The organism is Staphylococcus simiae, from assembly GCF_002902085.1.
In the GTDB taxonomy this organism is placed as follows: Bacteria; Bacillota; Bacilli; order Staphylococcales; family Staphylococcaceae; genus Staphylococcus; species Staphylococcus simiae.
This window is the reverse complement of sequence record NZ_PPQR01000027.1, coordinates 1-54,590: the sequence shown is the minus strand read 5'-3', so window position 1 is coordinate 54,590 and position 54,590 is coordinate 1. Positions and strand designations below refer to the sequence as shown.

The window sequence follows — 54,590 nt, the reverse complement described above, 5'->3', positions numbered from 1 at the left end:
ATGTATAAATCCATATTCTAGTAATAAAAATATTGAATTTTTATACTTATTTGTTTAGAATATCTTTATAACATAGTTGGATAGAATTTCGATTTAATAAATACGAAGGAACCTTGCTACAACAAGATGTGCATCAGAGGAGTGGTTTGATAATGAGTAAAATCAAGGATATTAATGATTTAGTTAGTGCAACATTTCAAGTGAAGAAATTTTTTAGAGACACAAAAAAGAAATTTAATTTAAATTATGAAGAAATATATATTTTAAATTATATTATAAACAGTGAGTCTAATGAAATTTCATCAAAAGAGATAGCGAGATGTTCAGAGTTTAAGCCATATTATTTAACAAAGGCTTTACAAAAATTAAAAGACTTAAAGTTACTTTCAAAAAAACGAAGTTTACACGATGAAAGAACAGTTATTGTTTTTGTTACAGATACTCAAAAGAAAAATATTAAAAAATTAATTTCTGAGTTGGAAGAATATATTAATAACTAATGGAATGTTAGGTTAAATGTAACAGATTTGATAAAGATTTATTAAAACGAAAATATAGTATTCAGCGTTGGAATAATCACTTAACTTAAAATGAATACGTGTCATAACAAAAAGACTAGGATAAATCACACCTTTACAACTAAAGTTGTGAGAATCCTAGTCTTTTTTATTAGTATTTTCTTAAAAAATCAAGTTGACGATCATAAATATGTTCTGCAATAAATCCTTGGATTGTACCTAATATTTTTTCGATTGTTTGTGTACGATAAGCTAAAATACGTATAGCTAAACCATGTGTAGGTAGTTGAGAAATCGATAAACGACAATCATAGGTTGTTAAATAATCTTTAACAGCATCATATATTTGATCAATTAATTTTTGATTCACATCAGGATGGATAAAGTAGGCTGAACCGTAATGTGAATAACCTTCCATATATCCTACGTCACTGATAGATTGTTTCGCTGGTTCTAATAATAAATTATCAAATGTAACAAGTTCATTATCAATATATATTTCATTTACCAAATGCATATAGTTATAAGAAAAATCTTTATCTTCTTTTGAATAACCTGGAGTGATAATATCCGTATAAAATAATGAACTTGAGCTGCTTAAATTAAAAGTATTATGCTGATAAAAATTTGAATTTTCATAAGCAATGATTGGATCAGCAACATATTCCATATAAGCATTATCTTTGAGTGTGAATGTTTGATATTGTTCTACACGATCATTAGGTGTTTTATATATTTTAGTAGCACCTTGAGATGTTAAGGTTACTTTAGCATTATCATCGACATTGACATTCATGCGATAACGGTCACCATCTAAATAACCACCACCCACATTGACAATATAAAATGTAGGGATAGTTGAGTTGTTTAGATATACTGGACGTATCACTTTTAACGCTTTTTCAAAAAAGATATCTCTAGAAACAGATTTTTGTCCATTGAAAAAGACTGTTAAATCTAATTGGCCAGTCCAACGTTGTTGTTCGTCAGCCATTATGCTAGTCCTTTAAGTAATGTATCGCGCTCGATCCAATCGATCACTTTATCTAAACCTTCGTCAGTTTTTAAGTTAGTAAAAGCGAATGGACGATCACCACGGAATACTTTTGTATCTTCAGCCATTTGGTCTAAAGATGCACCGACGTATGGTGCTAAGTCAGTTTTGTTAATAACGAAAAAGTCTGACTTGATCATACCTTGTCCACCTTTACGTGGAATTTTTTCACCTTGTGCAACGTCAATGATATAAATTGAGAAATCAACTAATTCTGGACTGAAAGTTGCTGCTAAATTATCTCCACCTGATTCAATGAAAATTAATTCAATATCGTCATTGCGTTCTAACAATTCATCAATAGCAGCAAAATTCATTGATGCATCTTCACGAATTGCAGTGTGAGGGCAACCACCAGTTTCTACGCCAATAATACGGTCTTCTGGTAAGACACCAGAATTGACTAATATTTTTTCATCTTCTTTAGTATAAATATCATTGGTAATAACACCGATACTCATATCTTTTGAAAGACGTTTTACTACTTTTTCAATTAATTGAGTTTTACCTGCGCCAACAGGTCCTCCGATACCAATTTTAATTGGATCTGCCACAATAAAAACCTCCTATGAAATGAAGATTCTGACGTTAACATTTTCATGTTCCATTTGATTCATTTCTAAACCTGGAGCAGTTAAGCCAAAGTCAGTTTCTTGTAAATTAAAGATATGCTGTCTTGTTTGTTCAATAAATGGAATCATATGCGTGACTACTTTTTGACCAGCTGTTTGTCCAAGTGGTATGGCACGCACAGCATTTTGAGTCAAACTTGAAACATTTTGATATAAATAATAATCGATAATCGTTGCTATATCGATACCTAAATAATGTCCAAGCATAGTAAAGCAAATGGCTGGATTAAGCTTTGCTTTTTTATCTTTCATTTGTTGATAATACCAAGCAATCCACTCACTGTCATATAGTTCTAATGCCAGTTTTACCATACGCGTACCCATTTGTTTAGCTCCAACACGAGTCTCTTTAGGTAAGCTTTGAACATAAATTAATTGATCCATTTTTAAAACTTTGTCAGGATCATTATTTTCAAGGGCATCATAAACAATACGCATAGCTAAGCCATCTGTATAAGTTAATTGCTCGCTTAAAAATATTTTCAGCCATTTAATAAATGTTTGATCATCGTGAATATCATTTCTTTGAATGTATGTTTCTAATCCAAACGAGTGACTAAATGCACCAGTTGGAAATTGTGAATCACAGAACTGAAATAGTCTTAGATGTGTATGATCAATCATGAGAATGTCCTATATGTCTGAAGGCTTGATTGACTTTACGATCTTCATGAACATATGGGATACCTAAACTTTTTAATAAGTCTTCTACTAAATAATCATATTGTACTAACATTTCAGTTTCTGTAAATTGTGCTGGTAAATGACGATTACCTAATTGATGAGCAATGTCTCCCATTTCTTGCAATGTACGTGGTTTAATCACTAACACGTCTTCAGAATTTACGTCAACAATAATCATATTGTGGTCATCTGAATATAAAATATCTCCGTATTGCAAATCGATAGGTTGTTTTAAACGAATCCCAATTTCATTACCATGATCTGTAACAACACGTTGGATACGTTTTACAAGGTCTGAATTTTCAAGATAGACTTTTTCAACATGTTTTTGCTTTTCGTCATCTGATAAATTGGCAATATTGCCTTGAATTTCTTCTACAATCATTATTAAATTCCTCCTAGAATAAGAAGTATCTTTGAGTTAATGGTAACTCAGTTGCTGCTTCACTTGTGATTTTTTCACCATCAACATAAACTTCATATGTTTGAGGATCGACATCTAAATCTGGTGTCGCACTGTTATTTTTCATATCGGCTTTTGATAATTGTCTAATATTATGAACAGGGCGAACCATACGTTTTAAGTTTAAAGCACGGTTAATACCATTTTCATATGCTGTTTTAGAAACGAATGTCATAGATGTGCTTGTAAGGTTACCACCAAATTGACCATACATTTTACGATATTTCATTGGCTCAGATGTTGGAATTGAACCGTTAGCATCACCGTTAACAGCGCTATTAATTAGTCCACCTTTAACAATTAATTCAGGTTTAACACCGAAAAAGATTGGATCCCATAATACTAAGTCAGCTAATTTACCAGCTTCAATAGAACCAACATAGTCAGAAATACCATGTGTGATAGCTGGATTAATTGTATATTTAGCAATATAACGTTTAATACGGTTGTTATCGTTATATTCAAAGTCACCATCTAAAGGTCCACGTTGTTCTTTCATACGATGTGCAACTTGCCAAGCTCGTGTAATAACTTCACCAACACGCCCCATTGCTTGAGAGTCTGAGCTTATCATACTGAAGACACCCATATCTTGTAAGACGTCTTCTGCGGCAATTGTTTCTTTACGAATACGCGAATCTGCAAAAGCAATATCTTCAGGAATAGAAGCGTTTAAATGATGTGTAATCATAACCATATCTAAATGTTCATCAACTGTGTTATGTGTATATGGTAGTGTTGGATTTGTTGATGATGGTAAGATATTTGAAAATGCTGCTGATTTAATTAAGTCAGGAGCATGTCCGCCACCAGCACCTTCTGTATGGTACATATGAAGAACACGGTTTTTAACTGCTGACATTGTGTCTTCCATAAAACCAGCTTCATTTAAAGTATCGGCATGTAGGGCGATTTGAACATCAAATTCATCAGCTACATCTAAAGCATGACTTAATGCTGAAGGTGTTGCACCCCAGTCTTCATGCACTTTTAAGCCGATTGCACCAGCATTAATTTGTTCGATTAGAGCAGTAGGGTTAGTAGCTTGACCTTTACCAGTGAAACCAACATTGATTGGTAAGGCTTCTGCAGCTTCTAACATACGATGTATATGCCAAGGTCCTGGTGTTACGGTTGTAGCTTTAGCACCTTCTGATGCACCAGTACCACCACCAATATGAGTTGTAATACCACTTTCAAGTGCCACTTCAGCTTGTTCAGGATTGATAAAGTGGACATGGGTATCAATACCGCCAGCAGTAACAATTTTACCTTCAGCAGAAATAATATCTGTAGTAGAACCAATAATGATATCTACTTTATCCATAATGTCAGGGTTACCAGCTTTACCAATAGCAAAGATATAACCATTTTTAATACCGATATCACCTTTAACGATTTTATCATAGTCGATAATAACAGCATTAGTGATAACTAAATCTGCAACATTGACATCATCACGTGTTACACGTGGGTTTTGTGCCATACCGTCACGAATAGATTTACCACCACCAAAAGTAGCTTCTTCACCATAAACGGCATAATCTTTTTCAATTTGTGCGAATAAATTTGTATCACCTAAACGAACGGAATCACCAATAGTTGGACCATACAGACTGGTATATTGGTTTTGAGTCATTTTAAAACTCATGATCTTTTTCCTCCTTTTTTGTTGACGTTTTCTTCACCTTCGTCACCAAAGACACCAGCATATTTATCATCTTCGCCAGTAGGACGGTATACGCGTTCTTCGTCGATAGGACCATTAACCATGCCGTGGAAACCATAGATACGACGTTTACCAGAATATTCAACGAGTTGAATTTCTTTTTTGTCTCCAGGTTCAAAACGTACAGCTGCCCCAGCTGGAATATCTAAATGCTTACCATAAGCCATTTCACGTTCAAAATCTAATGCTGGATTTGCTTCGAAAAAGTGGAAATGAGATCCAACTTGTATAGGGCGATCACCAGTATTTTTAACTTCTATTACAGTTTCTGGATGATGTTTATTGATTTCAACTTCATTACTTTTAGTAATAATTTCACCAGGTATCATTTGTAATCCTCCTTTATACAATTGGATGGTGCACTGTAATTAACTTAGTACCATCAGGGAATGTAGCTTCGATTTCTAATTCTGTAATCATGTGTTCTACGCCATCCATAACATCTTCTTTATCTAAGATTTGACGACCATAACTCATTAATTCTGCAACTGTCTTGCCATCGCGTGCGCCTTCTAACAGTTCATCACTGATTAAAGCTAAGGCTTCGGGATGATTTAATTTTAAGCCGCGAGCTTTACGTCTACGAGCTACTTCAGCTGCAACAACAATCATTAGCTTGTCTTGTTCACGTTGTGTAAAATGCAAAGTAAAAACCCCCACTTTCTTGTTTAATATGTTTTACAAAATTTATCTTAATCCTATTTATTGCAATAAACAAGTTTTAAACAACAATAAGTGTAAAAAAGGAAACTATTTTTTTAAAAACTGGTCTTTTAACATAAAAATTGAAATTCAAAACAAATAACAACTTCCATTAATTTGTAGAAAAATCATTCGTAATAATGTTAAATTTTTAAAATAGTAGTATATTTGACAAGATAATGTATGATAGTTATATCAAAGTTAATGAAATCAGGTGGAAGTGTTGAAAGTTGTAGATATTTTATTAAAAAATATATCGCAAGTGGTATTACTAAGTAATAAATGGACTGGCTTATTTATCCTAATTGGCTTGTTTATTGCGGATTGGTCAGTTGGTTTAGCAGCCATTATGGGTAGTTTAATTGCCTATTTGTTGGCACACCATGTTAACTATACTGATGAAGAAATTAATGAAGGATTAGTAGGATTTAATCCTGTTTTAACAGCAGTCGCGCTAACGATATTTTTAAATGAAAGTGGATTAAATATTCTAATCACTGTTATGGCAACAGTGCTCACGTTACCAGTTGGCTCAGCAGTGAGAGAATTTTTGAAACCGTATAAAATTCCGATGTTAACTATACCTTTTGTGATTGTGACATGGTTTGCAGTTATGTTGCCGGGCCAAGTTAAATTGGTAGATACACCATTAAAATTGATTCCTAATAAAATTGAACCGACACATTTCAATCAAAACTATGAACACATTCATTTATTCCAATCTTTATTAGAAGGATTTAGCCAAGTATTTATTGAAACTAGTGTATTAGGCGGCTTATTTATTTTAGTAGGGATTGTGATAGCTTCAAGAAAAGCTGCATTATTAGCCATTGGTGCTAACTTAGCAGGATTTTTAATTGTGGCACTATTAGGTGGTAATTATGATGATATTAACCACGGTTTATTCGGTTATAATTTTACGTTAATGGCGATTGCTTTAGGCTATACATTTAAAACAGTAATTAACCCATATGTCGCAACTATTTTTGGAACAATGCTAACAGTCATTGTCCAGTTAGGGCTGAATACTTTGTTAGAACCTTTCGGTATACCATCGTTAACGATGCCATTTATTATTGCAACGTGGATACTATTATTTGCAGGTATTAAAAATAGAGAACACAATCACGTAAGATTTCAACATAACAAGAATGATTCTTCACAATAAAGTTAAAGTTATATAGAAGTACTTTGTTACATATGATTTAGTTCGATATGTGATAAAGTGCTTTTTTGGTTGTTATCATTTGACGAAGTAACTCGTGCAAATTGTTGCAGCAGCAGTTTTATAAATGTCGACTTCATTTTAGTCATCATTGTTTAATAGAAGTGATAAAAAAGTCAGTCATTGTTAGTGATGGTGCTACTACATGATGAATGGGTAACTATTATTGAAATGTTAGTGTTTCTAACAGTACTATCGTTAACGTATTTTGTTACTAAATGTTCACAACACATTACTTTTTCTTTTTAAAGTCGAGTGTTAAACTAGGAATAATTCGATAAATTGCTAAGTTAGATGAGGTGTAACAAATGAATGGTATGGATAATTCGATGTTAATCACAACTGATATTCAACGAAAATGGATTGATAAATTTGCAACGATTGCTGAACAATTTAAAGCACGCGCAGCTTATAACGATCGTCATAGTCATTTTCCATATGACAATATTCAATGGCTCATTGATGAAGGCTATACGTTATTAACATTGCCGAAAGCATATGGTGGTGAAGGTGCGACAATAGAAGATATGGTTATTTTACAATCGTTTTTAGGTGAGATTGACGGCGCCACTGCGTTATCTATCGGTTGGCATGTGAGTGTAGTAGGTCAAATTTATGAACAACGTTTATGGTCAGAAGATATGTTGCAACGATTCGCTCAGGAAATACGCCACGGTGCTTTAGTTAATCGAGCAGTTAGTGAAGCGGAAACAGGAAGTCCTACACGAGGTGGAAGACCAAGTACACATGCTATTAAACGTGGTGATGGTTATATTATCAATGGTGTTAAAACATTCACTTCAATGAGTAAGGCGTTAACACATTTTATTGTGGGTGCGTATGTTGAAGAATTAAATGGTCTTGGTTTCTTTTTAGTACCTAAAGATGCACATGGTGTTGAAATTGCTGATAACTGGAATATGTTAGGGATGAGAGCTACTGAAAGTCATGATTTGATGTTAAATGATGTTTTTGTACCTGCTGATCATTTTGTAGAGCAACAAAGAAGCACAGCACCTAATGGTTGGATATTACATATTCCAAGTTGTTATTTAGGAATTGCACAAGCAGCACGTGATTATGCCGTAGACTTTGCACAGCACTATCAACCTAATAGTATAGAAGGAAGTATTGCAACATTGCCAACCGTACAACAGAATATGGGTAAAATGGAAAGTTTATTATTATCAGCCAGACATTTTCTCTGGAGTACTGCTAAAGGATACGATCTTTACAAAGATGATAATCAAATTAGAAATGCAACATCTGCTAGTAAAGTGCTAGTCATGAATCAAGGATTAGAAATTGTAGATTTGGCGATGAGAATTGTAGGCGCTAAAAGTCTAGAGATGGAACGACCATTACAAAGGTACTATAGAGATATGCGTGCTGGATTGCATAATCCGCCAATGGAAGATGCAGTTTATACAAATATTGCTAAAAGTATTACCGGACAATTTGAATAATAATGTATTGAAAGCTTGAAGTAGGATATGATGCTTCAAGCTTTTTTCTAGTTAAGTGAATATTAGAAACGACTAGTTAAATATAGTAAATAGTTATATTTCTATTGAAGTGACATGGCTATTTTTGAATGACAGATGATAGTATATGTTGAACTACGAATAGAGTCACACGTTAGTTTTAAACATTTAATATGATTAGGACATTGTAGTCACAATAAAATGAGTGAAACGTTTTCCTAATATAATAGAAGAATTTGGTCAAAATATATTTTATAAGCAAAAAAATATTATTTTTAGCTATTGTAAAATTATATGTAATCTAGTATACTTTTCAAGTAATTGATAACGGTTTTCAATAGGAGGATATTATGAAAAAATTACTTTTACCATTAATTATATTGGTACTAGTGTTAGCTGCTTGTGGTAATAATTCAGATAAAGACAAGAAAGCAGACACTAAATCTTACAAAATGGATGACGGCAAAACTGTCGATATTCCAAAGAACCCTAAACGTATTGCAGTTGTAGCACCTACATATGCTGGTGGACTTAAAAAATTGGGAGCAAACATTGTTGCTGTTAATGAACAAGTGGATCAAAGCAAAGTCTTAAAAGATAAATTTAAAGGCGTAACTAAAGTTGGCGACGGGGATGTTGAAAAAGTTGCTAAAGAAAAACCAGACATGATTTTAGTTTATTCTACTGATAAAGATATTAAAAAATATCAAAAAGTAGCACCAACAGTAGTCATCGACTATAACAAACATAAATATCTTGAACAACAAGAAATGTTAGGTAAATTAGTTGGTAAAGAAGACAAAGTGAAAGAATGGAAAAAAGAATGGGAAGACACTACTAAAAAAGACGGTAAAGAAATTAAAGACAAAATTGGTGCCGACTCAACAGTGTCATTATTTGATGAATTTGACAAAAAATTATACACATACGGCGATAACTGGGGTCGTGGTGGCGAAGTATTATACCAAGCATTTGGTCTAAAAATGCAACCAGAACAAAAGAAAGCAACTGAAAAAGCTGGATTTGCAGAAATTAAGCAAGAAGAAGTTGATAAATATGGTGGCGACTACATCGTAAGTACAAGCGAAGGTAAACCAACACCTGGATATGAATCAACAAACATATGGAAAAACTTAAAAGCTGTTAAAGATGGACATGTTGTAAAAGTTGACGCTGGTACTTATTGGTATAATGATCCTTACACATTAGACTTTATGCGTAAAGATTTAAAAGAAAAATTAATTAAAGCTGCTGAATAAGTTAAACAGTGATGATAAAAGTTGTAATTAGGATACTCAAAGTTCCTGGTTACAACTTTTTTACTTTTCTATTGCTAATATGTTGCATGATTTCGGTTTTCTAAATTTTGAGGTGGATAAACCAAGGTTTTCTATTTTTTTGGACTGATAAATAAAAAGCGAATAATTTAAAATGCAAAGATGTTGAAGCCTTTCGACGATAGGCATTGCTGCATGTTATAGTTAATTAAAATCAATCAATAAAGGGGAATTAACTATGACAGATGTTTACTTTAATCATGATGGTGGCGTTGATGATTTAGTATCTTTATTTTTATTATTACAAATGGATGATATTCATTTGATTGGAGTTAGTACAATAGGTGCAGATTGTTATTTAGAACCTTCAGTTAGTGCATCAGTTAAAGTGATTAATCGCTTTTCACATGAACAGATTCATGTTGCACCATCCTATGAACGTGGTAAAAATCCATTTCCAAAAGATTGGCGTATGCATGCATTTTTCATGGATGCTTTACCAGTATTAAATGAACCAATGCATAAAGAAAGCAATGCGTTAGAAAGTGATAAAGAAGCATATCAAGATATTATTGATACGGTAAAGACGAATCCAAATAAAGTGACGTTATTATTTACGGGACCATTAACAGATTTAGCAAAAGCGTTAACTATAGATGACACTATTACTGAAAATATTGAAAAATTAGTATGGATGGGTGGTACATTTTTAGACAAAGGTAATGTAGAAGAACCTGAACATGATGGTACAGCTGAATGGAATGCATTTTGGGATCCGGAGGCTGTTAAAACTGTCTTTGAAAGTGACATAGCTATCGATATGATTGCGTTAGAAAGCACAAACCAAGTACCACTTACATTAGATGTAAGACAACGTTGGGCAAATGAACGTCAATATGAAGGCGTTGATTTCTTAGGTGTTAGTTATGCAGCAGTACCACCATTAACGCATTTTGTAACAAACTCAACATATTTTTTATGGGATGTACTGACAACAGCTTATGTAGGTAAACCTGAACTTGTACAATATGAGCATAAATTTGTTGATGTTATTAGCCATGGTCCTAGTCAAGGACGTACATTTGAAGTTTCACAAGGACGACCAGTTAATGTCATTAATCATGTTGATAGAACGTCATTTTTCGATTACATTACTGATTTAGCAAAAAAAGTAAAATAAAATAGTAAGCAGAAAATTCGGTTTGGTTTTAATGTTAACTTTTTATTTTTATAAGTTAACATTAATGTTATAATTATCTCTATATTACTAAGGAGATGACGATACATATGACAACCAAACAATTAGTCTACACAGCATTAATGACCGCTATTATTGCTATACTAGGCCTAGTGCCAGGAATTCCTTTACCATTCATGCCTGTACCAATTGTCATACAAAATATTGGTATCTTTTTAGCTGGCATTATTTTAGGACGTCGTTTAGGCGCGTTAAGTGTTATTGTATTTTTATTACTTGTCATTGCAGGATTACCATTATTATCAGGCGGACGTGGGGGAATTGCAGTCTTTGCAGGCCCAACAGCAGGATACCTTGTGTTATATCCTTTCGTAGCTTATTTTATAGGTCTAGTGAGAGATAAATATTTACAACGAGTTAATTTTAGAGTGTTGTTTATAGCTATTTTATTATTTGGAGTTGTAGGACTAAATATTTTAGGTACTATTATTATGGGGATGATGATACATATACCGTTATCTAAAGCGTTGTTTCTATCATTAACATTTATGCCCGGAGATGTAATTAAAGCAATTATCGCTAGTTTGATTGGTTCAACAATACTTAATCATTCTAGGTTTAAACAATTAATTTGATGAGCCTAGGACGAAGAGCCTGGGACATAAAGCATTTATACTTAATATTAAGCATTTGGCAGTAACTGTTTAGTGTCCAACAAGTTGATAAAGATGTGTTTTGAAAAACTAGTCTGTCTTGCAGGGGTGGTATTACGACATAAGTTTTATAAAAATTTATGTCTGTCCCACTCCCAGAAATTACATGTTCTTTTAAGTAAACAGATTGATAAAGGTGGAGTTAATATGCAACAACTTTCGATGACTGATATATATCGTGAGGGAGAAGTTTTTGAAGATACTGATAACTACATCATTTATTTAATGCCTTCATTCCCTTTAAAGTATTATTGCAATACTTGGATTTATAAACGCACACCGACAATACCTCAATGGCTGTCGGATATAACAAGACAACAACAATTACATGTTGCCCAACAATCACATCATTTGTCTTTTTATTTCCCGGAAAATGAATTGCTTGATGAACAATGGATGACATTGTTTAAAAATAAGGGCTTTCAATTAGGAGTTATGGAGCTATATGCTGTTGAAAGTGAAACGCTGCAACAATTACCCGTTAATAATAATGTAAAAATCAAGGTCGTCGATCAAACAACATTGGAAGATTATTTGCAGATACATTACCATTTTGCACAACCGTTTGGTGAAGCATTTGCTGAAGAAAGTTGTCAAAGTGTTAGACAACAATTTGCAGATGACCATATCACGCGTTTAGTGGCATATTTAAATGATTTACCAGTAGCTTCAGTAGATTTTATTGAAAATGAATCAACGATAGAAATTGATAGTTTTGGTGTGTTAGATGATTATCAAAGGCAAGGAATTGGCTCTACTATCCAATCATTTATTGGAGAATATGCTGTATTGCATGGTAACAAAACCATCATATTAGTTGCAGATGGGGAGGATACTGCTAAAGATATGTACTTAAAACAAGGATATGTATTCTTGAGCTTTGCTTATCATATATTAAAAACTGATATGACACAAAGTGAGTAAACAGATGAATAGTAAATTAAAAAGTGCGAGCCAGAAATAATTGTTATACAACACATTATTTCTGGCTCACGCCTTTTATTATGACTTAACTTTAAAGTTTGTTAATGATATATCACTTTGTTCTAATACGTCTTCGTCTTGAACAATACGTTCTGGATGACTATAAATATTGAAACCACCATTTCTAATAAAACCAACAGCAGTAATATTTAAGTCATTGGCTAAAGTTACAGCTAAAGTTGTCGGTGCGGATTTAGATAAAATGACACCGACACCTATTTTAGCAGCTTTAATTAAAATTTCAGATGATATACGACCACTAAAAATAAGTACTTTATCTCGTACTGGAATATGTCTTTGAATACAAAAGCCATACAGTTTATCTAGTGCATTATGTCTACCTATATCTTGGCGATGTTCAAAGAAATTTTCACCATCGCTAATAGCAGCGTTATGTAAGCCACCAGTTTCTTGATAAAGTTGACTCGCAGTTTGTAAGCGCGTCATCATATTAAATATTTGAGTTGGATTTAACTTTATTTTTGACATAGATGTTTTGGCAACTGCAGCATCATTTTGAAAATAGAATTCACGACTTTTACCACAACATGAAGCTATCATACGCTTTGTCGAATATTCAAAACGATCTCCCAAGGCTTTAGTTAACTCAACATGAGCAAATCCTTTACTATCATCAATCATGACTGATTTTAGTTCATCTCTTTTTAAAATTGCGCCCTCAGATGCTAAAAAACCAATTACCAACTCTTCAAGATTAGTTGGACTACAGATGACAGTGGCAAATTCTTCACCATTAACCATAATTGTTAATGGGAATTCAGTGACATATTGATCTGTAGTTTCATATAATTCACCGTTTTCATACCTAACGATAGGTTGCCCTGTAGATACATCTTCATTCATGATAATACTCCTTTAAAAAATAGCATAATATATATAATATACTAATTTACAAACAATTTTAATATATTTGCCTAAATAAAATTATATTGACCAGTTAATAATTGCAAAAGATTGAAAAAACACTAATTAAACTTGACTAACAAAAAATGTTGAGCACAATTAACGATAAAATTTAAAATTGTGACATTTATTCGAATATTGTTTAAAAATTCACACACATCTTTAAAATTTTATTAATACGTGTATAATTAGAATTGTAATAAATTTAAAAATGGGGGTTGTACACATAATGAAGATGAAACATATTTTAGCTTTAATGATTGCATTATGTATCGTTCTTGCAGGTTGTTCTAGTTCAAATGACAGCAAGGATAGTAAAAAAGAATCATCTGATAATGGTAAAAAACAAGAAATGCAAATTTCGGCTGCAGCTAGTTTAACAGATGTAACGAAAGAACTTGAAAAAGAATTCAAAAAAGATCACAAAAATGTTGATATTAAATTCAACTATGGCGGTTCTGGCGCATTGAAAAAACAAATTGAATCTGGTGCATCTGTAGATGTCTTCATGTCAGCAAACACTAAAGACGTTGATGCTTTAAAAGATAAAGATAAAGCACATGATACTTACAAATATGCGAAAAACAGTTTAGTATTAGTTGGAGACAAAAATGCTGATTTAAAATCTGTTAAAGATTTAAAAGGTAACGAAAAATTAGCACTTGGTGAAGAAAAAACTGTACCAGCTGGTAAATATGCAAAACAATATTTAGAAGATAATAATCTTTATGATTCTGTAAAAGATAAAATTGTTTATGCTAAAGACGTTAAACAAGTATTAAATTATGTTGAAAAAGGAAATGCTCAAGCAGGTTTCGTTTATAAAACTGATTTATACAAACAAAACAAAAAAATTGATTCTGTAAAAGAAATTAAAGAAGTAGAACTTAAAAAACCAATCACTTATGAAGCAGGAGCTACATCTGATAAGAAATTAGCTAAAGAATGGATGGATTTCTTAAAATCAGATAAAGCTAAAAAAATCTTAAAAGATTATCATTTCGCAGCGTAAGGAGTTGTAATCCATGCCTGACTTAACATCCTTTTGGATATCGATACGTGTCGCAGTCATTAGTACAATTATTGTTACTATCATTGGCATTATCATCTCTAAATGGTTGTATCATCGCAAAGGGCATTGGGTTAAAGTTCTTGAAAGTATATTGATATTACCAATTGTCCTACCACCAACAGTCCTTGGGTTTATATTACTTATTATATTCTCACCAAGAAGTGTAGTAGGGCAATTCTTTGCTAATATTTTACACTTACCCGTAGTGTTCACTTTGACAGGTGCAGTTATTGCATCTGTCATTGTTAGTTTTCCATTAATGTATCAACATACAGTGCAAGGATTTCGTAGCATAGATACTAAAATGATTAATACAGCGAGAACAATGGGTGCTAGTGAAATGAAAATATTTTTCAAACTAGTATTACCACTTGCTAAGCGTTCCATTATAGCTGGTATTATGATGAGTTTTGCACGTGCACTTGGTGAATTTGGTGCTACTTTAATGGTGGCAGGTTACATTCCAAATAAAACGAATACGTTACCTTTAGAAATTTACTTCTTAGTAGAACAAGGTAGAGAAAACGAAGCATGGTTATGGGTATTAGTATTAGTTGCATTCTCTGTTGTAGTTATCTCAACGATTAATTTATTAAATCGAGATAAGTATAAGGAGGTCGACTAAATGTTAACGATTAAACTTAAATATCAATTAAAAGATACTTTAATCAATATCGATATCGATGATACAACACCGAAGATTTATGCTGTACGAGGTCCTTCTGGTATTGGTAAAACAACCGTATTAAATATGATTGCAGGACTACGTCAAGCTGATGAAGCTTTGATAAAAGTAAATGGACGACTATTAACGGATACTAACAATAAAGTCAATGTCAAAATACAACAACGTCATATTGGCTATTTATTCCAAGATTATCAACTATTTCCTAATATGACAGTTTATAATAATATTACTTTTATGGCTGAACCATCTGAACATATTACTAATTTGATGAAAACGTTAAATATTGAACATTTAGTAGATCAATATCCTATGACATTATCTGGCGGAGAATCACAACGTGTAGCGTTAGCTAGAGCGTTAAGTACCAAACCAGATTTAATCTTATTAGATGAACCATTTTCTAGTTTAGATGATGCTACTAAAGACGAAAGTATCACATTAGTCCAACGTATTTTTGATGAATGGAAAATTCCTATCATATTTGTGACGCATTCAGATTATGAAGCTAAACGAATGGCTCATGACATTGTCAATATCGGACAACGAAGATAATGTAAATGTTTTTTGGGAGTCATGATAGTGATAAAGAGGTTAGAACGAATTAAAATTTTGAAGTTAATCGCTTCTATAGAAATTTTAATGATGTTTTAACCTTTTTTTAAGCGCAATTTTTGTTAGTCAATGGTGTGAGCCTTATAATAGAGATAATGACATGATAAGAAAGGAAACTTAATGTGAATCAAGAGCGCTATTCAAGACAAATATTATTTAAACATATTGGTGCAGAGGGACAACAACAAATTAATCATAAGCATGCATTAATTATTGGAATGGGAGCCTTAGGGACACATTTAGCAGAAGGTCTTGTTAGAGCTGGTATTGGGAAACTAACCATTGTAGATCGTGACTATATTGAATTTAGTAATTTACAAAGACAAACATTATTCACTGAACAAGATGCGCTCAAAATGATGCCTAAAGTAGTAGCTGCTAAGACTCATTTGATGGATATACGAAATGATGTTGACATTGATGCTTATATTGAACATGTTGATTATTATTTCTTAGATACACATATACACGATGTAGATGTTATTTTGGATGCTACTGATAATTTTGAAACGAGACAACTCATTAATGATGTAGCTTATAAATATCATATTCCTTGGATATATGGGGGAGTCGTTCAAAGTACGTATATAGAAGCAACATTTATCCCTGGACAAACACCATGTTTTAACTGTTTGGTTCCTCAGTTGCCAGTATTAAATTTAACATGTGATACGGTTGGTGTGATACAACCAGCTGTAACGATGACGACAAGTTTACAATTAAGAGATGCATTAAAAATACTAACACAACAACAGATTGATACTAAAATTACTTATGGTGATATTTGGGATGGGACACATCATTCGTTTGGCTTTAGTAGAATGCAACGACCTACATGTCAAACATGTGGTGAAAATCCATCATTTCCGTATTTACAAACTGGTGAACAAAGTTATGCAACGTTATGTGGCCGAGATACTGTACAATACGAAAATAAAGCCATTACACACGATATGTTAATTCAATTTTTAAATGAACATCAATTAAACTATCGCAGTAATCAATATATGGTGATGTTTGAATTTAAAGGACATCGTATTGTTGCTTTTGAAGGTGGACGATTTTTAATTCATGGTTTAAATCGTGTAACAGATGCCACGCATTTAATGAATTTATTATTTGGTTAAGGAGAGATTAACATGGGCGAACATACTAACGTCAAATTGAATAGACAAGTGAAAGCTGCAGTATTAACAGTTTCAGATACTAGAGATGTTGATACAGATAAAGGCGGACAATTAGTTAAACATTTATTACAAGAAGAGCAAGTTATCATTGCTGATCATCATTATCGAATCGTTAAAGATGATAAAGCATTAATTACAGCACAAATAGCAGAATGGCTTGCTGAAGATGTAGATGTCATTATTACAACTGGTGGCACTGGTATTGCACAGCGTGATGTCACAATTGAAGCAGTGAGACCATTGCTTACTAAAGAAATAGAAGGTTTTGGAGAGCTATTTAGATATTTGAGTTATACAGAAGACGTAGGTACAAGAGCCTTATTATCTAGAGCTGTGGCAGGTACAGTTAATAATCAACTTATCTTTTCATTGCCTGGCTCAACAGGAGCCGTTAAGTTAGCAATAGAAAAGCTCATCAAACCAGAATTAAATCATCTAGTTCATGAGCTAACAAAATAGTCATTGAATTAATTTGAACGGTGGTAGTCACCGGATTTACCACCGGATTTACTTTCAAGATAAGTTTGACCGATAATCATACCTTTATCGACAGCTTTGGTCATGTCATAAATTGTTAAGGCTGTTACAGAAGCAGTCGTTAAAGCTTCCATTTCGACACCAGTTTTGCCGGTCGTAGACACTGTTGCTTCAATATTTAATGTATAAGATGTTGGAGCTTGTGACGTATCCCAGTTGAATGAAACATCTATGCCAGTTAATGGTAACGGATGACACATAGGTATAATGGTTGCAGTATTTTTAGCTGCCATAATACCAGCAATTTGTGCAGTATTAAGTACATTACCTTTAGCGGCAGTGTTATTGACGATTTGATGATAAATGACATCATTAACAATAATACTGGAATGTGCAATTGCAGTTCTTTTTGTAATAGTTTTATTTGATACATCAACCATTTTTGCATGACCTTGTTGGTTGATATGAGTAAATTCAGACATTTTACCCCTCCTAGTCAATCTAGTATAGCATGAAAAAATAAATTTTTTGGAGATGATTTTAATGGTAGTAGAAAAAAGAAATCCCATTCCAGTTAAAGAGGCCATCGAACGTATCGTTAAACAACAAAGTTCTATGGGAACATTAACTGTGTCATTAAATGATAGTTTAGGTCATATTTTAGCTGAAGATATTGTGGCAACATATGATATTCCGAGATTTAATAAATCTCCATATGATGGTTTTGCCATTCGTAGTCAAGATTCAGCGGTTGCCAATGGTCAACATCGTGTTGAATTTAAAGTTATCGATCATATTGGTGCTGGATCAGTTTCAAATAAAATTGTAGGAGATCATGAAGCAGTTAGAATCATGACAGGTGCACAAGTACCTGAAGGCGCTGATGCTGTTGTCATGTTTGAACAAACTATCGAACAAGAGGACACTTTTACAATTCGTAAACCTTTTGCTAAAAATGAAAATATTTCATTAAAAGGTGAAGAAACAACGACAGGTGATTTAGTACTTAAGAAAGGACAAACCGTTAATCCAGGTGTCATTGCTGTTTTAGCAACATATGGCTATACAGAGGTTAAAGTTGTTAAACAACCTAGCGTAGCTGTGATTGCTACTGGTAGTGAATTACTTGATGTGTCAGATGAATTAGAAGAAGGTAAAATCAGAAACTCTAATGGACCGATGATTAAAGCATTAGCCGAAAAAATTGGACTTGAAGTAGGTGTTTATCGTACACAAGAAGATGACTTAGCGAGTGGTATTCAAATTGTTAAAGAGGCCATGTCTGAACATGATATTGTCATAACGACAGGCGGTGTTTCAGTCGGAGACTTTGATTATTTACCAGAAATTTATAAAGCTATCGGAGCTGAAGTGCTATTTAATAAAGTTGCTATGCGTCCGGGTAGCGTGACTACTGTCGCTTTTGCACAAGGTAAATATTTATTTGGTTTATCTGGTAATCCATCAGCGTGTTTCACAGGCTTTGAACTATTTGTGAAAACAGCTGTAAGACACATGTGTGGTGCGTTAGAAATATATCCACAGATTATTAAGGCAACGTTAATGGAGGACTTTACTAAAGCAAATCCATTTAGTCGTTTTATTAGAGCTAAAGCAACATTAACAACTGCTGGTGCAACAGTAGTGCCTTCTGGATTTAATAAATCTGGTGCCGTTGTTGCTATAGCACATGCTAACGCTATGATTATGCTGCCTGGTGGTTCACGTGGCTTTAAAGCTGGTCATACTGTTGATGTCATTTTAACGGAATCTAACGCTTATGAAGAGGAATTAACGCTATGATTTTGCAAATTGTAGGTTTTAAAAATTCAGGAAAGACAACGTTGATGGAACATATGGTGTCATTTTTAAAATCTCAAGACTACACAGTAGCAACGATTAAACATCATGGTCATGGTCAAGAAGATATTGCTTTACAAAGTGATGACGTTGACCATATGAAACATTTTAAAGCAGGAGCAGATCAAAGTATTGTTCAAGGTACTCATTTTCAACAAACTGTGACGCGTCATAATAAACAAAATCTTACTCAAATCATTGAGAAATCTGTTACAATTGATACCAATATCATTTTAGTTGAAGGTTTTAAACAAGCTGATTACGACAAAGTGATAGTATATAAAGATGAGCAACAACGACGAGAATTAGAGCAATTATCTCATATTTGTTATAGTATCAATATTTGGGAGACGAAAGATTTTACAACATTTGATGAGTGGCTGTTAAATAGAATCAAAATAGAGGATTGAAATGAATGAAACAATTTGAAATTGTAACAGAGCCCATTCAAACAGAACAGTATCGTGACTTCACGTTGAATGAATGTCAGGGTGCTGTTGTCGTGTTTACCGGGCATGTTCGAGAATGGACTAAAGGTGTTAAAACGGAATATTTAGAATATGAAGCTTATATTCCAATGGCTGAAAAGAAATTAGCCCAAATTGGTGATGAAATAGCTAGACAATGGCCTGGGACGATTACAACCATCGTCCATAGAATCGGACCATTGCAAATTTCTGATATAGCAGTGTTAATAGCCGTATCATCGCCACACCGTAAAGATGCCTATCGTGCGAACGAATACGCTATTGAACGTATTAAAGAAATCGTTCCTATTTGGAAAAAAGAAATATGGGAAGACGGTTCAGAATGGCAAGGGCATCAAAAAGGAAGTTATGAAGAAGCGAAGAGGGGGGAATAAATATGAAGATACTTTACTTCGCCGAAATAAAAGAGTTGATACAAAAAGCAGAAGAAAATATAACATTTGAGCAAGCAGTGAGTGTACAACAATTTGAAAATTACTTATTTGAACGTTATCCACAAATAGATAATAAAAAGTTTCAAGTAGCAGTGAACGAAGAATTTGTTCAAAAAACGGATTTGATTCAACCTAATGATGTTGTGGCTTTAATTCCACCAGTTAGTGGAGGTTAAACGATATATGATAGCTATTATATTAGCAGGAGGCCAGTCGACAAGATTTGGTCAACCTAAAGCATTTGCGACGATACAAGGTGAAATGTTTTATCAACGTATCATTAGAGAATTGGAAGCTACTAACATGTTTAATGATATTGTTATAAGTACAAATGACCAAATAAAGTCATTATTTGACTATGATCAAATTGTTGTAGATGATGAAGCGCATAAAGATAAGGGCCCATTAGCAGGAATTTATACAGTGATGACACAATATCAGGATGCAGAGTTATTCTTTGTTGTGTCAGTTGACACGCCAATGATTACTGGTAAAGCAATTAGTGAATTGTATCAGTTTTTAGTGTCACATCTTATTGATGATCACCTAGATATTGCAGCGTTTAAGGAAGATGGTCGCTATATACCAACGATTGCATTTTACAGTCCGAATGCTATGTCTGCAATAAGTGAGGCATTGCATTCAAATGATTACAGCTTTAAAAATGTCTATAAACAGCTATCAACAGATAGTTTGGATGTTAAAGCAGTTAATTCACCAGATTATTGGTATAAAAATATTAACTATCAACAAGATTTGGACTCTTTGAATAAAATAATATAAGTAATAAGGAGGTCCATAAATGGTAGAACAAATTAAAGATAAGTTAGGGCGTCCCATACGTGATTTAAGATTGTCTGTAACGGATCGATGTAATTTTAGATGTGATTATTGTATGCCAAAAGAAATTTTCGGAGATGATTATGTTTTCTTACCTAAAGATGAATTGCTGACATTTGACGAAATGGTCAGAATTTCTAAAGTATATGCGCGATTAGGTGTCAAAAAGATACGTATCACTGGTGGGGAACCATTATTAAGACGTAATTTAGATCAACTGATTGCACAATTGGTTCAAATTGAAGGTATTGAAGATATTGGTTTAACGACCAATGGTTTATTACTGAAAAAGCATGGTCAAAAATTATATGATGCTGGATTAAGACGAATTAATGTTAGTTTAGATGCTATTGATAATGAAGTATTTAAAGCACTTAATAATAGAAATATTAAAGCAACAACTATTTTGGAACAAATTGATTATGCAGTATCAATTGGCTTTGACGTTAAAGTTAATGTTGTTGTTCAAAAAGGTGTGAACGATGATCAAATTATTCCTATGTTAGAATATTTTAAACATAAAGATATCGAAATTCGTTTTATTGAATTTATGGATGTTGGTAATGATAATGGCTGGGATTTTAGCAAAGTCGTATCCAAAGACGACATGCTATCTATGATTGAACAACATTTTGAAGTGACACCAGTAGAGCCCAAATACTTTGGTGAAGTGGCAAAATATTATCGACATGAAGATAACGGTGTTAAATTCGGCTTAATTACAAGTGTTTCTCAATCATTCTGTTCTACATGTACACGTGCACGTTTATCATCAGATGGTAAATTCTATGGTTGTTTATTTGCAACGGTTGATGGTTTTAATGTTAAAGAATTTATGCGTTCTGGTGTGACAGATGAAGAATTATTAGAACAATTCAAAGCTTTATGGCAAGTTAGAGATGATAGATATTCCGACGAACGTACAGAACAAACAGTAGCAAATCGTCGACGTAAGAAAATTAATATGAACTATATTGGTGGTTAAGAATATAGACTTGAATCATGTGTTTAATAAATAAAGTTAATATATCGTTAAAACTCAGTAGTCGCTATGACTGTTGAGTTTTTTTGTTTGTGTGGACTGTGGTAATTAGGTTCTTTATTTGGTTCTCTGTCAAATTGGACTGATTAATTAAATGTAAATTTTAATCTTTAAAAATATTAGTTTAATTTATTAGAGAAATGGCAATTAATGCTATTTGCTTTAAAGGGTTGGGAATCGTTGTAAGCGCATAAGAAAATTAAGCAGCATATATTAATAAAAACATCTAATTGTTAGAACTATAAATGTAAGCATTTATGGACGAAATACATATACAATTTAAGATGATATACCGATAAATAAATAACTAGTTGTTCAAAAGATATAAATATCAACAAGATATAGTCATCAATTTAATATTTACAATAGATAAGATGCATAAAATGTTATATAATAAATTTAAGAAATTTTATTATAATATGAATTACACACATCTAAGAATTTACACAGGAGGCATCATATTATGAGTAATAAAGTTCAACGTTTTATATCAGCTGAAAGGGAATTAAGTCAATTAAAGCATTGGCTTAAAAGTGCTTATAAAATTTCTATCGAGGAATTTGTAGTGTTATTTAAAGTATATGAAGGACAGAAAATTAGTGGTAAAGAATTAAGAGACACACTTCATTTTGAAATGTTATGGGATACAAGTAAGATAGATGTCATTATTCGTAAGATTTATAAAAAAGATCTTATTTCAAAATTACGTTCTGAAACTGATGAAAGACAAGTGTTTTACTTCTATAATGCAACTCAAAAGAAATTATTAGATAAAATCACGAAAGAAATCGAAGCCTTAAGCGTCGCTAATTAATATAACAAGGATGTTTACATGATATAGACTCAAGTACGGGGACAATGAGTCTAAAGGTCATTGTAAACATCCTTATTTTTTAGAGTTAAAAATTAATAAGTTGGTGTTTTAACTTTACGGCCATGAATGAGGAAGTAGATGATTAATGTCATTAAACCGAGTAATGCCATCAACCCATATATTTGACTATAACTAAATAGATGTGTAATTAATCCAAGTAATGATGGACCAAAACCAACACCAGCATCTAAGCCAACGAAAAATGTCGAAGTAGCTAAACCGTATTTAACTGGTGGGGAGACTTTAATAGCAATAGCTTGCATAGAAGAAGATAAATTACCATAACCAATTCCTAATGCAGCGCCAGCTATAAATATCATCCATCCTTGGAAACTGAACATTAAACATATGAACGATATAATTAATGCGATAAATGCAGGATAGACAACGATATTTTCATTTTTAGCATCCATTAATCTACCAGCAAGGGGACGTGTAATTAATGATGTTATGGCAAAGAATATAAAGAAGTAGCTTGCGGCCGTCACTAATTGACGTTCAACAGCAAATGCTTGTAAATATGTTAGAACGGATGAATAAGTAATACCTACTAGTAACATCACTATGGCTACTGGTATTGCTTCACTAGCAATAAAATTGTGTATACTCCATTTAGAATGACGCGTTTGTTGTGTTGTAGCAGCTGTTTCAGATGTTGTATTAAAGTCAACTTTGATAAAGAATGACATGACGAGACCTAAGCAACCTAATATGACGCATATAATAAATAACAAAGTAATTGGATAATGTGTAATTAATAACATACCAAAGAATGGACCTATAGCTGTACCAAGAACTAAACTTAATGAAAATAAACTAATACCTTCACTTTTTCTACTCGCTGGAGTAACGTATGCAGCGATTGTACCTGTTGCCGTTGTTACCATAGCCGTAGCGATACCATTAATTAATCTAACGAAAATGAGAAAGCTTAATGATCCAGGTATAAAATATAATAATTGCGTAATAATTAAACAAATAAGTCCTATTAATAGTAATCGTTTTGGACCGACCTGGTTAACAAACTTACCAGATGCAAAGCGTCCTATTAGCGATCCAACAATAAACAAGCCGACAACTAATCCAGCTAAAGAATCAGAAGCATGGTATTCACTTATGCTATATCCAGCAATGACTACGAGTAATAGATACATGCATAAATAAACAACAAAATTAATTAGAAAGTTAGTATTAAAACTTTTGGTAAATATTGGATCTTTAATTGATGAATGTTCAGTCACTTTGTTCTCCTCCTAATAATGTTGAATGAATTTTATTCATAACGGTAATGGTTTGTGCCATTTCTTCAGGTGTAATATCAGTTTGTTGGGTAATTGAATGTTGTAGTTCTGTTATATCTTGATGTACAGCTGTATATAAATCTTGACCGGATATAGATAAACTTAATAATTTTTGACGTTTATCTGCTTTACTGGAAGCGACATTCAAATAACCATAATCGATTAATGCTTTGATTGTTTTTCTAGCTGTTGGTTTCTCAATGGCACGTCTATGTGAAATTTCAACAAGTGTCGTAGGTTGATGTTTGGCGATATCTCGTAATATAAGCCATTGACCATAGTAGATTTGATGCTTTTCTAAAATAGGTTCAGCTAATTTTAAATAGGGCCGATAAACAGTAACGAAACTATTGAAAAAATCATGTTCTAGCATAGTGAGACTCCTTTTAATTTAATGGTTAGCTAGGCTAACTTTTTAGCGACAAAAATAATTATAAGACTTAAAATCATTTATTTCAATAGTTGCATGCTTTAAAAATTTATAATGAGAAAAATATGTCTTATTTTGTTAGACTAGGCGTAAGGATAAATATTGGGGGATTATATTATGACGTTAAAATTCGATCATATCATTCATTATGTTGATCAATTAGAGCACTTTAACTTTCCAGGAGATATTTTAAAATTGAAATCTGGTGGCAATCATCATAAATACGGTACATATAATAAATTAGCTTATATTAATGAAAACTATATCGAACTATTAGATGTTGAAGATAATGAAAAATTGAAAAAAATGGCTAAAACTTCAGAAGGTGATGTCGCATTTGCTACACAAATTGTGCAAGAGCAATATGAACAAGGGTTTAAAAATATATGCTTTAGAACAGATGATATTGCTAAAGTAAAACAAAGATTAGATGATAATGATGTTGAAAGTGTAGGCCCTATTGCTATGGAAAGAGAAGGGAAAAAGGGCAATAAAGTTAAATGGCAATTACTTTATATTGTTAATAATGATGAGAAGGACGTCAAACCACCATTTTTCATTCAGTGGGATGATACTGATGCTGTAAGGCATGATAAATTAAAAGATGAATTCCAAACTAACTTTTCAATTGAAATGATTACTATAAAAAGTTCTCAAAGACCACAAACCGTAGCAAACTTTCAACAATGGTTTGATTTAGACATTGTTGAAAGTACAGATACCTATACGGATTTAATTTTAAAAACAGATGATATATACATTAGAATTGAAGATGGCAAACAGTCTAAATACCATGCTTTACTCATTAAAGATAATCAAGCTAATATGCCGTTTTCTATTTTTATCAGAGGTGCTGTTTATAAATTTGAACCGTTAGTATAAATAGATGTATGCACTATGTGCAATTAATATTAGATGACTAGCTGCCAAAATAACAGACATAATTGCTAAAATATGATTAAAATGATTTGATTTTATTAAGATGAAGAAGATTGAAATAACCAATGTAAAAAACGCGATAATTAATCTAATACTAAAATAGTTAATCGATAAAGTCTCTGTTATGGAAACAAAGATAGCAATGCTATTTATTAAAATAAATAAACTTAGTAATATACGTCTCATTGATAACACCTCATTAAAAGAATGACACAAGTATAACAAGATAATGTGTTTTGGGAAACAAATGCCGCTTGTTACATACTCATGAAGTGCATTTGAGTCAACGTTTAGTATGATGCGAATGACGAATGAATTTGGCATAAATGATGACAAAGTTTTGATGATAAATAACAGTAATTAGTTTCTATTAATGAAGAGGAGTCTTTATCGACACTGTAGCTTAGACAAGGTATAATATAAATTATTGTTAAACATAGAAGGAGATATCATAAATCATGGAAAAGATGCATATCACTAATCAAGAACATGACGCATTTGTAAAATCTCATCCTAATGGTGATTTACTACAATTAAGCAAATGGGCTGAAACAAAACAATTAACAGGATGGTATTCTAAACGTATTGCTGTTGGAGAAAATGGTGAAGTTAAAGGTGTAGGGCAATTACTATTTAAAAAAGTACCTAAATTACCATACACATTATGCTATATTTCACGAGGATTTGTTGTTGATTATAATGACAAAGAAGCATTACAAGCATTATTAGATAGTGCGAAAGAAGTAGCAAAAGCTGAAAAAGCATATGCCATTAAAATAGATCCTGACGTAGAAGTAGAACATGGAACAGCAGCATTGCAGAATTTAAAAGCTTTAGGATTTAAACATAAAGGATTTAAAGAAGGTTTATCAAAAGATTATATTCAGCCACGTATGACAATGATTACTCCTATAGATAAATCTGATGATGAATTATTAGAAAGTTTTGAACGTCGTAATCGTTCTAAAGTAAGATTAGCATTAAAACGGGGTACAACTGTAGAACGTTCAGACAGAGAAGGTTTGAAAACATTTGCTGAATTAATGAAGATAACTGGTGAACGTGATGGCTTCTTAACTCGCGATATTAGCTATTTTGAAAATATCTATGACGCTTTACATGAAGATGGCGATGCAGAGCTATTCTTAGTTAAGCTCGACCCGACTTCAAATTTACAAAAAGTAAATCAAGATATTGCTGATTTAAATGACGAAATAAAAAAATGGGAAAAGAAAAAAGAAACATCAGAAAAGCAAGCTAAAAAAGCACAAAATATGATTAAAGATGCGCAAAATAAAATTGCTAAAAATGAAGATTTAAAACGTGATTTAGAAGAACTTGAACGTCAACATCCAGACGGTATTTATTTATCAGGTGCACTATTGATGTTTGCAGGTGCTAAATCGTATTACTTATATGGTGCGTCTTCTAATGAATATAGAGATTTCTTACCTAACCATCATATGCAATATACAATGATGAAGTATGCACGTGACCATGGTGCTACAACTTATGACTTTGGTGGTACAGATAATGATCCCGATAAAGATTCTGACCATTATGGTTTATGGGCATTTAAAAAAGTTTGGGGAACTTATTTAAGTGAGAAAATTGGTGAATTTGACTACGTGTTAAATCAACCATTATATCAATTAATTGAACAAGTTAAACCACGTTTAACAAAAGCTAAAATTAAAATTTCTCGTAAATTAAAACGTAAATAATCAATGAACCATACATCTGAGCGCTATACAAATGATTGCAAGCGTTCAGATTTTTTAATAATGCTTAAAATATGGGAGTTAAGTAAGAAAATTCTAAATTTGAAAAGAGGTACTTAATAGCAATGATAAAAAAATTATTGCAGTTTTCACTAGGGAATAAATTTGCGATATTTTTAATGGTAGTATTGGTGATTTTGGGCGGTGTTTATGCTAGTACCAAGTTAAAATTAGAACTACTTCCAGATGTGCAAAATCCAGTCATTTCTGTACAAACGACAATGCCAGGTGCTACACCACAAAGTACGCAAGATGAAATCAGTACTAAAATCGATAATCAAGTGAGGTCATTAGCTTACGTAAAAAATGTAAAAACGCAATCAATTCAAAATGCTTCAATTGTGACTGTTGAGTATGAAAACAATACGGACATGGATAAAGCAGAGGAACAACTCAAAAAAGAAATCGATAAGATTAAATTTAAAGATGAAGTTGGAGAGCCAGAATTAACACGAAACTCTATGGATGCTTTTCCAATTTTAGCGTATTCATTTTCAAATAAAGATGCAGATTTAAAAACAGTAACTAAAGAACTAAATGATACATTAATTCCTAAGTTACAAACGATTGATGGTGTACAAAACGCCCAGTTAAATGGACAGACAAATCGTGAAGTGACACTTAAATTTAAACAAGCTCAATTAGAAAAAAATGGTTTAACTGCAGAAGATGTAGAAAATTATTTAAAAACAGCTACAAGGCAAACACCATTAGGTTTATTCCAATTTGGCAAAACAGATAAATCTATTGTAGTAGATGGTCAATTCACATCAGTTAATGCACTGAAAAACATTGATATACCACTGAATATTGCAGGAAGTCAGTCACAAAGTAGTGATGATAGTAAAGAAGATAACTCTGCAATGTCAGAAGTGAATCAATCTTCAGGTTCAAAATCATCTCAAGCGTCTATGCCTAGTGCAAGTTCAAGCAGTATGCCAACTGTTAAATTGAAAGATATTGCAGATGTCTCAGTTGGGGACGTTAGAACGTCGATTTCGAAAACAAATGGTAAAGATGCAGTGAACTTACAAGTTTTAAAATCACAAGATGCTAATACAGTTCAAGTAGCGAAAGATGTTCAGAAAAAAGTTGATGAATTTGTCAAAGATAACAATAATTTGAAGGCTACAAAAACAATGGATACTGCCAAGCCTGTTGAAGATTCGTTATATACAATGGTTGAAAAAGCGGTTCTTGGTACAATTGTAGCTATCATCGTTATACTACTTTTCTTAAGAAATATTCGTACAACAGCAATATCTGTTGTTTCTATTCCATTGTCATTATTAATGGCCTTAATCGCTTTAAAATTGAGTGATGTATCGTTAAACATTTTAACTTTAGGTGCATTAACTGTAGCGATAGGACGTGTAATAGATGACTCTATTGTAGTAGTAGAGAATATCTATAGACGATTATCTGATCCTACCGAACCGATGAAAGGGCAGAATTTAATTATTAGTGCCACTACAGAAGTATTTAAGCCAATCATGTCATCTACGTTAGTGACCATTATTGTCTTTTTACCACTTATATTTGTCTCTGGCTCTGTTGGTGAAATGTTTAGACCATTCGCTTTAGCGATTGCCTTTAGTTTATTAGCTTCATTATTGGTTTCTATCACTTTAGTTCCAGCGTTAGCTGCTACTTTATTCAACAAAGGTGTGAAACATCGTCAAAATGGTCAAAATGAAAAGTTAGGCATTGTTAGTAGAAGTTATAAAAAAGTCTTAGCATGGTCATTGAATCATAAATGGTTAGTTATCATCATTAGTACGGTTATTTTAGTACTCACGATAGTGATTGGAGGACCTAGATTAGGAACAAGCTTTATCTCTTCTGGTGATGATAAATTTTTAGCGATTACGTATACCCCTAAACCTGGTGAGACTCAACAAGCGGTATTAAATCATGCCAAAGATGTTGAAAAATATTTACAACATAAAGATAAAGTGAAAACAGTACAATACTCTGTTGGTGGACCTAGTCCAGTAGATCCAACTGGAAGTACGAATAGTATGGCTATTATGGTTGAGTATGATAATGATACACCAAACTTTGATGAAGAACCGGATAAAGTATTGAAACATGTAGATAGTTTTAAACATCCGGGAGAATGGAAAAACCAAGATCTAGGTACAGGTGCTGGTAATAGCTCTGTAGAAGTAACTGTAAAAGGTCCTTCGACAGATGATATCAAAGGTACAGTTAATAAAATTGAAGATAAAATGAAAGACATCAAAGGATTAGCGAATGTAAAATCTGATTTATCACAAACATATGATCAATATGAAGTAAAAGTTAATCAAAATAAAGCAGCTCAAAATGGTATTTCAGCTGCACAATTAGCAATGAATTTAAATGAAAACCTACCTGAAAAAACTATTACTACTGTCAAAGAACAAGGTAAGACAATTGATGTTAAAGTGAAACAAAATAAGGCTACAGATTGGTCTGAAAAGAAACTTAACAATATTGAATTGCAGAAGCCAACAGGTGGAACAATTAAGTTGAGTGATATTGCATCACTTGAAAAAACAACAACGCCAAGTAAATTAACACAAGAACAAGGTGATTATGCAACTACCATAACAGGTAAAGTCATTAATAAAGACGTTGGTGGTACAACTAGAAATGTGATGTCACAACTGAATCATCTAGATAAGCCTAATAATGTCAAAGTAAATGTTGGTGGTGCCAATGATGATATTAACAATGCCATTACACAATTAGTATTTGCTATGATTGCTGCAATTATTATCGTTTATCTTATCTTAGTGATTACATTTAAAGGTGGCTTAGCGCCATTTACGATATTATTCTCGTTACCATTTACAATTATCGGTGTAATTATTGCATTATTGATTACAGGAGAAACGATATCTGTGCCAAGTTTAATTGGTATGCTCATGTTGATCGGTATTGTTGTAACGAATGCGATTGTGTTAATAGATAGAGTGATAAATAATGAACGACATGGTATGGAGATGAAAGAAGCATTAATAGAAGCGGGTGGTACTAGAATTAGACCGATATTAATGACAGCAGTTGCAACAATTGGTGCGTTAATCCCGTTACTATTTGGACAAGATAGTTCAATCTTAATTTCTAAAGGTATGGCTGCTACTGTTATTGGTGGATTAATATCTTCAACAATCCTAACTTTAGTTGTAGTTCCAGTCATTTATGAAATCTTATTCACTTTAAAAAATCGTTTAACAAAACGACACACAAAATAATAGTTAGAAATTATAAAATTATAGTATCTTACTTAGGTAAGTGTAAAAATTAAAGAAAAAGGCTAATTGAGAGCGACTCAGTTAGCCTTTTTCAAATGAATATTTAGTAAGATATTAGAATAATATCAATGCTAAAATACAATAAATGATAAAGATAAATATAGACATTAAATTAAGAATATTAACACCCTTAAGATCTTTTTTAATCATTTTGAAGGATGTAATTTCTACATTACCTACTAGTAACAGTAGAACGATGAACACCCACCAGTTTTCTTTAGGGAAATGCATCGTTGTTAATGCTAAAACAAACAATAATAGTACGCCCATAATTATTCTTAAGATACGCGTAAAGATATTGTCCATTTTAAAGATACTGATATAACTAACAACTAGATAGAGAATTGCTAGTAATATGAGATAAAATTGCATGTTGAAACTTCCTCTCTTATCTAAAAATTCATCACATGATGATCATATAAGTTAGTGGCTGGTGAACATAATTATGACTTAAAACAGCCTGGGGCAAAAACATTTCACAGTTAAATTCAAGCATTTGGCAGTAACTGTCTGGTTTGTAAAATGCTGATGTATCAACGTTTTACAAACCTAGTCAGTCTTGCCGGGGTGGGAATATGAAATAAATTTTATATAAAATTTATTTCTGTCCCACTCCCATTTGTGTGCGAATTTCACGTATCTCATTTTCAATGTTTTTCAATTGATTAACGAGTGCGGATGTATCTAAATTGAGTGATTCTTTCTTTTCTAAGTCACCTTGCAAGCGAACATAGTCATATTTTAATTCAGTCAATTTATCTTCTAATGTCATTGAAATAAACTCCTTTAAAGTATAGTTATGTACATGTCTAATTGATTATATCACGAAACGAGAGACTTCTAAAATAACTAGAAAATATGTTAAAGTTATCAATTGTAATGAGTCATCAGAAAGAAGGTATAAAAGTGACAGAGCAATTCACGATGATTATTTTATTAATCGCACTTGGCTATTTTTTAAAACGTATTAATTTTGTGAAAGCTACAGACAGTCAAGTCTTAGCCACGTTAGTATTAAATGTTACATTGCCTTCTTTAGTAATAGTAAATTTGAATAGTGCAGATTTAAAGCTGTCATTTTCAATTTTACCGTTATTAATGATTGCATATGGTATTATCGCTAAAATAATTGTCATTTGGTTTTTTAGAAAATATGATAATCAAATGAGAGGCTCAGTAGGGATGATGACCGGGGCAATGAACATTGGTTTGTTTGCATATCCTTTAGTTGAAGCAATATGGCCTAAAATGGGTCTTGTTTATTTCGGAATGGCCGATATAGGCGGTGCCTTTATTATGTTTGGTGTGACTTATTTTGTAGGTAGTTATTATAGTGAAGGCAGTGATCAATTTAATTTCAAGTTTTTAGGCAAAAAATTGATACAATCTGTACCACTAGTCACATATATTGTGATGTTTATACTAAATATTAGTCAAATTCATTTACCACATGTAGCGATTGACTTCTTCAGTATTATCTCAAAAGCTAATATGCCTTTATCTATGATATTACTTGGAGTGATGTTGAATTTCACAATCGAACGCAAGTATTTACCAGCAACGTTTAAATATCTAGGTTTACATTATGGACTAGCCTTAGTAGCAGGTTTGTTAATTCACTTTTTATTACCAGTGTCTGATGATATGATTAAAACAACGCTACTTATTACTTGGATGTTGCCCGTAGGTGTTGCTATTATTTCATATGGTATTCAATTTAAATATAAAACATTACCCTTTATAGGAATGGTAACTAACTTAACTATTATTATAAGTATCGTTATTTTATATATGTATCAAGCTATTTTTGTTTGACACTATTATATGATTGAATACTGATTTGTTTATTAATGATATAAATTAAAAAATATGCCATGTATCTAACGTTTATGAGAGATACGTGGCATATTTTTTGTTGTAGCAACTATAGTTTGTTAGCTAATGTGTCTATCCTTTACCACCCATAAATGCAGGGTAGTTTGTCATACCACCATCAACATAAATTGTTGTACCGTGGACATAACTTGAAAAGTCTGAAGCTAGGAATAAAACGACATTCGCTACATCTTGAGGTTCACCAATTTTGCGAGCTGGAATCATATCTAAAGTTTCATCTCGTGTTTGTGGATCTGAAAATTTCTCTTTAGTATGTTCAGTAACGATAGCTCCAGGTGAGACATTGTTTATACGAATACCATATTGCGCATATTCCATTGACATCGTTTCCATCATCAATTTCAAACCGCCTTTACTAGCGGCGTAGTTTACGTAGTTAGGCCAAGGAATTCTATCGTGTACACTTGCTGTATTAATAATAACGCCTTGTTTATCTTCTTTTAAAAAGTGATTAATAGCTTCTCTTGAGCCAATAAATGCACCTGTTAAGTTAATATCAATAACTTTCTGCCATTCTTGTAAAGACATCTCGTGTGAAGGAATTGCTTTTTCAAATCCAGCGTTGTTAATCATAATATCTAATGTACCAAAATGATCAATTGTTGTTTGTACAAGGTTTTTGACATCTTCTTCTACGGCTACATCACCTTGAACAGTGATAGCCTCTCCACCAGCATTAGTGATGATTTCTTTAGCTTCATTTAATTCATCATGGTGCTTATCAGAGCGGTAATTTAATACCACCTTAGCTTGAGCTTTGCCAAAGTTTTCAGCTATTGATTTACCAATACCACTTCCGGCACCAGTAATAATGACAACTTTATTTTTTAAATCAGCAAACATAAAGACTCCTCCTAAATTGAATCTATTTTAAGTTACCTAGAATGATGGCAGCGATAACGATAACAATAATACCACTCCATATACCTGTCATCTGACGACGGTCTTTTTTCTCGCCTAAGATGAAAATACCGCCTAAAGTAGAAACGATAACTAATAATTGTGTTAATGAAAAGCTTGTTGCTACGCCAACTCTTGGTTGGGAGTAGAACATAAATAGGTTACCAATACCCCAAATAACACCGGGTAGTAGGTTAAGGGCAGTCGATTTAAGTGATGTTTTATGGTTCATTGATAGAAGGAAACCACCAATAGCCATACCTACTGATTGGAAGAACAGCGCATCTGTACCACCAACACCAAAGATATCTCCTAAAACAACGTAACCGACATAGCCGATAGTTGAAAGAATTAAAATACCCATCGCTTTTTTGAATTCTGGGTCATTAGATTTTTGTTCATTTTTGGCTTTTAAAGATGTTAATGAAATACCAGTTACAAGTAAAATCATAGCAATTAAGCCAAAAATAATTTGTGTCATAGTACTCCATTCACCTAAGAAAATAACACTAAATAATGTCGTACCTACAAGTTGCATACCAGTTGAAATAGGCATCGTTTTAGATACACCTATTAAATTAACAGATTTCAACTGATTACCTTGTCCAAATGCCCAAAAAGCACCTGAGAATAAGCCGACGAAAATGACGACTGGATCGTTAAATTTGGCATAACCAGTTAATAACAATCCAATACCTACAATCAGCGCACCTAAAGTGGTACCTCTAATTTGGTTGTATGGTCCACCGCCGACGAACACATTAATTAAAACAACACTACCCCAAAATAATGCAGGTAATAGTGCGATTAAGAAATCAAGAAATTGCACGTTAAACTCACTCTCCAATTCTATTTGTTAAAAGTGTTCCCCTTTTTTACACTTGAGAGCTATTTTAAAGCAAACTGTGTTAATAGTAAAAATCAATTGCTCATAAATTATAAAAAATGTAAAAAAAATAGACTGAAACACTATTGATTTTATATACCCCATTAATATATTTTTAAAAATAATTAATTGAGAAAATGTATCAATATGACTTCAGTCTATAAGTCTATTGCTATATATTTGTTATTTATACTTCTTATAAAGCCTGATTTATGATGGATAGGTCAAAGGAACATTTAAGTCAACAAGCCTGTTAAAATTTCTGTTGAAAGTTCATAACGGCATACTTATTTATGTTAGCAACGGATGTTCTTCTTTAACGTTACGGGATTCGAATTTGAATTTTACGTATTCATAATTAATTTGAAAACCTAATTGATTAAATCGTTCTATTAATTTGTTGTTTTTATTACGAATTTTAAAATATACCTTTCTAATCGTGAAGTGATCAAAGGCAAAACTTAAAGCAAAGGAAAGCAGATCAAAAGCGATACCTTTTAAACGATAGTCACTATGGGAACTAAAATATTTAATTTCAGCGAGTGATGGTTGCGTATTTACTTCTAAATATAAATAGCCTTTAAGTAGTCCTTCGCTAACAAATAAAAATAAACGATGATCATCATCCAAATTATCAACGATTTCTCGTGCAGATAGTGCATTATATTTAAAAGTTGAGTGATGCAATTTATTAAAGGCACGATAGAATCCTTTATGATAGGGAATGATATTCGGCTGATGCGTCTGTTGTTCAAGTGGTGAATGTGTTTCTAGGTAATAATCTGTAAAATTATAACTTGATTGTATCGCTTTCATTAAATGTTTATATTGTTGAATGCCTTGCTCGAATGAAAAGTTAAATACGGCATCATCAGGTTGACTTTGAGTCATAGCAGTAAATAAATCTTTGAAAATAGCTTCAGTTAATTTGAAATCTTTAGAGACAAAAGGGCCGATGACTTTATATTTATCTTTAGCATAAGCAAAACTTAGAATTAATACTTTAATATCATTAGCTAATTGATAAGCAAATACACCTGGAGATTGGATAGAGCGATCAATCATAGTATCAATATCTTTATATTGTTGAGGAAGTTTATATAAATAGGATGTTGATTCGTAATTGGAATGTTCAATGAACAATTTTATTTGTCTTTTATCATGTAACTGAACAATGTTCATATAATGACCTCCGTATGTTTTATTACCATAATTATATAGTATTTATAGGATAATGAAAGTTTAGAGGTACATGAACATGTTACAATACTCTTAACATTTATTATGAACCGACACTGACTAAAAAAGATATTTTGGTAAAGAGAAAGGACATGTAGTTTATGAAATCATTAATTTTAGCAGAAAAACCTTCTGTAGCAAGAGATATAGCACATGCTTTAAATGTAAATCAACAACGAAATGGATATTTTGAAAGTCCGACATATATTGTGACATGGGCGCTTGGACATTTAGTCACTAACGCGACGCCAGAACAATATGATAAAAATTTGAAAGAATGGCGCCTGGAAGATTTGCCAATTATACCTAAACATATGAAAACAATTGTTATAGGTAAGACAAGTAAACAATTTAAAACTGTGAAATCACTAATATTAGATAAAACTGTTAGAGATATCATTATTGCTACCGATGCTGGACGAGAGGGAGAACTAGTAGCAAGGCTCATTTTAGATAAAGTGGGGAATAAAAAACCGATACGACGTTTATGGATAAGTTCTGTAACTAAAAAAGCAATTCAAGAAGGTTTTAAACATCTTAAAGACGGTCGTGAGTACGATAATTTATATCGTGCAGCATTAGCAAGAAGCGAAGCAGATTGGATTGTAGGTATCAATGCGACACGTGCGTTAACAACGAAATATGATGCACAACTATCATTAGGCCGTGTTCAAACACCAACGATTCAATTAGTCCAAACACGTCAAGATGCAATCAATCATTTTAAACCTGAAAATTACTATACATTAATGTTGTCGACTAGAGGGTTTGATTTTCAATTAGCAACACAACAACGTATTAAAGATAAGTCGATATTAGAGGGCATTGTTGGAGATATTAAAGGTAAGCAAGGTCTCGTTAAAGATGTAACAACAAAGCATAAAAAAACATTTCCACAACAACTTTATAATCTAACTGATTTACAACAGGATATGTATAAACGCTATAAAATAGGTCCTAAAGAAACTTTAAACACATTGCAAAACTTATATGAGCGACATAAGTTAGTAACATATCCACGTACAGATTCTAATTATTTAACAACGGATATGGTGGACACAATTAAAGAACGTGTTCAAGCAACAATGGCTACTGAATATAAGGATGTTGCAAGAACGCTAATGTCTAAAAATATATCGCCAAAAATGTCTATATTTAATAATCAAAAAGTGTCTGATCACCATGCTATTATTCCAACAGAAATTAGACCCATGCTAGCTGAGTTAACTAATAGAGAAGTAAAATTATATGACATGATTGTGGAACGCTTTTTAGAATCATTAATGCCACCTCATGAATATGATACGATTACAGTGAATTTAGATGTAGGTGGACATATTTTTGTACTCAAAGAAAATGTGACAACAAATTTAGGATTTAAGGTACTTAGACAACAGTCAACTTTAACTGAACAGCAACAGCCATTTTATAAAAATGAAGCTATTCACATTAATCAGTTAGAAATTAAAACACATCAAACGACACCACCAGAATATTTTAATGAAGGATCTTTATTAAAAGCGATGGAAAATCCTCAAAATTATATAGAAATGAAAGATAAAAAGCATGCGCAAACATTAAAACAAACGGGTGGTATTGGAACAGTAGCAACACGAGCTGATATTATCGATAAGTTATTTAATATGAATGCTATCGAATCAAGAGATGGCAAAATTAAAGTAACTACGAAGGGGAAACAAATATTAGAACTTGCACCAATCGATTTAACATCGCCATTAATGACAGCTCAATGGGAAGAAAAGTTAATGTTAATTGAACGCGGCAAATATTCAAGTAAGACATTTATAAATGAGATGAAGCAATTTACTGAAACAGTTGTCAATGAAATAAAAAATAGTGAACAAAAATATAAACATGATAATTTAACCACAACTGAATGTCCAACATGTGGCAAATTTATGATTAAAGTTAAAACAAAAAATGGACAAATGTTAGTTTGTCAGGATCCATCATGCAAGACCAAAAAGAATGTCCAACGTAAAACAAATGCACGCTGCCCAAATTGTAAAAAGAAAATGACATTATTTGGAAAAGGAAAGGGAGCGGTTTATAGATGTGTTTGTGGTCATTCTGAAACACAAGCACAAATGGATAAACGTATGAAAAATAAAACAGCTGGTAAAGTTTCGAAAAAGGAAATGAAAAAGTATATGAATCAGCATGAAGACATTGATAATAATCCGTTCAAAGATGCACTTAAGAATCTAAAATTATAGATAAAATCGAACAAATCAATAGTTATATTTACAAAAGTTCGTTTTTGGTATTGTTTTTTATAGTGAATGATATTAAACTATTAAAGTATTTTAAATAAAGGAGCATCCATTCGTGAAAAACTATTTCCAGTTCGATAAATATGGAACAAATTTCAAAAGAGAAATTCTGGGTGGTATTACAACGTTTTTATCAATGGCTTATATTTTAGCCGTAAACCCACAAGTATTAAGTTTAGCAGGTGTAAAAGGCATATCTGAAGATATGAAAATGGACCAAGGGGCAATATTTGTAGCTACTGCACTTGCAGCATTTGTAGGTTCATTATTTATGGGATTAATTGCTAAGTACCCTATAGCACTAGCCCCAGGTATGGGATTAAATGCATTTTTCGCGTTTACTGTAGTCTTAACTATGGGAATTCCGTGGAAAGTTGGATTAACTGGTGTGCTATTCTCAGGTATCTTTTTTGCCATATTGACTGTCACAGGGTTTAGGGAAGTTATTATTAACGCTATACCATATCAAATGAAGATGGCAGTGTCTGCCGGTATTGGTTTATTTATTACATTTGTAGGTTTACAAAGTTCAGGAATTATTGTCAAAAATGATTCTACTTTAGTTACACTTGGACATTTAACAAAAGGACCAGTTTTATTGGCAATATTTGGTATAGCTATTACAGTTATTTTATATGCTAAGAAATTACCAGGATCTATATTCATAGGTATGATTGTCACTGCAATTGTAGGCATGCTAACTGGTTTAATACATACACCTACAGGAGTAGTGGGACAAATACCAAGTATTAAGCCAACGTTTGGTGCAGCGTTTGAAGCATTTAAAGACCCAGGCCAACTATTTACAATTCAATTTTTAATTGTCATATTAACTTTCTTATTTATTGATTTCTTTGATACAGCGGGAACATTAGTTGCAGTTGCAACACAAGCAGGTATCATGAAAGATAATAAGTTACCTAGAGCAGGTAGAGCTTTATTTTCTGATTCATTAGCAACAATAGTGGGTGCAATATTTGGTACAACAACAACAACATCATATATTGAATCTACTTCTGGTGTAGCAGTTGGAGCTAGAACAGGCTTTGCAAGTATTGTTACAGGCTGTTGTTTCTTATTAGCCTTGTTCTTTAGTCCATTAATAGCTGTAGTTACAAGTGCAGTAACAACACCGGCATTAGTTGTTGTTGGTGTGTTGATGGCTGCTAACTTTGCAGAAATAAACTGGAAGAGTTTCGAAGTTGCTGTACCTGCATTTATAACAATTATAATGATGCCACTTTCATATTCTATCGCAACAGGTATTGCGTGTGGTTTCATCTTCTATCCAATCACGATGTTAATTTCTAAAAAACATAAAGAAGTACATCCGATAATGTATGTATTGATGGTTTTATTCATACTTTACTTCGTTTTTGTCCATGGTTAGATTATAAAAATAAGAGCCGACTTCCTATTATGGAGGTCGGCTTTTTGGTCACTTTAAACTAATTTTAAATAGTTTCTTCTATTATAATTACATATCTTAACGTTATTCCCTTTTATCATCTTTATATTGAGTATAAATTACGCGAGCATTTCTATTTGCTACATAAGTTGGTGCAGACAGTACCACAATAACAAAAAATATCATAAGGAAGAATAAAATCCAGTGGATTACCATACCAATGATAGGAATAAAGGCGATGAAACTACCGATTAATCCCATTAAAGGAATAAAGACCATAGGTTTTATAGCATTTTGATTATCTACCAATAACACAATAATTAAAATTAAGTATAATAACGCATTAAACAATAGTGGTTGCCAACCGAAAGATACAATTACACTACCACCAAGAAAAGGAATACCATAAAAGAATTCACAAACGATTAAAAAGACACCTATGATGGATAATGTTAATTTAATACCATTTTTCATAAACTACAACACCTTTCATAAGATAAGTATATAAAATTTTTCCCAGAGTTAATAATGAAATGAATTATAAAAAGTTAATGTAATAAAAACAAAGAAAAACATTTAGAAAACTGTTGAACTAACAATATATATAAAGTAAAATAATAAAGTATGTGTTAGACAGATAGAATAATTATATGAAAAGCCTTGATTTATCGACATTTTTCATGTAATATAACTAACGTTGGACTTTAAGAAAAGCGATGAAGCGAAAGGTTACTGACACACCCGGCCACTTTGTCATGGCGATGTGTAAGATAGTTTTCGTGGAGAAGTCTATCACTAAATGTAGACGAATGAGGAGGGAAAATAATGGCAAAACAAAAAATCAGAATCAGATTAAAAGCTTATGATCACCGTGTGATTGATCAATCAGCAGAGAAAATTGTAGAAACAGCGAAACGTTCTGGTGCAGATGTTTCTGGACCAATTCCGTTACCAACTGAGAAATCAGTTTACACAATTATCCGTGCGGTGCATAAGTATAAAGATTCACGTGAACAATTCGAACAACGTACACATAAACGTTTGATTGATATTGTTAACCCAACACCAAAAACAGTTGATGCTTTAATGGGCTTAAACTTACCATCTGGTGTAGACATCGAAATTAAATTATAATAGACAAAATTAGGAGGTGGACTTTCGATGACCAAAGGAATCTTAGGAAGAAAAATTGGGATGACACAAGTATTCGGAGAAAACGGTGAATTAATCCCTGTAACAGTAGTAGAAGCAAAAGAAAATGTTGTATTACAAAAGAAAACTGAAGAAGTTGATGGATACAATGCAATCCAAATAGGATTTGAAGACAAAAAAGCATATAAAAAAGATGCTAAATCTAATAAATATGCTAATAAACCAGCTGAAGGTCATGCTAAAAAAGCTGACGCAGCACCTAAGCGCTTCATTCGTGAATTCCGTAATGTTGACGTGGAAGGTTACGAAGTAGGTCAAGAAGTCTCAGTAGATACTTTTGAAGCTGGAGATATTATTGATGTAACTGGCGTATCAAAAGGTAAAGGTTTCCAAGGTGCTATTAAACGCCACGGACAATCTCGTGGACCAATGTCTCACGGTTCTCATTTCCATAGAGCACCTGGTTCAGTAGGTATGGCTTCAGATGCTTCTAGAGTATTTAAAGGTCAAAAAATGCCTGGACGTATGGGTGGTAACACAGTTACTGTACAAAACTTAGAAGTAGTTCAAGTTGATGCAGAAAACAAAGTTATCTTAGTTAAAGGTAATGTACCTGGACCTAAAAAAGGATTAGTAGAAATCAGAACTTCAATTAAAAAAGGTAATAAATAATAAGAAGTGAAAGGAGGAAATGCATAATGGCTAATTATGATGTTTTAAAATTAGACGGAACTAAATCAGGTTCAGTAGAATTAAGTGATTCAGTATTCGCTATCGAACCAAATAATAGTGTTCTTTTTGAAGCTATTACTTTACAACGTGCTTCATTACGTCAAGGTACACATGCTGTTAAGAATCGTTCAGCAGTTCGTGGTGGCGGACGTAAACCATGGAGACAAAAAGGAACAGGACGTGCGCGTCAAGGTACAATTCGTGCGCCACAATGGCGTGGTGGTGGTATTGTATTCGGACCAACACCAAGAAGTTATGCATACAAAATGCCTAAGAAAATGCGTCGTTTAGCATTACGTTCAGCGTTATCTTTCAAAGTAAAAGAAAACAGCTTAACTATTGTAGATGCATTCAATTTTGATGCACCAAAAACAAAAGAATTCAAAAATGTATTAACTACTTTAGAACAACCTAAGAAAGTATTAGTAGTTACTGATAACGAAGATGTTAATGTTGAATTATCAGCACGTAACATTCCTAATGTTCAAGTAACAACTGCACAAGGTTTAAACGTATTAGATATTACAAATGCTGACAGCTTAGTAATTACAGAAGCTGCCGCTAAAAAAGTTGAGGAGGTGCTCGGATAATGGAAGCTAGAGACATTCTTAAGCGCCCCGTGATCACTGAGAAATCTTCTGAAGCTATGGCAGAAGACAAATATACTTTTGATGTAGATACTCGTGTTAACAAAACACAAGTTAAAATCGCAGTTGAAGAAATCTTCGATGTGAAAGTAGCTAGTGTTAATATCATGAACTACAAACCTAAGAAAAAACGTATGGGCCGTTACCAAGGCTACACAAATAAAAGAAGAAAAGCGATTGTTACATTAAAAGAAGGTTCAATCGACTTATTCAACTAATACATTTACCATTAAGGAGGTAAGCGACAATGGCTATTAAAAAGTATAAGCCAATAACAAATGGTCGTCGTAATATGACTTCTTTGGATTTCGCAGAAATCACAAAGACAACACCTGAAAAGTCATTATTACAACCGCTACCGAAAAGAGCGGGACGTAACAACCAAGGTAAATTGACTGTAAGACACCATGGTGGTGGTCACAAACGTCAATACCGTGTTATCGACTTCAAAAGAAATAAAGATGGAATCAATGCAAAAGTTGATTCAATTCAATACGATCCAAACCGTTCAGCAAATATTGCATTATTAGTATATGCAGACGGTGAAAAACGTTACATCATTGCTCCTAAAGGATTGCAAGTTGGACAAATCGTTGAAAGTGGTGCAGAAGCTGATATTAAATTAGGTAATGCATTACCACTACAAAACATCCCAGTAGGTACTGTAGTACACAATATCGAACTTAAACCTGGTAAAGGTGGACAAATTGCACGTTCAGCTGGTGCTAGCGCACAAGTATTAGGTAAAGAAGGTAAATATGTATTAATCAGATTACGTTCTGGTGAAGTACGTATGATTTTATCAACTTGCCGTGCTACAATTGGTCAAGTTGGTAACATTCAACATGAATTAGTTAATGTTGGTAAAGCTGGTCGTTCAAGATGGAAAGGCATCCGCCCAACAGTTCGTGGTTCTGTAATGAACCCTAACGATCACCCACACGGTGGTGGTGAAGGTCGTGCTCCTATCGGTAGACCATCTCCAATGTCACCATGGGGTAAACCTACGCTTGGTAAGAAAACACGTCGTGGTAAAAAATCATCAGACAAACTTATCGTTCGTGGACGTAAGAAAAAATAATAAAATCAACTTATTTGAGTGTGCGGCCTAGTGCTGCACGCACATAATAAGAAGGGAGGCGCCCAAATGGCTCGTAGTATTAAAAAAGGACCTTTCGTCGATGAGCATTTAATGAAAAAAGTTGAAGCTCAAGAAGGAAGCGAAAAGAAACAAGTAATCAAAACATGGTCACGTCGTTCTACAATTTTCCCTAATTTCATTGGACATACTTTTGCAGTATACGACGGACGTAAACATGTACCTGTATATGTAACAGAAGATATGGTAGGTCATAAATTAGGTGAGTTTGCTCCTACACGTACATTTAAAGGACATGCTGCAGACGACAAAAAAACTAGAAGATAATATTTAAAAGTAGAGGAGGACATCCTAATGGAAGCAAAAGCGGTTGCTAGAACAATAAGAATCGCACCTCGTAAAGTAAGATTAGTTCTTGACTTAATCAGAGGTAAAAATGCTGCTGAAGCTATTGCTATTTTAAAATTAACTAACAAAGCTTCATCACCAGTAATCGAAAAAGTATTAATGTCCGCTTTAGCAAATGCTGAACATAACTATGACATGAACACAGATGAATTAGTTATCAAAGAAGCATACGCTAATGAAGGACCAACATTAAAACGTTTCCGTCCACGTGCACAAGGTCGTGCTAGTGCGATTAACAAACGTACAAGCCACATTACAATCGTCGTAAGTGACGGTAAAGAAGAAGCGAAAGAAGCTTAATAAACTTTTTAAGGAGGGAATACTGTGGGTCAAAAAATTAATCCAATCGGACTTCGTGTTGGTATCATCCGTGATTGGGAAGCTAAATGGTATGCTGAAAAAGACTTCGCATCACTATTACACGAAGATTTAAAAATCCGTAAATTTATTGATAATGAATTAAAAGAAGCGTCTGTTTCTCACGTAGAAATCGAACGTGCTGCAAACCGTATCAACATTGCAATTCATACTGGTAAACCTGGTATGGTAATTGGTAAAGGCGGTTCAGAAATCGAAAAATTACGTAACAAATTAAATGCGTTAACTGATAAAAAAGTACACATCAACGTTATTGAAATCAAAAAAATTGATCTTGATGCTCGTTTAGTGGCAGAAAACATTGCACGTCAATTAGAAAACCGTGCTTCATTCCGTCGTGTACAAAAACAAGCAATTACAAGAGCTATGAAACTTGGTGCTAAAGGTATTAAAACACAAGTATCAGGTCGTTTAGGCGGAGCTGACATCGCTCGTGCTGAACAATATTCAGAAGGAACTGTTCCACTTCATACATTACGTGCTGACATTGACTATGCACACGCAGAAGCTGATACTACTTACGGTAAATTAGGCGTTAAAGTATGGATCTATCGTGGAGAAGTTCTTCCTACTAAGAACACTAGTGAAGGAGGAAAATAATAATGTTACTACCAAAACGTGTAAAATATCGTCGTCAACATCGTCCTAAAACAACTGGTCGTTCAAAAGGCGGTAACTACGTAACATTTGGTGAGTACGGATTACAAGCAACAACAACGTCTTGGATTACGTCTCGTCAAATCGAATCTGCTCGTATAGCAATGACACGTTACATGAAACGTGGCGGGAAAGTTTGGATTAAAATCTTCCCACATACACCATATACAAAAAAACCTTTAGAAGTACGTATGGGTGCTGGTAAAGGTGCGGTTGAAGGCTGGATTGCAGTTGTAAAACCTGGTAGAATTTTATTCGAAGTTGCTGGTGTATCTGAAGAAGTTGCTCGTGAAGCACTACGTTTAGCAAGTCACAAACTTCCAGTAAAAACTAAGTTTGTAAAACGTGAAGAATTGGGTGGTGAAACAAATGAAAGCTAAGGAAATTAGAGACTTAACCACTTCAGAAATCGAAGAACAAATCAAATCTTCAAAAGAAGAGCTTTTTAACCTACGCTTTCAGTTAGCTACAGGTCAATTAGAAGAAACTGCACGTATTCGTACAGTAAGAAAAACGATTGCACGTCTAAAAACTGTTGCTCGTGAAAGAGAAATTGAACAAAGTAAGGCTAATCAATAATTAAGTGAAAGAGGAGGTTACAAAAGTGAGCGAAAGAAATGATCGTAAAGTTTATGTAGGTAGAGTTGTTTCAGACAAAATGGACAAGACTGTTACAGTACTTGTTGAAACTTACAAAACACACAAATTATACGGCAAACGTGTAAAATACTCTAAAAAATACAAAACTCATGATGAAAACAATTCAGCTAAATTAGGAGATATTGTTAAAATTCAAGAAACTCGTCCTTTATCAGCAACAAAACGTTTTCGTTTAGTAGAGATTGTTGAAGAGTCAGTAATTATTTAATACAAGTTTAAAGATAAGGGAGGTTTAACTAATGATCCAACAAGAGACACGTTTAAAAGTAGCAGATAACTCTGGTGCTCGTGAAGTTCTTACAATCAAAGTATTAGGTGGATCTGGTCGTAAAACAGCGAACATTGGCGATGTAATCGTGTGTACCGTTAAAAATGCAACACCAGGTGGCGTTGTTAAAAAGGGTGACGTTGTAAAAGCTGTTATCGTACGTACTAAATCAGGTGTTCGTCGTAATGACGGTTCATATATCAAATTTGATGAAAATGCATGTGTTATCATTCGTGATGACAAAGGCCCACGTGGTACTCGTATCTTCGGTCCTGTTGCTCGTGAATTACGTGAAGGTAACTTCATGAAAATCGTTTCATTAGCACCAGAAGTACTTTAATAATCATTAACCAATATATATAAGGAGGTGCCCACATGCATATCAAAAAAGGTGACAACGTAAAAGTTATCGCAGGTAAAGACAAAGGTAAAGAAGGTAAAGTATTAGAAACTCTACCTAAAAAAGACCGTGTCGTTGTGGAAGGTGTTAACATAATGAAAAAACACCAAAAACCAACTCAATTAAATCCTGAAGGTGGAATCTTAGAAACAGAGGCAGCAATCCATGTTTCTAACGTACAATTGTTAGATCCAAAAACAAACGAACCTACTCGTGTTGGTTACAAATTTGTTGATGGTAAAAAAGTTCGTATCGCTAAAAAATCTGGCGAAGAAATCAAATCTAATAATTAATTATAAGTTGAAAGGAGGATCCCACTTTGAACCGTTTAAAAGAAAAGTTTAACTCAGAAGTTACTGAAAACTTAATGAAGAAATTTGATTATACTTCAGTAATGGAAGTACCAAAAATAGATAAAATTGTAGTGAACATGGGTGTAGGTGACGCTGTACAAAATTCTAAAGTTCTAGACAGTGCTGTTGAAGAATTAGAATTAATTACTGGTCAAAAACCATTAGTAACTAAAGCGAAAAAATCAGTAGCAACATTCCGTTTACGTGAAGGTATGCCTATTGGTGCTAAAGTAACACTTCGCGGCGAAAGAATGTATGAATTCTTAGATAAATTAATTTCAGTATCACTACCTCGTGTACGTGACTTCCAAGGTGTTTCTAAAAAAGCATTTGACGGACGCGGTAACTACACATTAGGTGTTAAAGAACAATTAATTTTCCCAGAAATCGACTATGATAAAGTAAGTAAAGTTAGAGGAATGGATATTGTTATCGTAACGACTGCTAACACTGATGAAGAAGCTCGTGAATTGTTAGCTAACTTCGGTATGCCATTCCGTAAATAATTATTTAAAGGAGGCTAATTAAGTGGCTAAAACTTCAATGGTTGCTAAGCAACAAAAAAAACAAAAATATGCAGTACGTGAATACACTCGTTGTGAACGTTGTGGCCGTCCACATTCTGTATATCGTAAATTTAAATTATGCCGTATTTGTTTCCGTGAATTAGCTTACAAAGGCCAAATCCCTGGCGTTCGTAAAGCTAGCTGGTAATAAAAAAGTATGAAAGGAGGCAACAATCAATGACAATGACAGATCCAATCGCAGATATGCTTACTCGTGTTAGAAACGCTAACATGGTGCGTCACGAGAAATTAGAGTTACCTGCATCAAATATCAAAAAAGAAATTGCTGAAATCTTAAAAAGTGAAGGTTTCATTAAAAATGTTGAATATATAGAAGATGATAAACAAGGTGTACTTCGTTTATTCTTAAAATATGGTCAAAACGATGAGCGTGTTATCACAGGATTAAAACGTATTTCAAAACCAGGTTTACGTGTTTATGCTAAAGCATCAGAAATGCCTAAAGTATTAAATGGTTTAGGTATTGCATTAGTATCAACTTCAGAAGGTGTTATCACTGATAAAGAAGCTAGAAAACGTAATGTTGGTGGAGAAATTATCGCATACGTTTGGTAATAAAATATAAGGAGGTGCCATAACATGAGTCGTGTTGGTAAGAAAATTATTGACATCCCTAGTGACGTTACAGTAACTTTTGATGGAAATCATGTCACTGTAAAAGGTCCAAAAGGTGAATTATCAAGAACTTTAAATGAAAGAATGACTTTTAAACAAGACGAAAACACTATAGAAGTTGTAAGACCATCAGATTCTAAAGAAGATAGAACTAATCATGGTACAACTCGTGCTTTATTAAATAATATGGTACAAGGTGTTTCTAAAGGTTACGAAAAAGTACTTGAACTTGTAGGTGTAGGTTACCGTGCTCAAATGCAAGGTAAAGACTTAATCCTTAACGTTGGGTATTCTCACCCAGTTGAAATTAAAGCTGAAGATGACATTACATTCTCAGTAGAGAAAAACACAATCGTTAAAGTTGAAGGAATTTCAAAAGAACAAGTTGGAGCATTTGCTTCTAATATTCGTGCAGTAAGACCTCCAGAACCTTACAAAGGTAAAGGTATTCGCTACCAAGGTGAATATGTACGCCGTAAAGAAGGTAAAACTGGTAAATAATAGATAAAACTCTACAGAAAGGAGTATTGAAATGATCAGTAAAATTGATAAAAATAAAGTGCGTTTAAAAAGACATTCACGTGTTCGTACTAAATTATCTGGTACAGCTGAAAAGCCACGTTTAAATGTTTATCGTTCAAACAAGCACATTTACGCACAACTTATTGATGATAATAAAGGCGTAACATTAGCTCAAGCTTCTTCTAAAGACAGCGATGTAGCTACTGATGCAACTAAAGTTGAATTAGCTACTAAAGTTGGCGAAGCAATCGCTAAAAAAGCTACTGATAAAGGTATTAAAGCAATCGTATTTGACCGTGGAGGATATTTATATCACGGACGTGTTAAAGCATTAGCTGAAGCTGCGAGAGAAAGCGGATTAGAATTTTAATTTAAAGGAGGGACAAATACATGGCTCGTAGAGAAGAAGAGACGAAAGAATTTGAAGAACGCGTTGTTACCATTAACCGTGTAGCAAAAGTTGTAAAAGGTGGTCGTCGTTTCCGTTTCACTGCATTAGTTGTAGTTGGAGACAAAAATGGTCGTGTAGGTTTCGGTACAGGTAAAGCTCAAGAAGTACCAGAAGCAATCAAAAAAGCTGTTGAAGCAGCTAAAAAAGATTTAGTAGTTGTTCCACGTGTTGAAGGTACAACTCCACACACAATCACTGGTCGTTATGGTTCAGGAAGCGTATTTATGAAACCAGCAGCACCTGGTACAGGAGTAATCGCTGGTGGACCAGTTCGTGCCGTACTTGAGTTAGCAGGTATCACTGATATCTTAAGTAAATCATTAGGATCTAACACACCAATTAATATGGTTCGTGCGACAATCACTGGTTTACAAAACCTTAAAAATGCTGAAGATGTTGCAAAATTACGCGGCAAAACAGTAGAAGAATTATATAATTAAGGAGGGAAAACTAGTTATGGCTAAATTACAAATTACCCTCACTCGTAGTGTTATTGGTCGTCCGGAAACACAACGTAAAACTGTTGAAGCTTTAGGTCTTAAAAAGACTAATAGTTCAGTAGTAGTTGAAGATAACCCTGCTATTCGTGGGCAAATCAACAAAGTTAAACATTTATTAACAGTAGAAGAAAAATAATTAAGGAGGTGCCGAAATGAAATTACATGAGTTGAAACCAGCAGAAGGTTCACGTAAAGTACGCAATCGCGTAGGACGTGGTGCAGCGACTGGTAACGGTAAAACAAGTGGTCGCGGTCAAAAAGGTCAAAAAGCTCGTTCAGGCGGTGGTGTAAGACCAGGATTCGAAGGTGGTCAATTACCATTATTCCGTCGTTTACCAAAACGTGGTTTTACTAACATTAATCGTAAGGAATATGCTATTGTTAACTTAGACCAACTTAATAAATTTGAAGATGGTACTGAAGTAACTCCAGCTTTATTAGTAGAATCTGGTGTTGTGAAGAATGAAAAATCTGGTATTAAAGTACTAGGTAATGGTTCACTTGATAAGAAATTGACAGTGAAAGCTCATAAATTCTCAGCTTCAGCAGCAGAAGCTATTGATGCTAAAGGTGGAGCACACGAGGTGATCTAATGTTTCAAACCCTTGTGAGCTTCTTTAAAACGAAAGAAGTTCGTAACAAGATTTTCTTCACTCTAGCAATGTTAGTTATATTTAAAATAGGGACTTATATACCAGCTCCAGGAGTTAATCCTGCAGCTTTTGATAATCCCCAAGGTTCTCAAGGTGCCACTGAGTTATTAAATACATTTGGTGGCGGAGCCTTGAAACGGTTTTCTATATTTGCAATGGGTATTATGCCCTACATCACCGCATCTATCGTAATGCAATTATTACAAATGGATATTGTTCCTAAGTTTTCAGAATGGGCAAAACAAGGTGAAGTAGGAAGAAGAAAGTTAACTAACATCACACGTTATTTAGCGATTATTTTAGCATTTATCCAATCTATAGGTATGGCATTCCAATTTAATAATTATCTTAAAGGTGCACTGATTATTAATCAGTCAATTATGAGTTATTTATTAATTGCAGTAGTTTTAACAGCAGGAACTGCATTCTTAATTTGGCTTGGTGATCAAATCACTCAGTTCGGTGTTGGTAATGGTATTTCAATTATCATTTTCGCTGGTATTTTATCAACGCTACCTGCAAGTCTTATTCAGTTTGGACAGTCTGCATTTGTTGGTCAAGAGGATACGTCATTAGCTTGGTTAAAAGTATTAGGATTAATTGTTTCACTTATTCTTTTAACTATTGGTGCAATTTATGTACTTGAAGCTAAACGTAAAATTCCAATCCAATATGCTAAGAAACAAACTGCTCAAAGATTAGGTTCACAAGCAACATATCTACCTTTAAAAGTTAACTCAGCCGGAGTTATTCCTGTTATTTTTGCAATGGCGTTCTTCTTATTACCAAGAACATTAACATTGTTCTTCCCTGATGCAGAATGGGCACAAAACATTGCAAATACTGCAAATCCTTCAAGTAATATTGGGATGGTTATATACATTGTATTAATCATTTTATTCACATACTTTTATGCATTTGTACAAGTTAACCCGGAAAAAATGGCTGACAACCTTAAGAAACAAGGTAGTTACGTTCCAGGTATAAGACCTGGTGAACAAACTAAAAAATATATTACTAAAGTACTTTATCGTTTAACTTTTGTAGGTTCTATCTTCTTAGCGGTTATTTCAATATTACCTATATTAGCGACTAAGTTTATGGGATTACCTCAATCTATACAGATTGGTGGTACAAGTTTACTTATCGTTATTGGTGTAGCTATTGAAACTATGAAATCATTAGAAGCACAAGTAACTCAAAAAGAATATAAAGGCTTTGGCAATAGATAATTTGTAGGAGGGCACTTATGAATATCATTTTGATGGGGTTACCTGGCGCAGGTAAAGGAACTCAAGCAAGTGAAATTGTTAAGAAATTCCCAATACCCCACATTTCAACTGGTGACATGTTTAGAAAAGCTATTAAAGATGAAACTGAATTAGGTAAAGAAGCTAAATCTTATATGGATCGTGGTGAACTTGTACCTGATGAAGTAACAGTTGGTATCGTTAAAGAAAGAATTTCTGAAGATGATGCTAAAAAAGGTTTCTTATTAGATGGCTTTCCAAGAACAATCGAACAAGCTGAGGCATTAAATAATATTATGTCTGAGCTTGACAGAAATATTGATGCAGTTATCAATATTGAAGTTCCTGAAGAAGAATTAATGAACAGACTTACAGGTCGTCGTATCTGTGAAGAGTGTGGTACAACATATCATCTTGTATTTAATCCTCCAAAGGTCGACGGTATATGTGATATTGATGGTGGCAAGCTATATCAACGTGAAGATGACAATCCAGAGACTGTCTCTAATCGTTTGAGTGTTAATATTAAACAATCAAAACCTATTCTTGAGTTTTATAATGAAAAAGGTGTATTAAAAAATATTGATGGCTCAAAAGACATTAGCGAAGTTACTAAAGATGTCATTGATATCTTAGATCATTTGTAATAGATCAACTTTTGACGGTCTATTGTTAAGTGAAGTATGATTTGATTGTATTTAATAGCAGAGAGTGGCAATTAACGATAATTAATTCCCGTAATTTTTGTTTAACTTATAAAATTAATCACTGATAGATTCGTAACCATAAAGTTGTCTATTGACGATTACCTTACTATTGCAAAAAGGGGGAAGTTAATCAATGGCTAAACAAGATGTAATTGAATTAGAAGGTACTGTACTAGATACTTTACCAAATGCAATGTTTAAAGTAGAATTAGAAAATGGTCATGAGATTTTAGCTCACGTAAGTGGTAAAATCAGAATGAATTACATTCGAATTCTACCTGGCGACAAAGTAACAGTTGAGATGTCTCCGTATGACTTAACACGCGGAAGAATTACTTATCGTTATAAATAATCGTCACTCCATAATATAGGGAGGTATAAAAATGAAAGTAAGACCATCAGTAAAACCAATTTGCGAAAAATGTAAAGTCATTAAACGTAAAGGTAAAGTAATGGTAATTTGTGAAAATCCTAAACACAAACAAAGACAAGGTTAATAAAAGAGAGGTGTAAATTAATATGGCACGTATTGCAGGAGTAGATATTCCACGTGAAAAACGCGTTGTTATCTCATTAACTTATATATACGGTATCGGTACTTCAACAGCACAAAAAATCGTTGAGGAAGCTAATGTTTCAGCTGATACTCGTGTAAAAGATTTAACTGACGATGAATTAGGTCGTATCCGTGAAGTTGTAGATAGCTACAAAGTTGAAGGTGACTTACGTCGTGAACAAAACTTAAACATTAAACGTTTAATGGAAATTTCATCATACCGTGGTATTCGTCACCGTCGTGGCTTACCAGTTCGTGGTCAAAAAACGAAGAACAATGCTCGTACTCGTAAAGGACCAGTTAAAACGGTAGCTAACAAGAAAAAATAATAGGTAAAGGAGGCAAATATTAAATGGCACGTAAACAAGTATCTCGTAAACGTAGAGTGAAAAAGAATATTGAAAATGGTGTGGCACACATCCGTTCAACATTCAATAATACTATTGTAACTATTACTGATGAATTCGGTAACGCATTATCATGGTCATCAGCTGGTGCATTAGGATTTAAAGGATCAAAAAAATCAACACCATTCGCAGCACAAATGGCATCTGAAACTGCATCTAAATCAGCTATGGAGCATGGTTTAAAATCAGTTGAAGTAACAGTTAAAGGACCTGGTCCAGGCCGTGAATCAGCTATTCGTGCATTACAATCAGCAGGTTTAGAAGTAACTGCAATTAGAGACGTTACTCCAGTACCTCATAATGGTTGTCGTCCACCAAAACGTCGTCGCGTATAATTTTTGATGAAATTGTTACAGGTCACTGAGCAAACATTTTAAAATTAGTCGACGTATTTAAGGAGGATATTTAAATGATAGAAATCGAAAAACCTAGAATTGAGACAATTGAAATTAGTGAAGATGCTAAATTCGGTAAGTTCGTTGTTGAACCACTAGAACGTGGCTACGGTACTACACTAGGAAACTCCTTACGTCGTATCCTACTATCTTCATTACCAGGTGCAGCCGTTAAGTACATCGAAATTGAAGGAGTTCTACATGAATTTTCAGCAGTAGATAATGTAGTTGAAGATGTTTCTACAATTATTATGAACATCAAAAATTTAGCATTAAAAATTTACTCTGAAGAAGATAAAACTTTAGAAATTGATGTGCGAGATGAAGGCGAAGTAACTGCAAGCGACATTACACATGATAGTGATGTAGAGATTTTAAACCCAGAACTTAAAATCGCAACAGTATCTAAAGGTGGTCACTTAAAAGTTCGTCTTATAGCTAACAAAGGTAGAGGTTACGCATTAGCAGAACAAAATAACACTAGTGATTTACCTATTGGTGTCATTCCAGTTGATTCATTATATTCACCTGTTGAACGTGTAAACTATACAGTTGAAAACACACGTGTTGGTCAAAGCAGTGATTTTGATAAATTAACATTGGATGTTTGGACTAATGGTTCAATCACACCACAAGAATCAGTATCATTAGCAGCAAAAATAATGACTGAACACTTGAACATCTTTGTAGGTCTAACTGATGAAGCGCAAAATGCTGAAATCATGATTGAAAAAGAAGAAGATCAAAAAGAAAAAGTATTAGAAATGTCTATTGAAGAATTAGACTTATCTGTACGTTCATATAACTGCTTAAAACGCGCAGGAATCAACTCTGTTCAAGAATTAGCTGATAAATCTGAAGCTGATATGATGAAAGTGCGTAATTTAGGACGTAAATCTTTAGAAGAAGTTAAATACAAATTAGAAGATTTAGGTTTAGGTTTAAGAAAAGAAGATTGATAAAGGAGGTTAACTCATGGGTTACAGAAAATTAGGTCGTACTTCTGATCAACGTAAAGCTATGTTACGTGACTTAGCTACTTCACTTATTATTAGTGAGCGTATTGAAACTACAGAAGCTCGTGCAAAAGAAGTTCGCAGTGTTGTTGAGAAATTAATCACTTTAGGTAAAAAGGGAGATTTAGCTTCTCGTCGTAATGCAGCAAAAACATTACGTAATGTTGAAATCTTAAATGAAGATGAAACTACTCAAACTGCACTTCAAAAATTATTTGGCGAAATCGCTGAGCGTTATACAGAACGTCAAGGTGGATATACTCGCATCCTTAAAGTAGGCCCTCGTCGTGGTGACGGTGCTGAATCAGTAATTATCGAATTAGTATAAGAATTTATATAAATACACTAACTACTTTTATATAAAGCAAATGAGTGCAACGATAATGTTTGCCACATACAAATATTGTCTAGCTCAGAGTACCCCATCAACTAAATAAAGATTTAAAGCGTGAACTCAACAAACTTATGATGGGGTGCGCGCTTTTTTATTGTACAAGATAACGGATTTGTAGACATTTTTGTCTACAAATCCGTTTTTTTAGGGTTCTATAATAAATCGGACTGATAGAGAATTTTTAATTATTTTCTATTAGTCCGATTTTTGTATTTTGAATATGAAAAAAGCGCAATTATCTCTATA

Annotated in this window: 73 protein-coding genes; 55 read left to right on the top strand and 18 right to left on the bottom strand. The window is 33.2% G+C overall.

The features are described from left to right. Positions 1–152: 152 nt before the first annotated feature. Complete coding sequence (locus CD113_RS05040) at positions 153–500, top strand: transcriptional regulator, SarA/Rot family (RefSeq protein WP_002461845.1); 348 nt, start codon at positions 153–155, stop codon at positions 498–500. A 169-nt stretch (positions 501–669) separates the two neighbouring features. Here CD113_RS05040 and CD113_RS05035 read toward each other — a convergent pair whose 3' ends face one another. Genes CD113_RS05035 through CD113_RS05005 form a run of 7 tightly spaced genes read right to left on the bottom strand, consistent with a single transcriptional unit; the run spans position 670 to position 5,725 of the window. Then, positions 670–1,512: an urease accessory protein UreD gene (locus CD113_RS05035; RefSeq protein WP_002461844.1), complete on the bottom strand. Its 843-nt coding sequence runs from the start codon at positions 1,510–1,512 to the stop codon at positions 670–672. Continuing rightward, complete coding sequence (ureG, locus tag CD113_RS05030; RefSeq protein WP_002461843.1) at positions 1,512–2,126, bottom strand: urease accessory protein UreG; 615 nt, start codon at positions 2,124–2,126, stop codon at positions 1,512–1,514. The genes CD113_RS05035 and ureG overlap by 1 nt, the downstream gene beginning before the upstream one ends. Positions 2,127–2,138: 12 nt before the next feature. Then, positions 2,139–2,828 (bottom strand): urease accessory protein UreF, encoded by a 690-nt coding sequence (locus CD113_RS05025; protein ID WP_002461842.1) that lies wholly within the window; start codon positions 2,826–2,828, stop codon positions 2,139–2,141. After that, positions 2,821–3,273 carry an urease accessory protein UreE gene (gene ureE / locus CD113_RS05020; RefSeq protein ID WP_002461841.1) on the bottom strand — a complete coding sequence of 151 codons (453 nt, stop codon included), beginning with the start codon at positions 3,271–3,273 and terminating at the stop codon, positions 2,821–2,823. Before ureE ends, CD113_RS05025 begins: the two co-directional genes overlap by 8 nt. Positions 3,274–3,286: 13 nt before the next feature. Continuing rightward, positions 3,287–5,002, bottom strand: a complete 1,716-nt coding sequence (ureC, locus tag CD113_RS05015) for an urease subunit alpha (protein WP_002461840.1) — start codon at positions 5,000–5,002, stop codon at positions 3,287–3,289. Beyond that, the gene (locus tag CD113_RS05010; protein WP_002461838.1) at positions 4,999–5,409 is read right to left on the bottom strand and encodes an urease subunit beta; all 411 of its coding nucleotides are present in this window, start codon (positions 5,407–5,409) and stop codon (positions 4,999–5,001) included. The genes ureC and CD113_RS05010 overlap by 4 nt, the downstream gene beginning before the upstream one ends. 13 nt (positions 5,410–5,422) lie before the next feature. Further along, the gene (locus CD113_RS05005) at positions 5,423–5,725 is read right to left on the bottom strand and encodes an urease subunit gamma (protein WP_002461837.1); all 303 of its coding nucleotides are present in this window, start codon (positions 5,723–5,725) and stop codon (positions 5,423–5,425) included. Positions 5,726–6,005: 280 nt separating this feature from the next. Here CD113_RS05005 and yut point away from each other — a divergent pair, with 280 nt between their 5' ends. From yut to CD113_RS04975, 7 genes are all read left to right on the top strand, one after another. Further along, positions 6,006–6,950 (top strand): urea transporter, encoded by a 945-nt coding sequence (gene yut, locus CD113_RS05000; protein WP_002461836.1) that lies wholly within the window; start codon positions 6,006–6,008, stop codon positions 6,948–6,950. 101 nt (positions 6,951–7,051) lie between these two features. Further along, positions 7,052–7,156 (top strand): DUF3709 domain-containing protein, encoded by a 105-nt coding sequence (locus CD113_RS13020; protein ID WP_136527604.1) that lies wholly within the window; start codon positions 7,052–7,054, stop codon positions 7,154–7,156. A gap of 159 nt (positions 7,157–7,315) precedes the next feature. Then, entirely contained in the window at positions 7,316–8,473 is a 1,158-nt protein-coding gene (locus CD113_RS04995; protein WP_002461835.1) for an acyl-CoA dehydrogenase family protein, read from the top strand. A gap of 368 nt (positions 8,474–8,841) precedes the next feature. Then, positions 8,842–9,750, top strand: a complete 909-nt coding sequence (locus CD113_RS04990) for an ABC transporter substrate-binding protein (RefSeq protein WP_002461833.1) — start codon at positions 8,842–8,844, stop codon at positions 9,748–9,750. 256 nt (positions 9,751–10,006) lie between these two features. Beyond that, positions 10,007–10,948, top strand: a complete 942-nt coding sequence (locus CD113_RS04985; RefSeq protein WP_002461832.1) for a nucleoside hydrolase — start codon at positions 10,007–10,009, stop codon at positions 10,946–10,948. Between the two features lie 107 nt (positions 10,949–11,055). Beyond that, positions 11,056–11,601: a biotin transporter BioY gene (locus CD113_RS04980; protein WP_002461831.1), complete on the top strand. Its 546-nt coding sequence runs from the start codon at positions 11,056–11,058 to the stop codon at positions 11,599–11,601. A gap of 225 nt (positions 11,602–11,826) precedes the next feature. Continuing rightward, positions 11,827–12,603: a GNAT family N-acetyltransferase gene (locus CD113_RS04975; protein ID WP_002461829.1), complete on the top strand. Its 777-nt coding sequence runs from the start codon at positions 11,827–11,829 to the stop codon at positions 12,601–12,603. A 78-nt stretch (positions 12,604–12,681) separates the two neighbouring features. Here the strand turns inward: CD113_RS04975 and fdhD are convergent, their stop codons facing one another. Next, positions 12,682–13,527 carry a formate dehydrogenase accessory sulfurtransferase FdhD gene (gene fdhD, locus CD113_RS04970; protein ID WP_002461828.1) on the bottom strand — a complete coding sequence of 282 codons (846 nt, stop codon included), beginning with the start codon at positions 13,525–13,527 and terminating at the stop codon, positions 12,682–12,684. A 289-nt stretch (positions 13,528–13,816) separates the two neighbouring features. Here fdhD and modA point away from each other — a divergent pair, with 289 nt between their 5' ends. The 5 genes from modA to CD113_RS04945 all read left to right on the top strand — a co-directional run bounded on the left by modA (position 13,817) and on the right by CD113_RS04945 (position 17,605). Then, positions 13,817–14,599 carry a molybdate ABC transporter substrate-binding protein gene (gene modA / locus CD113_RS04965; RefSeq protein ID WP_002461827.1) on the top strand — a complete coding sequence of 261 codons (783 nt, stop codon included), beginning with the start codon at positions 13,817–13,819 and terminating at the stop codon, positions 14,597–14,599. Between the two features lie 13 nt (positions 14,600–14,612). Beyond that, positions 14,613–15,284: a molybdate ABC transporter permease subunit gene (gene modB, locus CD113_RS04960; RefSeq protein ID WP_002461826.1), complete on the top strand. Its 672-nt coding sequence runs from the start codon at positions 14,613–14,615 to the stop codon at positions 15,282–15,284. Beyond that, positions 15,285–15,899, top strand: a complete 615-nt coding sequence (locus CD113_RS04955) for an ATP-binding cassette domain-containing protein (protein WP_002461825.1) — start codon at positions 15,285–15,287, stop codon at positions 15,897–15,899. A gap of 182 nt (positions 15,900–16,081) precedes the next feature. After that, positions 16,082–17,086, top strand: coding sequence for a ThiF family adenylyltransferase (locus tag CD113_RS04950; protein ID WP_002461823.1), 1,005 nt, complete (start codon positions 16,082–16,084; stop codon positions 17,084–17,086). A 12-nt stretch (positions 17,087–17,098) separates the two neighbouring features. Beyond that, positions 17,099–17,605 (top strand): MogA/MoaB family molybdenum cofactor biosynthesis protein, encoded by a 507-nt coding sequence (locus tag CD113_RS04945; RefSeq protein WP_002461822.1) that lies wholly within the window; start codon positions 17,099–17,101, stop codon positions 17,603–17,605. Between the two features lie 8 nt (positions 17,606–17,613). Here the strand turns inward: CD113_RS04945 and moaC are convergent, their stop codons facing one another. Next, positions 17,614–18,105, bottom strand: coding sequence for a cyclic pyranopterin monophosphate synthase MoaC (gene moaC / locus CD113_RS04940; protein WP_002461820.1), 492 nt, complete (start codon positions 18,103–18,105; stop codon positions 17,614–17,616). Positions 18,106–18,166: 61 nt separating this feature from the next. Between moaC and CD113_RS04935 the strand changes: the two genes are divergently transcribed. The 7 genes from CD113_RS04935 to CD113_RS04905 all read left to right on the top strand — a co-directional run bounded on the left by CD113_RS04935 (position 18,167) and on the right by CD113_RS04905 (position 23,101). After that, positions 18,167–19,426, top strand: a complete 1,260-nt coding sequence (locus CD113_RS04935; RefSeq protein ID WP_002461819.1) for a molybdopterin molybdotransferase MoeA — start codon at positions 18,167–18,169, stop codon at positions 19,424–19,426. Next, entirely contained in the window at positions 19,423–19,893 is a 471-nt protein-coding gene (mobB, locus tag CD113_RS04930) for a molybdopterin-guanine dinucleotide biosynthesis protein B (RefSeq protein WP_002461817.1), read from the top strand. Before CD113_RS04935 ends, mobB begins: the two co-directional genes overlap by 4 nt. A gap of 5 nt (positions 19,894–19,898) precedes the next feature. Further along, positions 19,899–20,345 (top strand): molybdenum cofactor biosynthesis protein MoaE, encoded by a 447-nt coding sequence (locus tag CD113_RS04925; RefSeq protein ID WP_002461816.1) that lies wholly within the window; start codon positions 19,899–19,901, stop codon positions 20,343–20,345. 2 nt (positions 20,346–20,347) lie between these two features. Further along, the gene (gene moaD / locus CD113_RS04920; protein ID WP_002461814.1) at positions 20,348–20,581 is read left to right on the top strand and encodes a molybdopterin converting factor subunit 1; all 234 of its coding nucleotides are present in this window, start codon (positions 20,348–20,350) and stop codon (positions 20,579–20,581) included. Positions 20,582–20,588: 7 nt separating this feature from the next. Further along, positions 20,589–21,188, top strand: a complete 600-nt coding sequence (gene mobA, locus CD113_RS04915; RefSeq protein WP_002461813.1) for a molybdenum cofactor guanylyltransferase MobA — start codon at positions 20,589–20,591, stop codon at positions 21,186–21,188. Between the two features lie 19 nt (positions 21,189–21,207). Next, entirely contained in the window at positions 21,208–22,230 is a 1,023-nt protein-coding gene (gene moaA / locus CD113_RS04910; protein ID WP_002461812.1) for a GTP 3',8-cyclase MoaA, read from the top strand. Positions 22,231–22,750: 520 nt separating this feature from the next. After that, positions 22,751–23,101: a SarA family transcriptional regulator gene (locus CD113_RS04905; protein ID WP_002461810.1), complete on the top strand. Its 351-nt coding sequence runs from the start codon at positions 22,751–22,753 to the stop codon at positions 23,099–23,101. 92 nt (positions 23,102–23,193) lie between these two features. On the opposite strand, the gene CD113_RS04900 is transcribed toward CD113_RS04905, so the two are convergent. Both CD113_RS04900 and CD113_RS04895 read right to left on the bottom strand, forming a co-directional pair. Continuing rightward, positions 23,194–24,402, bottom strand: coding sequence for an MFS transporter (locus CD113_RS04900; protein WP_095092792.1), 1,209 nt, complete (start codon positions 24,400–24,402; stop codon positions 23,194–23,196). Continuing rightward, complete coding sequence (locus CD113_RS04895; RefSeq protein ID WP_002461808.1) at positions 24,395–24,835, bottom strand: MarR family winged helix-turn-helix transcriptional regulator; 441 nt, start codon at positions 24,833–24,835, stop codon at positions 24,395–24,397. Before CD113_RS04895 ends, CD113_RS04900 begins: the two co-directional genes overlap by 8 nt. 174 nt (positions 24,836–25,009) lie before the next feature. On the opposite strand from CD113_RS04895, the gene CD113_RS04890 reads away from it, so the two are divergent. After that, on the top strand, positions 25,010–25,774 hold the full coding sequence (locus CD113_RS04890; RefSeq protein ID WP_002461807.1) for a VOC family protein: 765 nt from the start codon (positions 25,010–25,012) through the stop codon (positions 25,772–25,774). On the opposite strand, the gene CD113_RS04885 is transcribed toward CD113_RS04890, so the two are convergent. Then, positions 25,766–26,017 (bottom strand): hypothetical protein, encoded by a 252-nt coding sequence (locus CD113_RS04885; protein WP_002461806.1) that lies wholly within the window; start codon positions 26,015–26,017, stop codon positions 25,766–25,768. The genes CD113_RS04890 and CD113_RS04885 overlap by 9 nt on opposite strands. Before the next feature lie 272 nt (positions 26,018–26,289). Between CD113_RS04885 and CD113_RS04880 the strand changes: the two genes are divergently transcribed. Continuing rightward, entirely contained in the window at positions 26,290–27,555 is a 1,266-nt protein-coding gene (locus CD113_RS04880; RefSeq protein WP_002461805.1) for a lipid II:glycine glycyltransferase FemX, read from the top strand. Positions 27,556–27,677: 122 nt separating this feature from the next. Further along, positions 27,678–30,854 carry an efflux RND transporter permease subunit gene (locus tag CD113_RS04875; protein ID WP_002461804.1) on the top strand — a complete coding sequence of 1,059 codons (3,177 nt, stop codon included), beginning with the start codon at positions 27,678–27,680 and terminating at the stop codon, positions 30,852–30,854. 114 nt (positions 30,855–30,968) lie between these two features. Here the strand turns inward: CD113_RS04875 and mspA are convergent, their stop codons facing one another. Then, positions 30,969–31,286 carry a membrane stabilizing protein MspA gene (gene mspA, locus CD113_RS04870; protein WP_002461803.1) on the bottom strand — a complete coding sequence of 106 codons (318 nt, stop codon included), beginning with the start codon at positions 31,284–31,286 and terminating at the stop codon, positions 30,969–30,971. A gap of 226 nt (positions 31,287–31,512) precedes the next feature. After that, positions 31,513–31,686 (bottom strand): SE1832 family protein, encoded by a 174-nt coding sequence (locus CD113_RS04865; RefSeq protein WP_002461802.1) that lies wholly within the window; start codon positions 31,684–31,686, stop codon positions 31,513–31,515. A 134-nt stretch (positions 31,687–31,820) separates the two neighbouring features. Here CD113_RS04865 and CD113_RS04860 point away from each other — a divergent pair, with 134 nt between their 5' ends. Further along, positions 31,821–32,729, top strand: a complete 909-nt coding sequence (locus CD113_RS04860) for an AEC family transporter (RefSeq protein ID WP_142380895.1) — start codon at positions 31,821–31,823, stop codon at positions 32,727–32,729. 132 nt (positions 32,730–32,861) lie between these two features. Here CD113_RS04860 and CD113_RS04855 read toward each other — a convergent pair whose 3' ends face one another. From CD113_RS04855 to CD113_RS04845, 3 genes are all read right to left on the bottom strand, one after another. Beyond that, positions 32,862–33,653: a glucose 1-dehydrogenase gene (locus CD113_RS04855; protein ID WP_002461800.1), complete on the bottom strand. Its 792-nt coding sequence runs from the start codon at positions 33,651–33,653 to the stop codon at positions 32,862–32,864. A gap of 22 nt (positions 33,654–33,675) precedes the next feature. Continuing rightward, on the bottom strand, positions 33,676–34,539 hold the full coding sequence (locus CD113_RS04850) for a GRP family sugar transporter (protein ID WP_002461799.1): 864 nt from the start codon (positions 34,537–34,539) through the stop codon (positions 33,676–33,678). Positions 34,540–34,887: 348 nt separating this feature from the next. After that, positions 34,888–35,778 carry a GNAT family N-acetyltransferase gene (locus tag CD113_RS04845; RefSeq protein ID WP_002461798.1) on the bottom strand — a complete coding sequence of 297 codons (891 nt, stop codon included), beginning with the start codon at positions 35,776–35,778 and terminating at the stop codon, positions 34,888–34,890. Between the two features lie 158 nt (positions 35,779–35,936). On the opposite strand from CD113_RS04845, the gene CD113_RS04840 reads away from it, so the two are divergent. Then, entirely contained in the window at positions 35,937–38,072 is a 2,136-nt protein-coding gene (locus CD113_RS04840) for a DNA topoisomerase III (RefSeq protein WP_002461797.1), read from the top strand. Positions 38,073–38,184: 112 nt separating this feature from the next. Beyond that, entirely contained in the window at positions 38,185–39,519 is a 1,335-nt protein-coding gene (gene stgP, locus CD113_RS04835; protein ID WP_002461796.1) for a 6-thioguanine permease StgP, read from the top strand. Positions 39,520–39,621: 102 nt separating this feature from the next. Here the strand turns inward: stgP and CD113_RS04830 are convergent, their stop codons facing one another. Beyond that, entirely contained in the window at positions 39,622–40,011 is a 390-nt protein-coding gene (locus CD113_RS04830) for a hypothetical protein (RefSeq protein WP_002461794.1), read from the bottom strand. 351 nt (positions 40,012–40,362) lie between these two features. Here CD113_RS04830 and rpsJ point away from each other — a divergent pair, with 351 nt between their 5' ends. The 29 genes from rpsJ (at position 40,363) to rplQ (ending at position 54,278) form a co-directional block, all read left to right on the top strand. After that, on the top strand, positions 40,363–40,671 hold the full coding sequence (gene rpsJ, locus CD113_RS04825) for a 30S ribosomal protein S10 (RefSeq protein WP_001118667.1): 309 nt from the start codon (positions 40,363–40,365) through the stop codon (positions 40,669–40,671). 27 nt (positions 40,672–40,698) lie between these two features. Next, positions 40,699–41,361, top strand: coding sequence for a 50S ribosomal protein L3 (gene rplC, locus CD113_RS04820; RefSeq protein ID WP_002461793.1), 663 nt, complete (start codon positions 40,699–40,701; stop codon positions 41,359–41,361). Positions 41,362–41,387: 26 nt separating this feature from the next. Beyond that, entirely contained in the window at positions 41,388–42,011 is a 624-nt protein-coding gene (gene rplD / locus CD113_RS04815) for a 50S ribosomal protein L4 (RefSeq protein WP_002461792.1), read from the top strand. Then, complete coding sequence (rplW, locus tag CD113_RS04810) at positions 42,011–42,286, top strand: 50S ribosomal protein L23 (RefSeq protein ID WP_002461791.1); 276 nt, start codon at positions 42,011–42,013, stop codon at positions 42,284–42,286. The genes rplD and rplW overlap by 1 nt, the downstream gene beginning before the upstream one ends. 29 nt (positions 42,287–42,315) lie before the next feature. Continuing rightward, positions 42,316–43,149 carry a 50S ribosomal protein L2 gene (rplB, locus tag CD113_RS04805; RefSeq protein WP_002461790.1) on the top strand — a complete coding sequence of 278 codons (834 nt, stop codon included), beginning with the start codon at positions 42,316–42,318 and terminating at the stop codon, positions 43,147–43,149. 66 nt (positions 43,150–43,215) lie between these two features. Then, positions 43,216–43,494 (top strand): 30S ribosomal protein S19, encoded by a 279-nt coding sequence (gene rpsS / locus CD113_RS04800; RefSeq protein ID WP_002461789.1) that lies wholly within the window; start codon positions 43,216–43,218, stop codon positions 43,492–43,494. Positions 43,495–43,521: 27 nt separating this feature from the next. Continuing rightward, positions 43,522–43,875: a 50S ribosomal protein L22 gene (gene rplV / locus CD113_RS04795; protein WP_002432623.1), complete on the top strand. Its 354-nt coding sequence runs from the start codon at positions 43,522–43,524 to the stop codon at positions 43,873–43,875. A gap of 24 nt (positions 43,876–43,899) precedes the next feature. Continuing rightward, on the top strand, positions 43,900–44,553 hold the full coding sequence (gene rpsC / locus CD113_RS04790; protein WP_002461788.1) for a 30S ribosomal protein S3: 654 nt from the start codon (positions 43,900–43,902) through the stop codon (positions 44,551–44,553). Between the two features lie 2 nt (positions 44,554–44,555). Next, positions 44,556–44,990, top strand: a complete 435-nt coding sequence (rplP, locus tag CD113_RS04785) for a 50S ribosomal protein L16 (RefSeq protein WP_002432945.1) — start codon at positions 44,556–44,558, stop codon at positions 44,988–44,990. Further along, on the top strand, positions 44,980–45,189 hold the full coding sequence (rpmC, locus tag CD113_RS04780) for a 50S ribosomal protein L29 (protein ID WP_000644737.1): 210 nt from the start codon (positions 44,980–44,982) through the stop codon (positions 45,187–45,189). Before rplP ends, rpmC begins: the two co-directional genes overlap by 11 nt. 25 nt (positions 45,190–45,214) lie before the next feature. Beyond that, positions 45,215–45,478: a 30S ribosomal protein S17 gene (gene rpsQ / locus CD113_RS04775; protein ID WP_001829723.1), complete on the top strand. Its 264-nt coding sequence runs from the start codon at positions 45,215–45,217 to the stop codon at positions 45,476–45,478. Positions 45,479–45,509: 31 nt separating this feature from the next. After that, positions 45,510–45,878, top strand: coding sequence for a 50S ribosomal protein L14 (gene rplN, locus CD113_RS04770; protein ID WP_000615921.1), 369 nt, complete (start codon positions 45,510–45,512; stop codon positions 45,876–45,878). A 35-nt stretch (positions 45,879–45,913) separates the two neighbouring features. Next, positions 45,914–46,231, top strand: a complete 318-nt coding sequence (rplX, locus tag CD113_RS04765; RefSeq protein WP_002461784.1) for a 50S ribosomal protein L24 — start codon at positions 45,914–45,916, stop codon at positions 46,229–46,231. Between the two features lie 26 nt (positions 46,232–46,257). Next, on the top strand, positions 46,258–46,797 hold the full coding sequence (gene rplE / locus CD113_RS04760) for a 50S ribosomal protein L5 (protein WP_002461783.1): 540 nt from the start codon (positions 46,258–46,260) through the stop codon (positions 46,795–46,797). Positions 46,798–46,819: 22 nt separating this feature from the next. Then, positions 46,820–47,005: a type Z 30S ribosomal protein S14 gene (locus CD113_RS04755; protein WP_001140799.1), complete on the top strand. Its 186-nt coding sequence runs from the start codon at positions 46,820–46,822 to the stop codon at positions 47,003–47,005. A gap of 29 nt (positions 47,006–47,034) precedes the next feature. Then, positions 47,035–47,433 (top strand): 30S ribosomal protein S8, encoded by a 399-nt coding sequence (gene rpsH, locus CD113_RS04750; RefSeq protein WP_002461781.1) that lies wholly within the window; start codon positions 47,035–47,037, stop codon positions 47,431–47,433. 24 nt (positions 47,434–47,457) lie between these two features. Beyond that, entirely contained in the window at positions 47,458–47,994 is a 537-nt protein-coding gene (gene rplF / locus CD113_RS04745) for a 50S ribosomal protein L6 (protein WP_002461780.1), read from the top strand. Between the two features lie 31 nt (positions 47,995–48,025). Beyond that, a complete protein-coding gene (rplR, locus tag CD113_RS04740) occupies positions 48,026–48,385 on the top strand; it encodes a 50S ribosomal protein L18 (RefSeq protein ID WP_002461779.1) in 360 nt (119 codons plus the stop codon). Positions 48,386–48,405: 20 nt separating this feature from the next. Next, complete coding sequence (rpsE, locus tag CD113_RS04735) at positions 48,406–48,906, top strand: 30S ribosomal protein S5 (RefSeq protein ID WP_002461778.1); 501 nt, start codon at positions 48,406–48,408, stop codon at positions 48,904–48,906. 16 nt (positions 48,907–48,922) lie between these two features. After that, a complete protein-coding gene (rpmD, locus tag CD113_RS04730) occupies positions 48,923–49,102 on the top strand; it encodes a 50S ribosomal protein L30 (RefSeq protein ID WP_001096576.1) in 180 nt (59 codons plus the stop codon). Between the two features lie 16 nt (positions 49,103–49,118). After that, entirely contained in the window at positions 49,119–49,559 is a 441-nt protein-coding gene (gene rplO / locus CD113_RS04725) for a 50S ribosomal protein L15 (RefSeq protein ID WP_002461776.1), read from the top strand. Then, a complete protein-coding gene (gene secY / locus CD113_RS04720; protein ID WP_002461775.1) occupies positions 49,559–50,851 on the top strand; it encodes a preprotein translocase subunit SecY in 1,293 nt (430 codons plus the stop codon). The genes rplO and secY overlap by 1 nt, the downstream gene beginning before the upstream one ends. A gap of 17 nt (positions 50,852–50,868) precedes the next feature. Continuing rightward, on the top strand, positions 50,869–51,516 hold the full coding sequence (locus tag CD113_RS04715) for an adenylate kinase (protein WP_002461773.1): 648 nt from the start codon (positions 50,869–50,871) through the stop codon (positions 51,514–51,516). Positions 51,517–51,709: 193 nt separating this feature from the next. Continuing rightward, on the top strand, positions 51,710–51,928 hold the full coding sequence (infA, locus tag CD113_RS04710; RefSeq protein ID WP_001118443.1) for a translation initiation factor IF-1: 219 nt from the start codon (positions 51,710–51,712) through the stop codon (positions 51,926–51,928). A gap of 31 nt (positions 51,929–51,959) precedes the next feature. After that, entirely contained in the window at positions 51,960–52,073 is a 114-nt protein-coding gene (gene rpmJ, locus CD113_RS04705; protein ID WP_000868342.1) for a 50S ribosomal protein L36, read from the top strand. A gap of 22 nt (positions 52,074–52,095) precedes the next feature. Continuing rightward, positions 52,096–52,461, top strand: coding sequence for a 30S ribosomal protein S13 (rpsM, locus tag CD113_RS04700; RefSeq protein ID WP_002461764.1), 366 nt, complete (start codon positions 52,096–52,098; stop codon positions 52,459–52,461). Positions 52,462–52,484: 23 nt separating this feature from the next. Beyond that, complete coding sequence (gene rpsK, locus CD113_RS04695; protein ID WP_002461763.1) at positions 52,485–52,874, top strand: 30S ribosomal protein S11; 390 nt, start codon at positions 52,485–52,487, stop codon at positions 52,872–52,874. 74 nt (positions 52,875–52,948) lie between these two features. Then, positions 52,949–53,893 (top strand): DNA-directed RNA polymerase subunit alpha, encoded by a 945-nt coding sequence (locus CD113_RS04690; protein ID WP_002461762.1) that lies wholly within the window; start codon positions 52,949–52,951, stop codon positions 53,891–53,893. A gap of 16 nt (positions 53,894–53,909) precedes the next feature. Continuing rightward, positions 53,910–54,278 carry a 50S ribosomal protein L17 gene (gene rplQ, locus CD113_RS04685; RefSeq protein ID WP_002461761.1) on the top strand — a complete coding sequence of 123 codons (369 nt, stop codon included), beginning with the start codon at positions 53,910–53,912 and terminating at the stop codon, positions 54,276–54,278. The last annotated feature ends 312 nt before the right edge of the window (positions 54,279–54,590 follow it).

What these genes read in the sequence shown, in the direction of transcription:
- rplV (WP_002432623.1), top strand. Translation starts at nt 43,522, where the DNA reads ATGGAAGCAAAAGCGGTTGCTAGAACAATAAGAATCGCACCTCGTAAA.
- rpsS (WP_002461789.1), top strand. Translation starts at nt 43,216, where the DNA reads ATGGCTCGTAGTATTAAAAAAGGACCTTTCGTCGATGAGCATTTAATG.
- CD113_RS05035 (WP_002461844.1), bottom strand. Translation starts at nt 1,512, where the DNA reads ATGGCTGACGAACAACAACGTTGGACTGGCCAATTAGATTTAACAGTC.
- rplO (WP_002461776.1), top strand. Translation starts at nt 49,119, where the DNA reads ATGAAATTACATGAGTTGAAACCAGCAGAAGGTTCACGTAAAGTACGC.
- CD113_RS04895 (WP_002461808.1), bottom strand. Translation starts at nt 24,835, where the DNA reads ATGCTAGAACATGATTTTTTCAATAGTTTCGTTACTGTTTATCGGCCC.
- rplD (WP_002461792.1), top strand. Translation starts at nt 41,388, where the DNA reads ATGGCTAATTATGATGTTTTAAAATTAGACGGAACTAAATCAGGTTCA.
- CD113_RS05040 (WP_002461845.1), top strand. Translation starts at nt 153, where the DNA reads ATGAGTAAAATCAAGGATATTAATGATTTAGTTAGTGCAACATTTCAA.
- CD113_RS04955 (WP_002461825.1), top strand. Translation starts at nt 15,285, where the DNA reads ATGTTAACGATTAAACTTAAATATCAATTAAAAGATACTTTAATCAAT.
- CD113_RS04935 (WP_002461819.1), top strand. Translation starts at nt 18,167, where the DNA reads ATGGTAGTAGAAAAAAGAAATCCCATTCCAGTTAAAGAGGCCATCGAA.
- rpsH (WP_002461781.1), top strand. Translation starts at nt 47,035, where the DNA reads ATGACAATGACAGATCCAATCGCAGATATGCTTACTCGTGTTAGAAAC.
- mobB (WP_002461817.1), top strand. Translation starts at nt 19,423, where the DNA reads ATGATTTTGCAAATTGTAGGTTTTAAAAATTCAGGAAAGACAACGTTG.
- CD113_RS04690 (WP_002461762.1), top strand. Translation starts at nt 52,949, where the DNA reads ATGATAGAAATCGAAAAACCTAGAATTGAGACAATTGAAATTAGTGAA.
- rplX (WP_002461784.1), top strand. Translation starts at nt 45,914, where the DNA reads ATGCATATCAAAAAAGGTGACAACGTAAAAGTTATCGCAGGTAAAGAC.
- CD113_RS04995 (WP_002461835.1), top strand. Translation starts at nt 7,316, where the DNA reads ATGAATGGTATGGATAATTCGATGTTAATCACAACTGATATTCAACGA.
- CD113_RS05025 (WP_002461842.1), bottom strand. Translation starts at nt 2,828, where the DNA reads ATGATTGATCATACACATCTAAGACTATTTCAGTTCTGTGATTCACAA.
- CD113_RS04925 (WP_002461816.1), top strand. Translation starts at nt 19,899, where the DNA reads ATGAAACAATTTGAAATTGTAACAGAGCCCATTCAAACAGAACAGTAT.
- mobA (WP_002461813.1), top strand. Translation starts at nt 20,589, where the DNA reads ATGATAGCTATTATATTAGCAGGAGGCCAGTCGACAAGATTTGGTCAA.
- CD113_RS04715 (WP_002461773.1), top strand. Translation starts at nt 50,869, where the DNA reads ATGAATATCATTTTGATGGGGTTACCTGGCGCAGGTAAAGGAACTCAA.
- ureC (WP_002461840.1), bottom strand. Translation starts at nt 5,002, where the DNA reads ATGAGTTTTAAAATGACTCAAAACCAATATACCAGTCTGTATGGTCCA.
- CD113_RS04905 (WP_002461810.1), top strand. Translation starts at nt 22,751, where the DNA reads ATGAGTAATAAAGTTCAACGTTTTATATCAGCTGAAAGGGAATTAAGT.
- CD113_RS04990 (WP_002461833.1), top strand. Translation starts at nt 8,842, where the DNA reads ATGAAAAAATTACTTTTACCATTAATTATATTGGTACTAGTGTTAGCT.
- CD113_RS04855 (WP_002461800.1), bottom strand. Translation starts at nt 33,653, where the DNA reads ATGTTTGCTGATTTAAAAAATAAAGTTGTCATTATTACTGGTGCCGGA.
- rplB (WP_002461790.1), top strand. Translation starts at nt 42,316, where the DNA reads ATGGCTATTAAAAAGTATAAGCCAATAACAAATGGTCGTCGTAATATG.
- modB (WP_002461826.1), top strand. Translation starts at nt 14,613, where the DNA reads ATGCCTGACTTAACATCCTTTTGGATATCGATACGTGTCGCAGTCATT.
- CD113_RS04975 (WP_002461829.1), top strand. Translation starts at nt 11,827, where the DNA reads ATGCAACAACTTTCGATGACTGATATATATCGTGAGGGAGAAGTTTTT.
- CD113_RS04875 (WP_002461804.1), top strand. Translation starts at nt 27,678, where the DNA reads ATGATAAAAAAATTATTGCAGTTTTCACTAGGGAATAAATTTGCGATA.
- rpsJ (WP_001118667.1), top strand. Translation starts at nt 40,363, where the DNA reads ATGGCAAAACAAAAAATCAGAATCAGATTAAAAGCTTATGATCACCGT.
- CD113_RS04980 (WP_002461831.1), top strand. Translation starts at nt 11,056, where the DNA reads ATGACAACCAAACAATTAGTCTACACAGCATTAATGACCGCTATTATT.
- infA (WP_001118443.1), top strand. Translation starts at nt 51,710, where the DNA reads ATGGCTAAACAAGATGTAATTGAATTAGAAGGTACTGTACTAGATACT.
- rplF (WP_002461780.1), top strand. Translation starts at nt 47,458, where the DNA reads ATGAGTCGTGTTGGTAAGAAAATTATTGACATCCCTAGTGACGTTACA.
- rplQ (WP_002461761.1), top strand. Translation starts at nt 53,910, where the DNA reads ATGGGTTACAGAAAATTAGGTCGTACTTCTGATCAACGTAAAGCTATG.
- rplP (WP_002432945.1), top strand. Translation starts at nt 44,556, where the DNA reads ATGTTACTACCAAAACGTGTAAAATATCGTCGTCAACATCGTCCTAAA.
- rpmC (WP_000644737.1), top strand. Translation starts at nt 44,980, where the DNA reads ATGAAAGCTAAGGAAATTAGAGACTTAACCACTTCAGAAATCGAAGAA.
- rpmJ (WP_000868342.1), top strand. Translation starts at nt 51,960, where the DNA reads ATGAAAGTAAGACCATCAGTAAAACCAATTTGCGAAAAATGTAAAGTC.
- CD113_RS04840 (WP_002461797.1), top strand. Translation starts at nt 35,937, where the DNA reads ATGAAATCATTAATTTTAGCAGAAAAACCTTCTGTAGCAAGAGATATA.
- ureE (WP_002461841.1), bottom strand. Translation starts at nt 3,273, where the DNA reads ATGATTGTAGAAGAAATTCAAGGCAATATTGCCAATTTATCAGATGAC.
- mspA (WP_002461803.1), bottom strand. Translation starts at nt 31,286, where the DNA reads ATGCAATTTTATCTCATATTACTAGCAATTCTCTATCTAGTTGTTAGT.
- CD113_RS04985 (WP_002461832.1), top strand. Translation starts at nt 10,007, where the DNA reads ATGACAGATGTTTACTTTAATCATGATGGTGGCGTTGATGATTTAGTA.
- rplR (WP_002461779.1), top strand. Translation starts at nt 48,026, where the DNA reads ATGATCAGTAAAATTGATAAAAATAAAGTGCGTTTAAAAAGACATTCA.
- rplN (WP_000615921.1), top strand. Translation starts at nt 45,510, where the DNA reads ATGATCCAACAAGAGACACGTTTAAAAGTAGCAGATAACTCTGGTGCT.
- CD113_RS04845 (WP_002461798.1), bottom strand. Translation starts at nt 35,778, where the DNA reads ATGAACATTGTTCAGTTACATGATAAAAGACAAATAAAATTGTTCATT.
- secY (WP_002461775.1), top strand. Translation starts at nt 49,559, where the DNA reads ATGTTTCAAACCCTTGTGAGCTTCTTTAAAACGAAAGAAGTTCGTAAC.
- CD113_RS04865 (WP_002461802.1), bottom strand. Translation starts at nt 31,686, where the DNA reads ATGACATTAGAAGATAAATTGACTGAATTAAAATATGACTATGTTCGC.
- moaD (WP_002461814.1), top strand. Translation starts at nt 20,348, where the DNA reads ATGAAGATACTTTACTTCGCCGAAATAAAAGAGTTGATACAAAAAGCA.
- rplC (WP_002461793.1), top strand. Translation starts at nt 40,699, where the DNA reads ATGACCAAAGGAATCTTAGGAAGAAAAATTGGGATGACACAAGTATTC.
- rplW (WP_002461791.1), top strand. Translation starts at nt 42,011, where the DNA reads ATGGAAGCTAGAGACATTCTTAAGCGCCCCGTGATCACTGAGAAATCT.
- CD113_RS05010 (WP_002461838.1), bottom strand. Translation starts at nt 5,409, where the DNA reads ATGATACCTGGTGAAATTATTACTAAAAGTAATGAAGTTGAAATCAAT.
- rpsE (WP_002461778.1), top strand. Translation starts at nt 48,406, where the DNA reads ATGGCTCGTAGAGAAGAAGAGACGAAAGAATTTGAAGAACGCGTTGTT.
- rpsM (WP_002461764.1), top strand. Translation starts at nt 52,096, where the DNA reads ATGGCACGTATTGCAGGAGTAGATATTCCACGTGAAAAACGCGTTGTT.
- CD113_RS04945 (WP_002461822.1), top strand. Translation starts at nt 17,099, where the DNA reads ATGGGCGAACATACTAACGTCAAATTGAATAGACAAGTGAAAGCTGCA.
- rpmD (WP_001096576.1), top strand. Translation starts at nt 48,923, where the DNA reads ATGGCTAAATTACAAATTACCCTCACTCGTAGTGTTATTGGTCGTCCG.
- fdhD (WP_002461828.1), bottom strand. Translation starts at nt 13,527, where the DNA reads ATGAATGAAGATGTATCTACAGGGCAACCTATCGTTAGGTATGAAAAC.
- modA (WP_002461827.1), top strand. Translation starts at nt 13,817, where the DNA reads ATGAAGATGAAACATATTTTAGCTTTAATGATTGCATTATGTATCGTT.
- CD113_RS04830 (WP_002461794.1), bottom strand. Translation starts at nt 40,011, where the DNA reads ATGAAAAATGGTATTAAATTAACATTATCCATCATAGGTGTCTTTTTA.
- rpsK (WP_002461763.1), top strand. Translation starts at nt 52,485, where the DNA reads ATGGCACGTAAACAAGTATCTCGTAAACGTAGAGTGAAAAAGAATATT.
- CD113_RS04885 (WP_002461806.1), bottom strand. Translation starts at nt 26,017, where the DNA reads ATGAGACGTATATTACTAAGTTTATTTATTTTAATAAATAGCATTGCT.
- CD113_RS04890 (WP_002461807.1), top strand. Translation starts at nt 25,010, where the DNA reads ATGACGTTAAAATTCGATCATATCATTCATTATGTTGATCAATTAGAG.
- moaA (WP_002461812.1), top strand. Translation starts at nt 21,208, where the DNA reads ATGGTAGAACAAATTAAAGATAAGTTAGGGCGTCCCATACGTGATTTA.
- moaC (WP_002461820.1), bottom strand. Translation starts at nt 18,105, where the DNA reads ATGTCTGAATTTACTCATATCAACCAACAAGGTCATGCAAAAATGGTT.
- CD113_RS04880 (WP_002461805.1), top strand. Translation starts at nt 26,290, where the DNA reads ATGGAAAAGATGCATATCACTAATCAAGAACATGACGCATTTGTAAAA.